Genomic DNA, 57,671 nt, shown 5'->3' on the forward strand with positions numbered 1-57,671 from the left:
AGACAGCCCGGTTCAGCACCCGATGATAGCGCTGAAATTGAGGCTCCTCACCCAGCCCCATCACCCGCAAAATCTGGCTCACCGTCCGTTTCCCCGGAGCCAGCAGCGCTCCTATCACTAGGGTTAACGCTTGAGGCCACACCCGCTGGGAAAACAGGGGCGCAAACGCTATCATCATCGATATAAATTCCATCGCAGTAAGCTCCTCAGACCCTCATCTGAATTCTGCTTGCTGCTTTCCTTTTCAGACCAAATGGATAAAGTCGAGCTTAGAGAAGGTTTTGCTGGCTGAGATTGGATATAAAGGCTTTTCAAGCGATCAATTGTTTTTTACGCAACCAGAATTAGTTAGTCAAATCAAATCTTTTTTGGCTGACACTGTAGATAAACCAAAGTATTTGGATGGAAGAGCCATCTTGAATGCTATTGCTATCCAACAGGGTATTTTAGTAGAGCGATCAGAGAACATTTTTTCTTTTTCCCACCTGACTCTTCAGGAATATTTAACTGCTCAGTATCTTAGCCAAGATCCAGAATTGATTAAGGAATTAGTTCGCAGCTATTCAGTTGATCAACGTTGGCGAGAAGTATTTTTACTAGTCTCAGGATCACTACAAAACTCAGATAAATTAATGCAGTTCATGGAAGCTGAGGGTAAAGGTTCTCTGAAAACCCCAAAAGTAAAGGCAATACTTACTTGGATCACTCAAAACACGAACAAATCAGGATGTCGATTTAAAGTCTCCGTTGAGAGGGCTATTATCTTATCCATCTTTCTAACTTTTGCCACCTTTAAATCTAAAAATTTTACAAAGGTTTTTAATATTGCTGTTTCAGCTAATGATCTTGCCACCGCTCTAGATTCCCAAAGCTTTCGTATTAGTCATCTGCTCCGAGTTCTTGCTGGTTCTCTAGTTAGTCTTAGAGATTCGATTGACGATTTAGATAGCCTTGTTGCTCGTTATAAAGAAGCTACTATTGAAGCTCGTTCCGATTCCAAACCATATTATGATTCATCATTCGACGAACAGATTCTTTACTACAACGATGACGTTCCTACTCACCTGTCACATTTTGAGGGTGTTTCTGGAATAAATATTGTCGATCACCCCGAACAAGGATTTAGTGTTGATGCTGAGGACATAGCTCGTGCTAGTGTTTTAGTCTGCCAGCATTTTGATGACCTTACTAAAATGCTTCAGGAGCTAAATTTATTCGACAATAATATCCGTCAGAAAATATTAGAAATTCAGATTCCTAATATGAGATTTCCTTTCAATCCAAAAAGTAGTGGTGAAGTGAAACTTATACTGAGGATAGCCCAGACTTTCCTTGAGCGTGGTTCAAGAATTTGGTGGCAAACCCTTGATCTTCCTGAAGAGTGGACTAGTTTATCGGAAGAAGAAATAGAATTAATAAAAAACTATTTGTATATTACTGAGTTGATGGTTAGGTGTAGGGAGGAAGCAGTGAGAGTTTCAGAAAAAGTTTGGATAGGCATTGAAGAACAAATTCTCATACCTTCAGTAGATTGAAACGAGTACAGCACCAGCAGTACAACAACCCCAATGCACACCGACCGCCGAGAGGTTATCGGTTAGAGTTCGAGGTTATCTGCGGCGGGTGATTGGCAACGTTATGCCGACTATTCTTTGGTGAAAACAATTTGAGAAAGCTTTCTCTAGGTATTAAAGAAACACCCTTACAGGAAGCTGGGTAGGCGATAAAATTGGTGGGTTGCCAAGAAACATCTCCGGTGTTTCCGCCAATGCCCATCCCCCAAATTGTGATCGACACAAATGTCGTTGTTGCTGGGTTGCGCTCTAGAAACGGGAGTGCTTTTCGTCTATTGAGGTTAGTTGGCAGCGAGCAGTTCAAGATCAATCTTTCTGTACCGCTAGTTCTGGAGTACGAAGAGGTTTTGCTGCGAGAACTGCCAAACTTGGCCATTGATGTCTCAGATGTGCAAGATTTTCTCGATTTCCACTGTTCTGTTGCGATTCATCATCAAATTTTCTTCCTTTGGCGACCTTCTTTGCCTGATCCCAAGGATGACATGGTGCTAGAACTGGCGGTTAAAGCAGGGTGTGATAGCTTAGTGACATACAATATCCGCGATTTTGTAGGCATTGAGCAGTTTGGCATTAGTGCCGCTACCCCGGCAAACTTCCTAGAGTCTATTGGAGCACTGTCATGAGCACGTTAAGCATCCAGCTTCCTGACTCCTTATATAGAAGCTTGCAGAGACTTGCCGAGCAGGATGGGATTTCGTTAGACCAGTTTATTGCGCTGGCAGTTGCTGAGAAAATTTCAGCATTAACAACTGAGGGGTACCTGCAAGAGCGCGCAAGCTGTGGCGATCGAACAAAATATGAAGCTGTATTGGCTAAAGTCGCTGATGTTGAGCCAGAATTGCACGACCAATTGCCGCCAGCATAACAACCTGATTGCACCTGATCGCCAGGAGGTTATCCCTCTGGGTCAAGAGATTATCTGTGGCAGATAAAGCGGAACGTTAAGCATTGCGACCCTGCTCTCACTTTCACAACCGCTTGATCTAGTGCCTCAGCGCTGCGGCGCTACAATCTAGGCATTGCTGGGGTAGCTGTCTAGCCGTAGGGCCAATGGTAAATAAGGCGATCGCCAAAAGTTTGTCTCAGTGGGGTGTACCCCGGTGGGGGTGGTTAAGTATTGGGCTGGGGCTTCTCACCCTGCTCTTTTTAGATGCGATTATCAACCTCCAGGCCGAGCGGCTGTGGTTTGAAGAAGTCAACTACCTGGCGGTGTTTTGGCTGCGGCTCAGGTCGCAGCTGCTGCTCGGCATTATTCCTATTCTGTGCACCCTGGGCTTTACCTGGGGCAACCTAGCCCTGGCCGATCGCGCTCAACCGCTAGAAAAACCGAGCGATCGCCACGATCGAATTCGCAGCCTGGGTCTGAGCGGGCTGCTGCTGGTCGGTACAACTCTGAGCTTTTTGGTGGGGGTGCAGCTCATCTACCAGGGCCAAATTGCCAGAGACTTTTGGCAGCAGACCACCACCCTCTACGACTCCAGCACGCCCCTGCCCCTGTGGCCCAAGCTGCAGCTGGTTGACGTCATTGGCCAAATTTTTATCACCCAACCCTGGCTGATCGTGGCCCTCGGCATTAGCACCGTAGCGTTTCTGATCTATCCCCGGCAGCTGGGGCGGCTGGCGGCGGTGTTAATGAGCCTGGGCTACGGGCTAATTTTGGCCAAGCAGTGGCCCTCGGTGCTGCTGGCTCTCAACCCGGTGCCCTACGGCCAGGTCGAGCCCATCTTTAACCGCGATATTGCCTTCTACATCTTTCGCCTGCCGGTGCTGCACCTGCTGGAATTTTGGGTGGTAGGCACCCTGTTTTTTACCCTGGTCAGCGTGTACCTGGTTTATCTACTCGCCGAAAACACCCTCAGCCAGGGACGGTTTTACGGCTTTTCGCCGCCCCAGCAGCGGCATCTCTACACCCTGGCGGGGCTGCTGTTTTTGGCCACCAGCTTTAGCCACTGGCTGGGCCGCTACGAGGTGCTCTACTCCCGCGAGGGGGTGGTCTACGGGGCGGGCTATACCCACGTTCACGTGCTGCTACCCGTCAACTGGGGGCTGGCTATTCTCACTTTGGTTTTGGGCCTGGTCTTTTTGCTGCGGGGGCGGCTGGGGGCACCGGGCTACATCAACCCCATGAAAAAAACGGCGCAACCCCACGCCCGACCCCTCGTACAGGGGGAAGCCCAGGGCTGGTGGACAGGCGTGGGGCGCACCAGCCTGCTGGTCAAGGGCATCTGCGGCTACTTAGTGCTCACGGTGCTGGGGTTAGTGCTAGCTCCTACGGTGGTGCAGCGGCTGGTGGTGCAGCCCAACGAGCTACAGCGCGAGCGGCCCTACATTACCAACTCCATTGCCCTGACCCGCTCGGCCTTTGACCTGGAAGCGATTGAGTCAGAGCCCTTCGACCCCAGCGGTGATTTGACCGCTGCTGATCTCGAAGAAAACGACCTCACCCTGGAAAATATTCGCCTGTGGGACTCGCGTCCGCTGCTCGACAGCAACCGCCAGCTTCAGCAAATTCGGCTGTACTACGAGTTTAAGGACGCCGATTTTGACCGCTACAGCATTCTCAATGAGCAGCGGCGATCGGAGCGTCGCCAGGTGATGATCTCGGCGCGGGAGCTGAACTACGAGCGGGTGCCTGAGATCGCCAAAACCTGGGTCAACGAGCACCTGGTCTATACCCACGGCTTTGGCTTTACCATGAGCCCGGTCAACACCGCTGGCCCCGATGGGCTGCCCACCTACTTTGTGCGCGGCATCGACAACCTGCCCAGCAGTGAAGAGGTGCGCGCGAGCATTCCGATTGGCGACCCGCGCCTGTACTTTGGCGAGCTGACCGACACCTACATCATGACCAACGCCCAGGTGCTGGAGCTGGACTACCCCAGCGGCAATGAGAATATCTACACCACCTACCTGGGTCGGGGCGGCATCAGTTTAGGCAGCCTGTGGCGGCGGCTGCTGTTTGCCCGCTACCTGTTCGACTGGCGCATGCTGTTTACCGAAGACTTTACCAACGATACGCGGCTGCTGTATCGCCGCAACATTGCCGATCGCGTGCGGGCGATCGCGCCCTTTCTGCGGTTTGACACCGACCCCTATCTGGTCACCACCGACATTGGCGATGCCTCTAGCCAGTGGGGGACTGGCCCGGCCCACGGCAGCCCCCCACCAGCCGACATTGACCTCGATACCTTTCGCGATCGCGACCCCAACTTTATTGCCGAAAACTTCAACGCCCAGACCGGCGAGAACTACCTCTACTGGATTATCGATGCCTACACCGTCAGCGGCCGCTACCCCTACTCCGACCCTGGCGACAACGACTTTAACTACATTCGCAACTCGGTCAAAGTCGTGGTCGATGCCTTCAACGGGTCGGTGAGCTTTTTTGTCTCTGAACCCAATGACCCGATTATTCAAACCTGGGAGCGGCTGTTGCCCAATATGTTTGAGTCGCTGGAGGCCATGCCCGACAGCCTGCGCGCCCACATTCGCTACCCGCAGGATTTGTTCTCGGTGCAGGCCGACTCGCTGATGACCTACCACATGACCGACCCCCAGGTGTTCTACAACCGGGAAGACCAGTGGCGCGCCCCCAGCGAGATCTACGCCAGCGAGTCGCAGCAGGTGGAGCCCTACTACCTGATCATGAAGCTGCCCGAGGAGGACACCGAGGAGTTTGTGCTGCTGCGGCTGTTTACCCCGGCCCAGCGCAACAACCTGATTGCTTGGCTGGCGGCGAGATCGGACGGCGATCGCTACGGGCTGCGGCTGCTCTACCGCTTCCCCAAGCAGGAGCTAGTGTTTGGCCCCGAGCAGATCGAGGCCCGCATTAACCAGGATCCCGAAATTTCCCAGCGCATCTCGCTGTGGGATACCCAGGGGTCGCGGGCGCAGCAGGGCAACCTGCTGGTGATCCCGATCGAGCAGTCGCTGCTCTACGTCGAGCCGCTGTACCTGGTGGCCGAGCAGAACCAGCTGCCCACCCTGACTCGGGTGATTATGGTGTATCAAAACCGCATTGCCATGGCACCGACCCTCTCAGCGGTGCTATCGGCCATATTTTTAGAAGATCCAGAGCCCGCTGCCCCAATTTTGCGCGAGCTGGGGGCCGAGCCTCCCGAGGCCGACCAGCCGCTTCAGCCCCTGCCGGGGGTCGATATCGATAGCCCCGGTAGCGCTCCGGCTGAGGAGGGCCTGCCGGGGGTGGAGTGATGCTAGGGGCGATCTAAGAACTGCGACAGCAGCTCTTTGGCGGGTTCTACCATGGCCCAGGTGCCATCGGCCTGTCGTCGCAGGGTGGCAAAGGCCACGGTGTTGCCGCTGCCGATGGGGTCGCCCTGGGACAGATCACCCAGCTTTACCTGGCGCAGGCCGCAGAGGCGAAACAGGTAGGCGGGTACATCGGGGCTCGACAGAATTATGCACTGGTCGGCATTGCCCTCGGCGGGCTGCACCTGACCATCAAAGGGCATAAACACCCGATTGCCCTGAATATCGACGGTGATGTCGCCCAGACCGCTCTGCACCGAGTAGCCCGCCAGGCGATCGCCTGGCTGAAGTGCCCACTTTTGGTGCAGCGTCACATTACGGGGGCCGGGGTCAGGGCCGGCTCGAGAGCAGGCTCCGGACAGTAGCACGATGGCCAGGGTTATCCCATGCCAAGGTCTCCACTGCGAGCGAGGGCCGCCGTTTATTTTCGTCTTTAGCCCTGTCTGTGCACCCATTTGCCGTCAGCTATAAATACATTTGAACTTTAGTTCATCCATACTGAATTATGCCATGATTTTTTGGGGACGGACGGGGGCATGGCTTAATCACGTCTGGAGCAAGCCAAGGCGCTAGGATATTAAGGCCGATTGGAGGCCCACCGTGTTTTTCAGCGTCGTTACCCCCGCCTATAACCGCCAGCCCATCCTCGAAAAGTGCCTGCGTGCCCTCGAAAATCAGGTTTTTGACTCCGCTCTAATTACCGACTACGAACTGGTGGTGGTAGATGACGGCTCCACCGATGGCACCATCGAGTGGCTGCAAGCCAATGCCGCCGAGTTTCCCCACGTGCGGCTGGTGGAGCGCCACCACCAGGGGGCAGCGGCGGCCCGCAACTACGGGGTGCAGGTGGCCCAGGGCGACACGATTGTGTTTGTCGATAGCGACGTAATCATGCCGCCGGGCAGTCTCCAGGCCCACGCCCAGGCTTTGGCTGACGCCTACGAGCGCTTGGGGAGCGATCGCGTCTTTACCGCCGGTCGCCTGGTGAACACCAGCAACTTTGACCAGCCCACCGCCGAACCCGCCAAGGTGACAGATTTCTCTAACGCCTTTTTTGATACGGCCAATCTGGCGATCGCCCGCCACTGGCTGCTGACCGCTGGCCTGTTCGACACCGAATTTAGCCAGTACGGCTGGGAAGATCTGGAGCTGGGGGTGCGGCTCAAAAACCTGGGTGTCACCATGGTCAAAGTGCCCGAAGCCGTGGGCTACCACTACCACCCCCCCTTCTCCCTCGATCAAATTCCCAAGATGATCGACCAGGAAATACAGCGCGGTCGTATGGGGGCGATCTTCTACAAAAAGCACCCCACCCGCGAAGTGCGGATGATGATTCAGATGACCCCCCTGCACCAGGTGCTCTGGGGCGTGCTCACCGCAGGCGGGCGGCTCAACGAAAAAACCATGGCCCCCCTGCTGCGCTGGCTGATTGATCGAGGCAATCCCTCCCTGGCGCTAGAGCTGGCGCGGATCTTTCTCAACTGGTATACAGTTCAGGGGGTTTACGCCGCCTACGGCGAGCTTCAGCAGGAGGGGTAGATGGGTAGATGGATGGTTGGGTGAGGGGGCGGGCGAGTCCTGTGCCTTAGCCATCCCCCTCAGACTGGTGTCTTCTACATCAGCCAAAGTTCGGCGGCGCTGGCGATCGCCATGGCCAGCATGCCAACCGCCAGGTATTGAAGCAGGGGCGGTTTAGCCTGCCGCTGTCGCTCGGTAGATCGCAGAGCACCGTAGATGTGGGGCGCTCCGATCAGGAAAAAGAACAGGTGGAGGATGTCGACCTTCCGCCGCTCCAGCATGAAATCGGATTGGGGGTGCATCGGAAATTCTCCTTTGAGGTTGGCACTAAGCATTGGCCGTCGTGACCAGGCACAATGTAACACAACATTAAAAAAACTTGTATTGCGTCACAACATAATGCTCTATGCCCTAGGTCTGAATTAACAGAGCAAAGAGCTGGGCCAACAAATCATCTCGCTGGTGCCAGATCGCCAGTCCCTGGTGGACGCGCCGCTGGTAGTCGCGGAGGCAGGCGACGGCCTGGCTAAAGTAGGCATCAAGGTGACCGTTGTAGCGCTTTTGGCGTTTCAGCAGCGCGCGCTGGGTGCGGGAGGTTTGCAGGCTCTGGGCGTTGTGTAGGCTCGACAGCAGCGCGTCAATGTCGGCTTCAAGGGCGGGGCGATCGCCCGTGGGCACCAGCGACAGCCGCAGCACCATACCGGCCACGGCAAAGAGTTTGCCCAGGTCGGCCACTTCGCCAATTCGCCGGGGGTACAGGTCGCGAATGGCGTCGATGTCGGGGGACGAAAACGAAGGTTTTTGGCCGTTGCGATCGCTGTCGCGGTTGAAGGATCGCGACAGGCGATAGACTCGCTGGCCGTCAACGTGGTCTTTTTCCACCACGCCGCCCTCTTCGGCTATGGCCCAGGCGGTGTTGAGCAGCCGCGTAGCGTGGATTAGTTTGCTATCCCAGTCAATTGTGGCAACCGGGGTGTCGTTGGCGTCAAACTCATGGGCCACATTGCTGCCCAGCATGAACAGGCCGCGGCTAAAGAACAGATAGCAGGCGTTGGTGCCAAACAGGTAGATGTTGCGGGTGGGGTGGTGGGGCGACACCTTGGGCAAATCTTTGGGGTTGACCGCCAGCAGCGACATATCGAGCACCAGCAGGTCGGTGTCAGACTGGCTGAGCTGGGTGTACTGGCTGCCTCGCGTTTCGTAGATGGGCGGTATCTTTTCGATCCGATAGGCACCAAATTCATCCAGGTTGTTCTTAAGCAGGCCGCTCTTTTCTTTGATTTGGTAGTAGCACTGGCGGCCGGTTTCGGCGTAGGTGATCAGGGCGTGGTTGCGCAGCTGTTTGGCCCAGGCAAAGCACTGGTTGGGGTCAAGCTGCCTGGGCAGGTTGCCGTTGCCCGGGGTGACTAGATTGAGCTTGCCGGGGTCGGCGTAGGCGGCCATCAGGTAAATCCACGACTGCATAGCGGCAAAGCAGGCATAGACCTCGCTGTTGCCGTCGGCGGCGGCGTATAGCCGGGCTTTTTCGGCCAGATACAGCCGCCCCCAGTGAATTGAGGCTTCGGTGCGCTGTCGGCCAGCGAAGCTCTCGGTGGGTAGGTAGTCGTCGTCCTTGGGCACCCGGCGCGGAAAAAACACCAGCAGCTTGGTGCGCAAAAAGGCCATGCGGCTGAGCAGCAGATAGTGGGGGTGAAAAGTGCCCTGGGACACCTCGTTGAGCACTACATACTTTCTCAGCCGCAGGCTGATGTGGCGCTGGGCCTGGTCGAGGGTTTCCCAGGACCGCTGCACCAAAATATCGCGGTTGACGTCGGCTTCACAGCCGGGCGGTAGGTAGCGGGTATCGCCGTCGTCAGTGTCGTAGAGGTAGTAGTAGTTGGCCAGGCAGAGCAGGTAGCGAATCACCAGCGCTCCCGAGAACACTTCAAAGGGCTCAGTTTCGGGGCGCGTGTTTTCTAGCCCCTGTTCTACCAGGCGATCGAGAATGGCGAGTCGCCGCAGGTAGGGGCGCACAGGGCGGTATACCCCTTCGTCGAGCAGGGCTTCGGCAATGGCCAGGCAGGCGTCGAAATAGATGTAGGGGTCGTTTTGCTGAAGCGGGGCGTCGGCTGCCGGGCCAGAGGGCAACAGGTTTTGATGGATCATGCCAATCATGGCCAGGGAGGAAAAGGGATAGCCCTGGAGGCAGGTCCAGGCGTCTTGCATGATCTGCGATCGCTCCACCCGCTGGCACAGCTGCTCAATGTACTCCCCCGGTCGCATGCCCGCCTGGCGAATAGCCTGCAAGCGCGCCTGCAGCGATGCCTGGGCTTGAGACAGCAAAAAATCAAAGCCACAGTAGTCGCCATGGCCAATGGGGTCGGCAAAGGAGAAATCTTCGTAGCGGCTAAAGCTGTCGTCTTGGCAGGCGTTGAGGGTTTGGCCCAGCAGCTGGCGGCGGCACAACTTGACCAGGCTGTGGGCCCACACGGGCGAAGCTACATTGTCGCGAATAATCACCTGGGTCGAGGTGACATCGTGGGCGATGGGAAAGTAGTCGCGCAGACAGGGAATATCTTGCAGTAGCGCCCTGTTGATCACCTTGATGACGTGGGAAAGCGCACCGCCAATGCCCGTGCTGCTGATGCTAAAGTCGATGCGCCGCCGGTCTTGGCTGCCCAGCCGGTCGAGCACATCGGCAATTAGCGGCTGGTAGCCCTCCGGCACCTTGACGTAAAACTCAACCACGACCTGGGTCGCCTCCTGGGAGGCCAGTTCGTAGTCGCCGGGGCCAGGCAGGTCGGGGTAGCGGGTGAGACTCACCCCCTGATCGAGCTGGCGCAGGGCCGGGTGCAGCAGGGCCGGGTAGGGGCCACCGCTCGGCGCACCCAAGCCCAGCTCTTTGTCGGCAAAGGGCAGCGGCCCCGAGGGGGCGAAGGTAATGCGCTTGAGATATACCGGGAACTGATCGGTGAGCCGCTCGTTGACTACGATGGTCTGGGCCAGCTTGGTGACAAAGGCCGGTTGCAGATAGTGACAAATGTAGGCATCGACAATGGCCTTGCCCGAGCCCGAGAGCTGCTGGTTGCCGCTGCGGGCCAGCAGGCGGCGCACTTCTCGCCGGGCCTTGAGGGTGAGTTCTAAAATGGTGTCTTCTCGCCGCTGCACCTCGGCGCTGGCCACTTTGCTAGGGTCTTGGGCCGGCAAAAACTTCAGAGCTATCCGCACGGTATCGGTAATTAGCTCATCCACGTCGTCCAGGTCGACCAGGGGCGGAGCGGCCTGGGAAAAGTCGAGCCCCACGGCGGCTTTGTAAATGCGCAGCAGCATTTCGTGATTGTCTAGGCTACCCACGGTTTGCAAAATCAGCAGCGATCGCTGCAAAAGCGTCAGCCCATCCCCCGAGGGTAGATCGAGGGTTTCGCGTTCGGCGGGGGTGAGTTCCACCAGGCGGTAGAGGGCGGTGAGCACATCCTCGGTGGTGAGCAGTCGGGTGTGGGGAAACTCAGCGTTTTGGTAGGCCGTGGCCAGGTTCCGGCGCAGGTTGCTCAACAGCTTCACCACCTCGCCCGTAGTGGTGCGACTCAGTCGGCTCAGCTTCTCTTGGCGTTCGGCGGGGGACAGGTCATCTTGCAGCAGCGGCGACACCAGGCGGCGGAACTCTTTTTTACCCAGCAAGGCCTCAATCCCCTGGGCGTTGATTTCGCCATTGCCCTTTTGGGTGAAGGCTAAACAGGCGCAGAGATAGGCGTAAAGGCGGTAGCTACGCTCATAGTCGGCCTGACTCTCGGAAGGCATGGGTGGGATTAGGAAACTTTTTCAACGTTTTCGGGAAAGTCTGACCCGTCATAGCGCACCTTCCCCTCATCAAGTTGCCATGATGCCCTGTAGCACTTAGTAGCTAGCACTACAAAATAGCTGCCGAATTCAGCGGCAGCCCGAATTTTGGTAAATTTGGATACAAAAAAAGTGGGGTTTAAACCCCACTTTTTGATCGGGGCGACGCAATCCGCCGCCCGCTGCCTCGGTATGCAGAATTCATCGCTTCTAGAAAAATAAGGCCAGGGAACCCTGCATTAGGCCGCCGGCTTCCCTGACCGCTGAGCATCAGAACAGTGTTCCAATGTCTTTCAGAGACTACTTCAATTTTTTGAAATTGTCTTTAGGCGCGATCGCCTCTTTACCAACTGTTTGTAAACCGGCGACGGCGAACACTGGCCTCTGGTGTGCCCAGGTAACCCTAGACACCCTCAGGAGGAAACCCATGTTGACTGACTATCCCGAACGTCCGCACCCGTACCACCCGCACCACTTAGAATGCCCCCACTGTGGCCGCCATGCCATTGTGACTAAGGCCGAGAGCCACTACGTCTGCCTCAACTGCGGTTGGGAGCGCGACTTGACCAACAACTGGCCCCACGGCTTGGCGGAGGTATTGTCGGTGGCGGGCACGGGCCTGCTGCTGCTACTGCTGCTGTAGACCCGCCAGATTACTGGCTGAGGCCGCCCGCTAGCGGGCGGCTTTTTCTTGCCCTACCACAGATCGCTCAGGGGCTCGGAGGTAGACGGCGGAGATGACTCAGAAGGACGATTCCAGATCTCAATCAGCAGCTTGGCCAGGGCTTGGCTCACCCAGTCGTTGCCCTCGGGGCTGAGGTGAATGTGGTCGAAGTAGAGCCGCTCGTGGGCCGTCTGCTGAAACAGGGGCAGGCCGTCGAGGTAGGGAATGTTCTCGCTTTGGGCAAAGGCGGTGAGGCGGTGACGGGCCACTAACTCATAGTCTCGGGGGCCGTCGGGGTCGAGTTCGCGGCGCAGGGGGGTCATGGCGATCGCCAGCCGCCCCCCTGCCGCCAGCACCACCTGATTAAGCTGGCGCAGGGCCTCGAGGTTGACCCCGACGCGATCGCCCCCTTGGTCGTGCAGCGCTTGCAGGGCTGGGCTGGGGCTGTTGCCCAGCCGCCGCTGGGCAACCTCCCACAGGGCCAGGGGCGGGCGGCGGGTAGGGTAGGCAGGATTTCGACCCAGTTCGTAGCTGTTGGGGGCGATCGCAAACAGGTCGTCAGTGTTCAGCACCACCAGCACTAGCTGGGCCTCAAAGGTGCCAAACCGCAGCAGGTAGCCCAACTCGTTGCGCGGCCCCCAGGAGTTGGCCGAGGCGTTGAGCACCTCCACCGTTTGAACCCCAGATGGATGGAGGTTGGCCAATTCCTTCTGCACCTTGACCGACAGCAGCTGGCTCTGATCAGTCCACCAACCACCGTTGACGATGGAGTCGCCCACCATCAGCACCCGCAAGGCATCCGTCGGGCGCTGGGGGTCCACCGCTGGCCCCCGCATCGAATATTGGTTGATTTCAATGCGGTGGCCCCGCCGCCGCAGGCTTTGGTTAGGGGCCAGGCGGTAGCCGGTACGGGTGTCAGCCACATAGAGGGGCGGGTTACCCAGGCCGTAGCGCACCCGCAGCAGCAGCTCGACGATCGCGATCGCCCCTATCCCAATTCCCAAAGCCCAGAGTACGATTTCTACCAAGGTCGCCCCAATCGCAGCACCACATTTTAGTCACATTCCCCCCGGTTTGGAGCAGGGTGTAAAGTCTAGGGCTGCGCCAAGCTAAAAAGGTTGAAACGTTTGAACGTTTCAACCTTTCAGCGTTTTCAAGATTTCTCGAGATCCTGACCAACGTGACTACGACTATCGATCCGAGGATTAGCGTTGCTCCTGCAATTCCCTCGGGCGTTCTGCCAGGGGGGCCACAGGTTCAGCCTGGAGTTGTTGGGTAATGCGCTCGCGGGCCAGGGCGCGGTATTCCCAGAAATGCTCTCCGGCGGCGCACAGGCCCAGATACATATTCATCAGCTGGGGCTTGCGCCTTGCCATTGTCCAGAGCTGACGCCAAAACTGGCTCCGCAGCTCGGGGCGGCGCAGGCCCTGATGCCAGATCACCTGGGCCACCAGCCGCAGCCCTTGCCCCAGCGGAAACTGCATGGTCTGCCCCCGTCCCTGCACAGTGCGAATTTTGAGGCACTGTTCCATAGAGCGTCGGAGGTAGTTGCTGGGTTCGTAGAGTGTCCAAAAGCCTTCGACATACTCGCGGGCGATGTCGCTGACGGGGCGGGTGGGCACAAAGTTCATCAGCGTGTTTTGGTCGCCGGTAGGGTGGCCGGTGCCGTCCATCAGGCGCTCTTCTTTTTTGAGGCGCTCCCAGAGGGCGGTGTTGGGCAGCGCTTGCAGCAGGCCCAGCATGGGTTGGGGAATGCTGGTCTCTTCGATGAAGGCCTGGATGCGATCGCCCGCCCCGGCCCGCTCGCCATCAAACCCGAGAATGAACCCGGCATAGATCAACATCCCCGCCGCGTTGATCTTGGCGCAGGCTTCCACCAGCGGGTTGCGGGTGTTTTGCACCTTGCGCGTGGTCGCCAGGCTGTCCTGGTCGGGGGTTTCAATGCCCAGAAAAACGGCGTAGAAACCCGCGTCGCGCATCAGCTGGAGCATCTCGTCATCCTCGGCCAAATTCACCGAGGCCTCGGTCATAAACGTAAACGGGTAGTTGTGGGCCTGCATCCAGGGGATCAGCTCCCGCAAAAACAGCTTGACATTGCGCTGGTTGCCGATGAAGTTGTCGTCCACAATAAATAGCGAGCCGCGCCAGCCCAGGTCGTAGAGGGCTTGCAGTTCAGCCAGGGCCTGGTGGGGCGCTTTGGTGCGCGGCTTGCGGCCATAGAGCGAAATAATGTCGCAAAATTCGCAGTTAAACGGGCAGCCCCGCGAAAACTGCATCGCCATCATAAAGTACTGATCCCGCTTGAGCAGGTCGTAGCGGGGCATGGGGCTGTGGGTGACATCGGGCTTGTCGATGGAGCGAAAAGTCCCCTGGGTTTCGCCGCGCTCCAGCGCCTCGAGAAACAGGGGCACGGTCATTTCCCCTTCGTCGAGCACGAGAAAATCAGCTCCCACCTCCAGGGCATCCTGGGGCACCGAGGTGGGGTAAGGGCCACCCACCGCCACGGGTTTGCCCAGGCGCTTGGCTTTTTGAATTAGCCCCTGAAAGTCGGGCTTTTGCACCAGCATGGCGGAGAGAATAACGATGTCACACCAGGCCCAGTCGGCCTCGGTTTCTGGATTGACGTTGCGATCGCAAAAGCGGATCTCCCAATCCGTAGGCAGCAGCGCCGCTACCGTGATGATCCCCAACGGGGGCAGAACGGCCTTGAGACCCGCGATCGCCATAAAGCGATCGTAGGACCAAAACGACTGGGGAAATTTGGGGTAAAGAAGTAGTGCTTTCATAAAATCCCTTCGGTAATTTGAGTTGACTCTGAATCCGTGGGGAATATTGTTTTTTTAACAAAAATAGTTAGGAAAGCCACAGAGCTAGGCCATCGCCCACTGCAATGTCTAACTCACCTATAACTGGCTTAACTAAACTGGTTCAGTTACAACGTAGGCAAAGAAGGCTCCTTTGGCTCTCTCTCTAGGGAGAGAACTAGCGCAGGGTCGGGATACAGTCCCCAAGCACCATCAGTGAGACGATTATTTAGATTAACTAAGCCGTAGTGTGGTAGTTGGGCTTGCCAAAAATGCAGCTCGAAGCGAAAAACCCATTACGACAATTTAGCTGGGCTAGTTTAAAGACTGGATCACAAACAATCGAAAATCCTTAACCGGGCCAAGCCGTTTTTTTGTATAGCTATGGGTTGATGGATCTTGGGCTTAGTATAGGTCTACCTCTCGTAGATTGAAAGTGCCAAGGGAAAGATTAGTTACATCAATTCAAATTTTGTACAGCAATTTGAATTGATTCATGCAGGTAGAGTGTGCCGCTTGGCTTGCCCAGGGAGACGCCTGCCCTACAGATTTTCACGCTTCACTCGGGCTTGTCATCCAATATTAAGAGAGGTTTGAACCGCGCCCCAGACGACGCCCCCGGTAACAACGCGGGGTTGCTGGACATAGGTATGAGTCAAAACTGCAACGTCTCTCGTAGGGGCAAACGGTCGTTTGCCCTACCCAAATTCATGCTTCAATTCAGCAACCCCTGCCTGCCTAAGAACGTCTCAGCTAAGCAACCATTATTGCCAAGAACGCGAACTCGGCCCGTCGCGGTGAGATCCCAGACACGTTTCAGGGCTACTTCTCCACTAGTTCCCTGAACCAATTGTCGCTCCAGAGTTCGTCAAAGGCGGGCTCGGTGCGGGCCTCTTCGCGGTAGTCGGGGTCGAGGCGCACGGCCTGTTGCAGCGCCTCCATGGCGTTGTCAAACTGGCGCTGAAGAGCGTAACAGAGGGCCTTGTGGTAGTGGGCTTTGGGGTAGTCAGGGTCGAGGGCGATCGCCCGATCAAAGCTCTTAATTGCATCCTCGTCGCGACCCAGCTTTACCAGGGCCAGCCCCCGGTTGTCCCAGGCTTTGGGGGCCTCGGGGTTAAAGCGGGTGGCTTTGTCGAAGCTCTCTAGGGCATCATCGTAGCGCTCTAGCTCAATCAGCGAGAGACCCCGGTTCAGCCAGGCGATCGCATCGTTGGCCTGGTACTCCACCGCCTTGTCGAAAGAGTTAAACGCCTCCTCGTGCTGCTGCAAAATACCGTAGGACACGCCACGGTTCACCCAGGCTTCGTGGTACTCGGGATGAATTTCCAGAGCTTTGTCAAAGGCGGTAATGGCGTCTTCGCGGCGCTTCAGGCGGCTCAGCACCATGCCCCGGTTGAGCCAGGCCTTGGCGTCGTCGGGGGTGATCTCGGTGAGCTGGTCAAACACCTCCAGGGCATCTTCGTGGCGGCGCAGCTCTCGCAAAATTAGTCCTTTCTGCATCAGTGCGACCGTATGCTTGGGCTCTAGCTCCAGAGCGTGGTCGAGGGAATCGATCGCCCCCTCTAGCTGCTCTATCGCCTGCTGGGCGGTAGCCCGGTTGAGCCACACCTGGGTGTTGACCGGCTGAATGTCGAGGGCTTTGTCGTACTCGGCCACCGCCAGGGCGTAGTCGCCGTCAGCTAAATAGCGATCGCCCCGGCCAATGTATTCGTCGGCGGTGAGAAACAGCTGGGGTCGGTTGGTCTCCAGCCGCCCGATCTTGTCGGTGATTATCTCAAACTGCTGCCGCGCCTCGCTCATAAACGAGTCGGCCAGGTACTGGGGCGACACCTCGCCCAGGCGGCGCATAATGTCGTCTTTTTGGTGCTGGGCCTCGGCCTGGATGGCCTCTAGCCGCACCCGGTAGCTCTGCTGCAAATCGCCCAGGCGGCCCAGGGTGACCTCGCGCCCGGCCTCAATGTCGGCTTCCAATCGGGCAAAGCGTTCCGCCATTTCGGCCATCAGCCCGTCGAGCTGGGTGCGGGCCGCCGCCTCGCGCTCGGCGGTATTGGTGCCCAGGGTGGCCAGGTCTTCGCTGAGCCGGGCATCGAAGGTGTCGATTTTATCGAGGACGCGATCGCGGCGAGTAAAAATGGTGCCCCGCACCTGATTGAGCTGTTCGGTAAAGGCTGTTTCCATCGCCCGCAGCCCGTCGAGCACCTGGAGCTGCTGCTCGCCCGCCGCCTCTTGCAGCACCCGCACCTGCTGGCGAAAGGCGTTGGCGGTGCCCTCCACATCGGCCAGTAGGGTCGATCGCTGAATCTCGGCTTCGGTGGCCATCTGGCTGAGCTGCCCCTGCAATGTCTGGGCCGTGCGCTGAAAGTCGTCAAGGGTATTTTGCTGGCGGGCATCCACCTCGGCGCGGGTATCGGCAAAGCGCGTCAGGGCCTCATCCGCTGCCCGGCGCAGGTCGCCCAGCAACATGTCCTGCTGCTTCTCAATGTCGATTTTCAAGCCGCCAAACTGGGCGAGGAATTCATCGGCCTGACGGCGCAGGTCGGCGAGAATGCGGCTGCGCTGACCATCGACCTCAGAGCGCAGGTTAGCAAACCGCGAGGTAAATTCGTCGATGGAGCGCTGAATGGTTTGCAGCGCCAGGTCGCGCTCGCCCAGGGCGCTGATTTGCAAATCGCTCAGCTGGCGGCTGATCTCCTCGGTCTGGGTTTGCAGGCGGGTGAGGCTGCCCTGGCGCAGCGACTCTAGAGCCTCGGCAATGGTGGCGGCCTGGCGCTCGACCTGGTCGCTGGCCTGGGTGGTGAGCTGCTGGCGCAGGTCGGCTAGGGCCACCATGACGCGATCGCGCTCTTCCTGCATCGCCAGAGTCATCGTGCCCATCTGGTCGGTAAAGCTGGTCTCGGCGTTGCCGATCTTTTGCAGCACCGCATCTTGGTGAACTTCCACATCGCTGCGCAGTCGGTTCACATCGCGCAAAAAGCCGGTTTGGTTTTCTTCTAAGGTGCGAAACACCACATCGCGCTGAAGCTGGGTGTCTTTGCGCAGGGTAGTGATCTCGTCATCGGCAGTCGCCCGCAGCCCAGTCAAATGACCGACAAAGTTGGCCTCGGTAGACTCTAGCTTCACCTGCAAGTCCCCCAGGGTCGACTGCCAGTCGTTGATCGTGCGCGCCTTGAACTCCGCCAGATCATCCACCAGCCGGTTGAGCACCTGCTTTTTGGTCACGGCCTCTTCCTGGAAGCGATCGGTGCGGCTGTCTAGCTCAGCGGCCCGCTCTTTCGCCTGGGCCAGAATATAGTCGAGGTCGCGGGTGGCGGTTTGAATTTTGGTCTCTAAATCGGTGATGTCGTTGATCTGGTTACGCACCACGACAGAGACTTCTTGAATCACCGATCGCCGCATCAGCCAGAGCATGACCACGCCCACGCTGAGCAGCAGCAGCAGGGTGCCCAGCATGACAAAGAATAGAGTGGTGGCGCGGCGAAAGGCCAGATCGGCCTCGGTGCTCAGCCGCTCTAGCTCGGCGGTGGTTGATGCCTGGGCTAGCAGCACCGATTCTTGAGCCTGGACGGTTTGAGGACTATCCTGCGCCATGGCAGGCCGCACCGCCCCACCGCCGCTGATTAACATCAGCGCCAGCAGCAACAGGGGGCGGGGAACATCGGCCAGGGAACGCATGGGCTGCCTCATCAGGACTGTCCTAATGGAATAGGACTAGGATACCTGATACTTCAAAGGGTTAGGGCACGGGCCAGGAACATTCGCCCTAGGGGCAACAGGCCTTTAACGCCCATAGTTGTAGCCATCAGGCAAAACCGTAGTACCGTCGCAACAGCTTCCTTTAAGATCTGCTCCCACAGCCCGAAACAAGTTGCAACGGCTGAGGTTAGCCCTGGTCAAGTCAGCCCCTTCCAGTTTGGCACCAGTCAGGTTACTGTCCGCCAAGTTGGCCTCCGTCAACAGAGCCTGGCGCAGGTCAGCCCCGCTTAGATTTGCACCCGCTAAATTAACCCGGCTCAGATTAGCTCCCCGCAAGTCAGCCCGACCTAGGTCAGCGCCGCTCAGCACAGCCCCAGTCAAGTCAGCACCGTAGAGGTTAATATCCCCTAGCTGGGCTTTAACTAGGCTCGCCCCCCGCAAATTGGCCAGACTGAGATTGCTATAGGGCATATAGCTCTCATCCAAATCGCTGTCCTGCAAATCGATCTGCCGCAAATCCACTTCAAATAGCTGAATACCGGCCAGATCCACCGCCGAGAAGCAGCGTTGACCGTTCTGATACGCCCCTAGCAGGGCCTCCTTAGTAAGCCGATCCATATGCTGTCGAAACTTGCCCTAACGCCTAAGTATTTCTGCTCAACTGACTATCAGAAAATAATGTAAGCGTTTACGTTTCGTAACACTGGAGCGTTAATTATCTCTTCAGGTTTTGTAAAAATCGCTCTAAATGCCAGAAGCTATACCCCAAAGAGACACTGCCGCTAGTCGCCCCACCAGTTAAGTGCGTTAGCTTAAAGAAGAGTCCTCTCTATCTACAAGCCAGAGTCGTGATCACGGATAAACTCCGGCAAATATGGATCTCTCCAAAACTGCTGCCTGCGCACCGCTATAAAAACAGCGCCATCCCCTAGACAGCAGAGGCTAAAACGGGTCGCTACCCAATTCGATAGGAAGAATAGCTGGGCCATACCTTGTCGATCCGCCTCTACCAACCCCTGCCGTGATAAGCCTCATTCAAAAAGGCCACAGGGAAGCAAGAGGATGAAACATGTAGCGTCAGAATGTAAAACCCAGAACTTCCCAGCTTACAAGCATTGATTTGCCCCAGAAAAAAACAAGGTTTCCAAGCAGAACACTCAAGAGCCCCAACCCTCAGAAATCAATCTCTCCAGTTGCGCTACAGCCACCAGACCGATCCCTAAAAAGTTATTAGTGGCGATAGAGCCAACATCTGCTAAAAATACAAAATCCCTAGGCCAAATAGCCTAAGAAGCATTCAAAAAGGTTTAGTTAACATAGCATCTGCATTATAAATAACTACAAGAAGCGCTGAGCTTTCACGAAAGTAATTTCGCTTCCAAAACCGATATAAGACTTGATTATACATTTCAACCATCAAATTCACAGGTGAAACAGAAATCCAAAAGAGTCCGACTAACACATCATCCACACAAAAGTTTTTCGAAAATCTAACTAACTTGTTATTCTCAATTTATAGCGGTTTCAAAAACATCAGGCATTTTACTCAGGCTTTATATTCTTAAAGATTTGCCAAGGGTAGCTTTTCTTAAGAGATGGGTTCTGCTTATGATACTGAAAGTTTCGCGAACGCCTGAACGCCTAACTTTTCTCTTGGCAAGAGATAATCAGCAGCGCAATCTATATTTTTCCTAGAGAACGCAGATCATATGGCTATGCTTACTCAGATGCAGTAAGAACCAGTGTTTCAACCCAGGAGTGCGAAGGCTTCTTTCAGCTGAGGTATCCCTCATACATTCAAGAATCGCTATAGCAGAGTCCAAAGTATCCCCAATTGTTTAAATACAAAAAACACAAAATACTTGGGGTGGCTACGCCTTTCAGAAGTTTCTAGTGACGCATCCGAAGTTTGCATTATCTAAGACACATCTGTTTCGTAATCTCAAATAAGATCTAAGAGGGCGTTTGAAAAGTGATTTGCTGTAGTTTTAGTCACCTGCCGATCCCCCCTGCCCCCCTTAAAAAGGGGGGTAAAGGTCCCCCTTTTTAAGGGGGATTTAGGGGGATCTCCACTTTTGCTACAAGAAATAGGACTTTTCAAACATCCTCTAAGCTCGACTTTATCCATTTGAAATTGGAGCCATTTTCGGCGGTGCCTGGATCGCAGTCGGAGAGCCAAACTTTTTCAGACATGCCATATTTGACTGACATGCTGAAAAGTCTAGAGAAAATCCGGCCTGCCAGAGCCAGCGCCGTGTAAGGGTTCTAGCAAATGGATAAAGTCGAGCTAAGAGAAGAAATCTCTAAAAACTTTCTAAACAGCTTTCAATCAATTCTCCAATTTTTACTGATTAAAACAACAAGGTGTTAATTCACCCAAATTTATGAATAAAGTTTTATGAATAAATTACTCAACGTTATTGGAGTAGGCCCCAGTTTAACCGAGCAAGGAGGCATGGGGTCTGTCAGTAGATTGATCCAAGAACTGACTTCACCAAGCTTTAGTCTTAGATATATTGAAACATGGGATAGCTCGCACAAAGGTGTTCAAAAATTATTTTACTTTTTAAAGGGCTATCTCACTTTCCTAAGAGTAGTTCTTCAAAAAGAGGTTGATCTTGTCCATATTCATTGTTCAGAAAGAGGAAGTTTACTAAGAAAAATTTTAATTGGTTCAGTAGCTTACCAAGCAGGTATTCCATATATATTGCACGCCCATGGCTGTGAATTTCATGTCTTCTATTCCCAGCTACCTAACATCCTGAAAAAAATTATTGATGCTTTCTTTAGACGGTCTAGCATGCTTATCGTTTTATCTGAGAGCTGGAAAGAATTCTACATAAGCAACTGCAAATTGCAGCCAGAGCAGGTGATGGTTCTTAAGAATCCGGTAGTATTTCCCAGGTATGTTCCGTTACGTTCAGCGGCATCGTTAAACAAAACCAGATGCATAAAATTTCTTTTCATGGGAAAAATAAACGAGCGAAAAGGTGTTTATGATCTAGTGCAATCTATTTCTAAAATGGATCCCAAAGACCAAGAGAAAATCACAGTTATCCTCGCTGGCAGTGGAGAAGTCGAGCAACTCAAAAGTTTTGCGGACGATTTAAATGTTTTAAATCAACTACAGTTTTTAGGTTGGGTTAACGCTGAAGTACGCGATCGCTTACTAGCGGAGGCTGATGTCTTTATTTTGCCTTCTTACAACGAAGGCTTACCCATGGCTTTGCTTGAAGCAATGAGCTGGGGTCTACCCGTAATCACTACAGCAGTTGGAGGTATTCCGGAAGTTGTCACTCCCAACGTAAATGGATTCTTATTGCAGCCAGGGGATATAGTAGGGCTTTCAAATGCAATGTCGAGCCTCATAAACAACGGTAGTTTAAGATCAAACCTTGGATCCAAAGCTCGAAACGGAATAGCCTCATTAGATATAGAAAGCTATAGTGAACGTCTATTTGGCTTATATAAAAAGGCTGTCAAAAAAGAATAGCTGCCCTAAACCTTATTGTCCAGTTTGTAGTTTGATTTAAGCTCCCTTGCAGTGCATTTATTAGAACCAATTTAATAAAAGAAACATGGTAGAAAAACCACTTGTTAGTATTTTAATCAACAATTACAACTACGGTCACTTTCTTGGGGAGGCAGTTGATAGCGCACTCAATCAAAGCTACAACCCTTTAGAGATAATCATTGTAGATGATGGTTCAACAGATAATTCGAGAGAAGTTATAGCTACCTATGAGCAAAATGTAAAACTTGTCCTAAAGGAAAATGGTGGCCAAGCATCGGCATTAAACAGAGGATTTTCCGAAAGCAATGGCGAAATTATCTGCTTCTTAGACGCAGATGATATTTTTAAGCCTAGAAAAATTGAAACCATTGTTGAAAAATTTAAAAGCTATCCAGAGGCTGACTGGCTTTTCCACTCATTACTTTTTTTTGCCGAATCAAATTCACTAAATGATAGTGAGCCATCCCCAAATTTTTCAGGATTTTATGATTTAAGATCCTCTATGAAAAAAGGCAGACTAGATGGAGCATTACCATTTGATCTGTCAATCGCAACATCTGGGATGTGCTTCAAACGAGATTTTTTGAGACGTATACTCCCAATGCCAGAGGCGATCAAAATTACAAGTGATGACTATCTTAAATATGTGACACTAGGAAAAAGCGTAGGCATAATTGAGTTAAGTAATTTAAGTCTTCAGCGTATCCATGGCAACAATGCTTATACCAATAGAACAGATCAGGGAAGTGTTAAATCCAAAACTCAAATCCTTACGGCTTACTATATTAAGAAAAATTTTCCAGAACTTTCAAGCTTCTCCAACAACTTGCTATCGCTTGGAATAGCTCTTTACTGGTGGAATAAAAAAACTGAACCTGAAATTCAAGAAATCGTTCTAAGATATTTAAATAAAATTAGCAATACCGAAAAGGTTTGGATATATATAAAAGCAATTTATTATCGATATATATATTATCTTTTTAAAGCATGAAATCGACTTTTAACCGTTTAGAAAAGTGGTTTGTAGTTTTTGCTGTAATATTCCTAACAGGAATTTTGAGATGGGCTAGCTTATTTGTCTCGCCAGACCCTATGTCAAATTCAGTAAATATGTATAATCCTTTTGACCCTATCAATTCGCTCATTCAACACGCTATTTATGCTATTACGTTATTTTTCCTGGTTGCGCGACCCAAAACTACATTCATGGCTTCCAAAAGAAGTCTCTTGATTTGGGCTTTACTAATCTTGGCTGTATGTTCATTTATCTGGTCAGATTTTCCTGATTGGTCACTCCGAAAAGGAATAACAACTATACAAACAACTTACTTCAGCGTATATTTCGCCTCAAGATTTAACATAAAACAACAGGTTCATATACTGGTTTGGGCATTGGGAATTGTCGCACTATTTGTGATAGCTTTTAGTTTAGCTTTTCCTAGCTCTGCGATAGAAACGGGATCTAATGCAGGGGCTTTGAGAGGGCCATTCACTCAGAAGAACCTTCTGGCTCGTATCGCTACCCTCGGAGTAATCGTATTCTTAGTAAGCCTTCTCGAACGCAAAATGAGCAGCTGGTTTTTATGGATAGGACTTTTTGCTCAATTACTGATTGTCTTGTTAACTACTTCTAAAACAGCACTTTTACTTCTATTTACTATTTTTATTCTAATTCCAATCTACAAGTCATTAAAGTGGAAAATGACTGTCGCAATTCCCATCTTAATTACAGCAGTTTTATTCCTAGCCGGAATTGCTATGCTAGTTTCCTTTAACTGGGAAAGCTACCTAACTGCACTAGGAAGGGATCCGGGATTAAGTGGAAGAACTGGACTTTGGGAAGCTGCAATTGATAAGATCAAAGAAAAGCCCTGGATTGGTTATGGATATCAGGGCTTTTGGCAAGAGGGAGGTGGGGCTACTGAAATATGGAAACAAGAAGGCTATAAACCGCCGCATGCCCACAATGGCTACATTAATATAGCTTTAGATTTAGGCTTAGTAGGGCTTTTCATTTTCTTGTTCTTAATTATAAAAAACTACATAAAATCAATAGTATATTTACGCTTTAGTAGAAGCAGTATAGGGCTTTGGCCTTTACTATACATTACTTTTTTCGGAGTTTATAACTATAGCGAAAATACCATAATTGAGCATAATTCAATTTTCTGGATGCTAATTGTTTCTGTTGTCATTTCAATAAATAATCCAAGTAGGTTCACTGCGAAAGGAGCAGATAGCGAGGTGCCTGAAAATTACCAACGCCCTAATTTTGACCCGATTGGTCTCGGGTGATTTAAGACAAACTTTTGCTAAGGTAATTTCGGCTATCACAAAGTAGACGGTTAATAAAATAGATATGCTAAAAGTTAAAGTAACAGAGAGGTTTCTTAGTGAAACGTAATTCAGTGGGGTTGAAAAAACTTTTTATTTTTATTTCTGAAGTACCATTCTTTTGAAGCAAATTTTATTTTTGATTATTGGAACAATAAAATGCTGGTTTTTATAATTCCTGTCAAGAGCAAAGCAGCCGCGACATCCTGGACAGAACTATCCAAACTCTTTGATCGTACTCTGAGATCAGTATGTAATCAAAAATCATCTGATTTTGAGGTCATAGTTGTTTGTAATGAGCGGCCGGAAACTAATTTCATTCATCCCAAAGTGAGATATTTAGATGTTAACTTTCCGGTGCCAAAACCTAATTACAATGACAGAGTAGATGATCGTGCAAAACGGGTTGTAGCAGGGCTTTTGGCCATAAAGAATTTAAATCCAGATTTCGTAATGCCTGTAGATGCTGACGACTGTATAAGTCAAAATATTGCAACATTTACCGCTCAAAATCCAACGAGTTATGGCTGGTATGTCAACAGTGGGTACGAATATGAAGAGGGAAGCAAAAAGATTTCTGTTCGCCGAAAAGACTTTCATAAAATTTGTGGCACGTGCAACATTATAAATTATCAGTTGCTACGTTTACCAGAAAAAATGATGCCTTATGCCAACTTGACGGGATACGACCGATTTTTAGGTGGGCACCCCTTAGCAAAGGGCGACCTTGCAGAACGGGGTACTCCTATTGAACCACTACCATTTCCTGGAGTCATCTTTGTCCGCGATCGGGCAGGAGAAAGTGTCTCCATGCAAGAAAATATCTTAGCTAAGTTTCGACGAAACCCTAAAGAAGTACTCCGAGGGCTAAAGAAAACTTGTATGGCCCCTCTAAATGAACAGATACTTACAGAGGTGATTAAAAAAGAGTTCAGTCTCTATCCTATCCATTCTTAAAAGCTATACAAGCAAAGTTTACTTTAAGGTCGTCTCACTATGCTTGCTTTTATCATTCCCCTTAAAAGTGCACGGATGTCAGGATCGTGGGAATTAGTCTGTGCCTTGTTTAAGAGAACATTACTATCAGTTTGCAATCAAAACTCGCTTGAGTACCATGTTATTGTGGTTTGTCATGAAAAGCCAGAAATAGATTTTTACTCTCCGAAAGTAACTTATATTCAAGTAGATCTGCCTCTTCCTAGCAGTGATTATGATAGCAAAGAAAAGGATAAAATGTTGAAGATGCAAGCTGGGCTGCTTCATGCCAAAAGCATTAATGCATCACATGTCATGTTCGTTGATGCCGATGATTGTGTCAGCAATAAAATAGCAGAGTTTGTCGATAAAAACTCTAAATATGATGGATGGTTTATCGGTAAGGGATTTGATTTTCAAGAAGATATCCAAAGGCTAAGGCTCAGAAATAAGAATCTTCACTTAAGAACTAATAGTAGTCATATTATTAAATTAAATTGGTTGGAGAGAGAATTTTATCTCCTATCCGACGAGATAAAAAGAGGTAATTGTAGCCTGTACCATATTGATACTGTATCTATTTTAGAAAAAAGAGGCGCAAAACTTTCTTTGCTGCCCTTTAGGGGTGTGATTTATATTACGGACAACGGAGAAAATATGTGGTGGAAACAGGACAGCATCGCTTATTCCAAAAGCAGGATTAGGGGAGGTGCTATTACATATCTTAAAAAGTTTTACCGATTTCTGATTACTCAGCCAATCACAGAAACAGTCAAAAGAGAATTTGGACTTTATACCATATCGAGGTAGTGCCCAAAAAACTAAGTTTATGCACCTTTCATCACTTTAAACTAAATGTTGAAAAGTCTTTTAGACATTTTTTATGGAAGATTAAATACTGAAAATTTAAAGATTATTACCAATATTGGTTGGTTGACAGCTGAGCGAGTATTCCGCATGGCCGTTGGATTTTTAACCTTGGCTTGGACAGCTCGCTTTTTGGGTGTAGATCAATTTGGCTCATTAAATTATGCACTTGCATTTGTGGCTATATTTTCTCCGTTAGGCCAGCTAGCTTCCGACCAAATTATATTCAGAGACTTAGTAAATAGCCCTGAAAAGAAAGATGCAATTTTAGGAACTTCTTTTTTTATAAAATTTGCTGCTGAAATTTTGGTATTTTTGCTTTCAGTCGTCTCAATTTTATTGCTTAAATCTGGCGACGTTTTAATTTGCAAATTGGTGATAATAATTGCAACTAGCTCGTTCTTTGGAGGGTTTAATGTTATAGAACTCTGGTTTCAGTCTCAAATTGATTCAAAATATATTGTTTCAGCTAGAAATACTGCGTTTATTGTCGCCACAATTATTCGTATCGTATTGCTGCAATCGAACGCTCCCATTATCTTTTTTGCTTGGTTAGTCACTGTTGAAAGTTTTTTAAATGTAGTTGCATTCATTTTTGTGTTTAATCTAGCTGGAAATAAGATTCTGGCATGGAATACAGACTTGAAAATGGCTAAAGAGTTAATGCGTATCAGTCTTCCTCTTATATTTTCTACCTTTGCCATTGTAGTTTATATGCGAATTGACCAAATTATGCTTGGACAGTTGGCCGATACGGAGGCTGTAGGAAATTACTCAGCAGCAGTTAAACTATCCGAAATTTGGCCTTTTGCTTCTACCATGATCGTCAAGTCTGTTGCACCATCAATTATTGCTGCCAAAAAAGTTAGTGAATCTCTCTATTACCAAAAGCTTCAGAAGCTCTCCAATTTTCAGGCAATCTTGGTGTACTGTATTGCTGTTCCCATGACATTTTTGTCAACACCCTTCGTCATTTTAGTATTTGGAGACGAGTTTGCCCCAGCAGGAATAGTGCTTTCAATTCATATCTGGTCATCTATGTTTCTTTTTCTCGGCTATGTTAAAGAAATATGGATTACGACAGAGGGTATTACGTGGTTCGCCTTTTGGTTCACCGCTGCAGGTGCTGCTACCAATATTTTTTTGAATTCAATCTTGATTCCGCCCTATAGGGAGGTTGGAGCAGCGATAGCAACCGTCATCTCATATGGTTTCGCTGACTATGTAATGTGTTTTCTTCATCCGTCAGCACGCCGGTTCGGGTGGATTATGACTCAATCAATGAGTCTAAATCTTATTAGGCCTAAAAATATCTTATAGGCAAAGATTGGGAAGCAAACTGATGTTCAAAAAATTTAGGGGGGATATTGACCGCTATGTGGTTTTGCGTCAAAAATTCTGGTTAATTATGATTTTAACTGAGCAAGGTCTATGGGCTTTAGCCGAACACCGATTTAGCAATTGGGTTCACTATTCTATTCAAATTCCTCTGCTTCGCCATTTTCTTAAGTTAGTCAGCATAATTTGGCATAAAGCCATTGAAATTTGTACAGGAATCAGTATTTGTTGCGAAGCAAAGATAGGTAAGGGACTTTATATTGGACACTTCGGAGGGATATTTATAAATGGCGGTGTTGTAATTGGAGAAAATTGCAATATTAGCCAGGGAGTAACGATTGGTCTCGGGGGTCGAGATTCTAGAAGAGGTTGCCCAAAAATTGGCGATCGCGTTTTTATTGGCCCAGGTGCAAAAGTATTCGGCTCTATTATTATTGAAAATGATGCTGCAATCGGAGCTAATGCTGTAGTCACTAAAAGTCTTCCAAATAAAGCTGTTGCTGTCGGTATTCCTGCCCAAGTCATCAGTTATAAAGGATCTAAAGAATATATAGTTTATAGAATTTAGGCTATACAAACAAATCCTCATAGATTTTTTATGAGCCATCTAATGGATCTACTTGATTCAGAGGATATTGAGTATCCGCAGCTACAAACGCATAAGACTTTTAGTATGTCTTCGGCCATAGAAATTAGTTTTATAGTAATTTTTGAAATTTGAATCAACTTTTTTAGGATAAGTCAAAGCATGGCACAAGTTTCTGTTATTGTTCCTGCTTATAACGCAGAAAATACTATTTTGGAGACTATTGAATCTGTCTTAAAGCAAACGTTTAGCGATTTTGAACTGATCGTAATTGATGACGGATCTCAAGATAGTACTTGTGAGATTGTAAACACAATTGATGATTCGAGAGTTTTGCTATTTTCGTATCCGAACGGCGGTGTATCGGTTGCTAGAAATCGAGGAATTGAGCACGCAAAAGGAGAATTTATATCATTTCTTGACAATGACGATCTTTGGACTAATGATAAATTAGAAGCACAACTTGCCGCGCTTTCTAAAAAACCTGAATCAGGTGCAGTTTACAGCTGGACTGTAAACATGATGGTTAATGAAGATCTTAGCAGTTCCTTTGTAAAGGGGTCTGAATCTACCCTTGAGGGCAATATTTATCCAGACCTATTGCTGGGCAATTTTATAGGAAATGGTTCTAACATTTTAGTCCGTCGTGAGGTAATTGATGAAATTGGAGGATTTGAGCCTGGTTTAGCTTTTTCAGATTGGGACTTTTGTTTAAGAGTTGCTTCAAAATTTAATATCGTAGTTGTACCTAGGCCTCAAATTCTCTATCGAAAGGTTTCCGGTTCTATGAGCTCAAAAACTTATGTCATGGAAGCGGCAGGTTTACAAGCTTTGGAAAAAGCCTATGAGACTGCTCCAGCTAATTTTCAGCGTTTGAAAAAAAAGAGCAAGGCCTTTCTATTTAGGTATTGTGCTGATTTAGCACTTTCTCAACATGTAGAAATTGTAGATTTAAAGTATGTCCAAGAAAAACTATTATTTGCTCTTCTTCTTTATCCTGGGATCATTCGAGAAAAGTATGCACAAAAACTAATTGCAAAGCTGTTTATTATATGTTTTTTCCCAAAAAAGTTGAGCCGTCTGATTATTAAAAATTCAAAAAAAATAATTTTGTGTCCTGATCCCCGGAGCAATACGAGATAGTTTCTAATTTCTAGATTTTATTACACAAAGGAAATTTAATGAGAATCCCCCATCCCAAAATGTATGAAGATCAGCTTCTAGAAGACTTTAAGAATCAGGGTTTTGTTATATTAAGAAATTTCTTTTCCCCTGAAGAAGTGGATTTTCTCTTAAAAAGAATTCAAGATTCAAAGAATTCATCTTCTGAGATTTTGACTCGGGGTGCAATGACTTTTCGCAGTCAGGTTTTTATGCATGACATATCCGTTCAAGAGTTTGTTTCACAGCAAAAAATAATCGATCTTTTGAGAATGTTTGCTGGGCCTGATATTTGGATTCGTTGGGATCAGGCCGTTGCAAAAGGGCCGGGAGCAGATGTCTTTCCTTGGCATCAAGACAATGGTTATAACGGTCTAAGAAATGAGTTCTATCAGTTTTGGATCTCTTTGACGAAAACCACTGAAGATAATGGTGCCCTGTTACTTAAACCTGGCAGCCATAGGCAAAGTCTTCCCCACAAAAAAGTTGGTAAAGAGATGGTTTACTCTGGTTCTGTTTCAGACCCTGTTTTAATTAATGCCGAACCAGGAGATATCGTTTTATTTTCTTCATTTATGTTGCACAGCACTACTCCAAATATAACTCAGAGCGATCGCTGGGCATATGTCATAGAATATATGCGTTTAGATGATTACGACCCAACTCTAAAGCCACCCTATTTTGTTGTTTCTCGAAATGGAAAATCATGCATGAATTTTGTTGATTATCAGGAAGGTGGAAAGAATATCTTAAATCGCTTAAAGGCGTTGCTGGTCAGAAATCCATATTAGAAAAGCCAACTAATTAAAACTAAATTTTTAGTAGCTGCTTTAGATCACTGATAGCATTTTGCCTCAGCTAGGATGAAGTTGAAATGGAATATAGAACACTAGGAAAGACCTCCTTGAAGGTCTCTGTATTTGGAATTGGAACCTATCAACTCAGTGGGCCTGTATCCCTTGATGGAAAGGCCGACGGATTCCCTGACGTGGGGTATGATGCAGCAATTAATTTGATCCACGCCTGTGAAGATATGGGCATTAACGTGATAGATTCTGCTGAAATTTACGGAGCTGGAGAGGGAGAGCGACGAGTAGGAAAAGCCATTCAAGGGAGACGCGATCGATGGCTTTTAAGTACAAAGTTTGGATGGCGGCGAGGACAGAGAGGAGAACGTATCACAGATGCTCATTCTAATACTATTCGAAATAGTCTGGAAGGTAGTTTAAGACGGCTAAAAACTGATTACGTTGATATTTATCAATATCATACTCCTCCTAGTTTAGATGATATTGATCAAGGTATTGACGTTTTAGAAATGCTAAAGCAAGAAGGAAAAATTCGTCACTACGGTATTTCAACTGATGACTCATTTATTTTACTAAACTTATTGAGTAGAAGTAACTTAGAGGTTGTTCAGTTCGAGCGTTCTCTATTGAAAGAGCCCAGGAAAATATTGCTACTGGCGCAAAAATTTGATCTTGGAACTATGATTCGTGGTGCATTGAAGTCAGGTATTTTGTCTGGAAAGTATTTTTACGAAGAACCAGTTTTAGATAAGGATGATATTCGTAAAGATTGGTTTAGCAATTTGGACTTTAGCCAGTTTTATGCCTATGAAAGCCTGGTTCCAGAGACATTTTCGATGGTAAATCTTAGCCTACGATATTTGCTAGATTCGGAAACAACCAATTTGATCGTGCTGGGAGGAAAAAGCACAGCTAATTATAGAGAAGCTGTGCGGACACTGCAGATGCCTATTTTAAAGACGGAGACACAAAATAAGATAGCTAACATTAGAAGAAGATTTTACCTAAAAAACGCTGCCAAAAAAATTAGTAGCAAGATCCAATTTACCTTCCGATAAAACAAAGTACAATTTTTCTAGACAACACTCTGAACAGTTTTTGACAGCTAATTGTGGAACACAGGTTTCAGACCTCTTAACCAGCAGCTTAGTTGACGAGAATCAAAGGTTTCAGCACCCACTCAGAAGAGTGTCCGGATCATTGTTTAGAGGTAAGCGAAGTAAATATTCTGCGTAAGTGTACATATTTGCATAGTCAATGCGGGCAGAGGAGATCTTATTGGGCTAACCCTTTTACAAAGGGGGAAATAAGATCGACTGGGTGCATCTCTAGCTTGTAAGTCCAGTGTTGAGACAGCTTTTCAGACCCCTTGATTTAAGTGGGTTCGATGACTGCGCATTCGTGCTTATTGCAAAGGCGAGATGCACCAGGCTGCCCTCTACATGCCTAACGCTAGGGCAACTACTTTTCGAATCAATTTTTAGCGCTTTGTACCACATCACTAACTCTTATTGCCAAGGCTTGATCCATTTACGCTAACAGAAGGATAAGAAATATCAGTGATTTAGTTTACTTGTGTGTATAGCTGGGTAAAAAGTCTTCTATGGGATTCAGCTTCGAAAGCCTTTAAACATCCTATAACCTTAAGACAAACTTTATTTAATCTTTATATTTTTGGCATTTTAGTTTGCTTTAAAGTAAGCAAAGTTCAGTTAAACTTAGATCGCTCTAAAAGGACTTTAGGGACTTTGCTACGCAATCTTTTTTCTTTGGTGAAGTGATGGCGAGACATCAGGGTCTTCAACTATGCCTTAATCAATTGCTTAACTAGTGAATTGCTTAATTAGTGAGAGTAGGCATGATCTGTTTTTTGACTAGGGCTAGTGCTAAAATGTTCTCAAAATTCTTAAGTTCAGGATTTGAGTTTTGCCGGGAGATCAAAGCTAAGCGGAGTGATATAGCTAAGATCTATTTGGCTACGATTTTTGTATTTATACTAACTTGGTCGTTGGGGCAACTGTTAGGGCTTAGCTCCTACGAGTTAGTTTCTGACCCTGCTGAAATTGCGAATATTTCACCCTTTGTGGGTTTGATCTCGATCTTGGGAGATTTGTGCTGGGCGGCAAGCGCAGCAATCTGTATATTTTTTTCTTTTGTGACTTGCGCTGATGAAACTTTGCACAGAAAATGGTTTTTATTTTTTTTACTTTCTGGCTTCCTTAGTATTTGGCTGGCTCTAGACGATTTACTGCAAATCCATGAATATATTGGAGCATCCATAGCCAATATTAATTTTTTTCACTTGGCTTTGGAATCAAATTTAATGGAGGGTTTTGTTTTCTTAATCTATTTTGGGTGTTTTACTATTTATATTACTTATTTTAGGCGGCATTTTAAGAAGACGGAATGCCTGTTTTTGATTTTAGCCTTTTTCCTGTTTGCCTTTTCGATATTGATTGATACTTTAATTTCTGACGCTGCCTTTCATGGAAAATATGTTCTTGAAAAACTACCTAAGCTTTTAGGCATTGTGAGTTGGCTAGTCTATTTTTCTAGGGCTGGGATTATGCTAATTAAAAGGCAGTTGTTAATGCCTAGGAAGTTAGGATGAGCTGTTGAACTATTAAGGGGCGAGGGTTCATATGCCTGTTAGGTCTTGGTTGTCTACGTCGCAGATTTTTGGCTTGACGGTTGCCTTGGCGGCAGGCATTCCAGGTTGCACCTATTCCTATTCTCAGCTTTTTCCTAGTTGCGCATCAACAACTTCTAGCTCTCAGACTCAAGCCACCTTTATTTCGAATTCTATGCAGTCTGAGTCCTACAGATGGCGCAATGTGGCGATCGCGGGCATGGGCTTTGTCACAGGCATAGCGATTCATCCCCTTGCCCCAGACCTCGTATATGCTCGCACGGATGTGGGGGGCATCTATCGGTGGCAGGCCGAAGCCTCGGCCTGGGTGCAGCTGCTAGATGGAGAACGGGATCTCTACAGCATTGAAAGCATAGCCCTTGACCCGAACGAACCCAATCGTCTCTATGCTGCTGCCAGCGGCAATATTTTGAGATCTACCGATCGCGGCGAATCTTGGCAGGTAGTTTCTCTGCGACCCGACAATCCGGTGGCCATGGATGGAAACGGCGATTGGCGCTGGGCTGGAGAACGATTGGCCGTAGACCCCAACAACGGCGAGGTGATTTATTTTGGCTCCCGATTTGACGGTTTATTTAAGAGCCAAAACGGGGGAGGGACTTGGGACCAGGTAACCCATTTCCCCTCTACCGGAGTACCTTCTGGAGGGCTGTCTTTTGTCGAGATTAGTTCAGCTGTTGAGGGGCAGGAACCAGCTTCTGACCTCAGTGGTTCATCTATCTATGTTGGGGCTATGGGTGAGGGGGTCTACTACAGTGGCGATGGTGGCCAACAGTGGACGCTGTTGGCTGGCGGCCCCGATGCGCTTCAGAGCCCCCAACAGGCTGCCATCGCTGGGGACGGCAGTCTCTATATCACCACCTTCACCAGCGCAGATGCACCCAATGGCGGGGTATGGCGGTATCGGCAGGGAGCATGGCACAATATCACCCCCCAACCTGGCCAAAACTATTCTGCGATCGCCCTCGCTCCCCAGGTCGCAGACGGACTAATGGTGGCGACCTACCCGTTTTCACCCGAGGGGCTATATCGGACTACCGATGGTGGCCAAACCTGGCGGCAGCTGACGCTCCAGGTAGATGCCATCGACTGGTGGCCCGACTGGCATTTGTATACCCTGATGGGCGGGCTGGCGGTAAACCCTCGCCAGCCCAATCAGGTCTGGCTGACGACGGGGTTTGGGGTGATGCGCACGGAGGATATAGCGGCACAGCCTTCCCGTTGGTGTACCCCCATGGCAAACCTGGAAGAACTGGTAGTGTTCACCCTGAGAAGCCCCCCCGGCAGCACTGGCGCTAACTTGTTTAGCGGGGTGGCCGATATGGATGGGTTTCACCACCAATCGCTGACTGAACCGCCCAAAACCACCTACGATCGCGGGCGCTTTGGCGATACCACCGGCCTTGATTTTGCCGAGGCTGACCCCAACATTTTGGTGCGAGTCGGCAGTTCTCCTGGGTCGGGAGGGCGGCTCGACGGCGAGAATCGCTCGGCTTATTCGGCTGACAATGGCGAGACCTGGAGCGCGTTTGCCAACGTTCCGGCCGGGGCTTTTAACGGCAAGGTAGCGGTTTCAGCCACGCTGCAACCCAATGGTAAGCCGGTGATTGTGTGGGCACCCCAAGGGGATGTCTATCCCCATCGCTCCCTAGACGGTGGCCAAACTTGGCAATCAGTAGAGGGCGCTCCCAATCGCACGACTTTGCAGGTCTGGTTTCCCAACCAGTCTTTGGCCTCAGATCGAGTGAACGGCAATCTTTTCTATCTCTTTAAATATGGCGAGGCAGCGGGGGGAAGTTTTTACCGTAGTGTAAATGGTGGTGCCAGTTGGGAGCGCACCGTCACTGATCTGCCTGATTATTGGATACACAAGGTTGAGGCTGCTCCTGCATTGGAGGGTGAGGTTTGGCTGAGTGTGCAAGACCATTCCCTGTATCGATCTAGCGATGCGGGGGTCACCTTTGTGCCTGTGGCCCAGGTTGAAACAGCGCTGACCTTTGGGTTTGGGCAGGCCGCTCCCGGTCGCTCTAACCCGACCATCTTTGTCTATGGGGTGATCGATGCCGTGGAAGGGTTATTTCGCTCCGACGATGCGACGAGTCTGCCTGGAGATGCCACTGAGGCTACCTGGGTAAAGGTTTCTACGGATGGGCAGGTTTTGAGTAACGTCACTTACCTAGAGGGCGATCGCGGGCAGTTTGGCCGTATTTATGTGGGTACCAGCGGCCGAGGAATTTTTTACGGTCAGCCCAATTGATGGGTGAACTAGGCCCATGGTCGAGGGCAATATTAAGCTAACCCAGGCCCTCAACTCGCCTGACGGATATTCACCATTGAGACGATAGCGTCTGCAGGAGCAACGTAATGAAGGCCCATTCCATCGCCCAATCATCTCAGATCATGGCTCTAGCGCTGGCCCTGATGGCGACGGACAGTAGTTGGGTGGGGGCGATCGCCCCAGTTTACGCGTTAGAGGGCAGAGAAACCGTCACTCACCTGATCGCCCAAGAGCCCCAGCCTGAAGAGGGGTTACCGCTATCTCCTCCCAGCGGGTCTGACCAGCCGAGGCGATCTGAGGCACAGCCCGTCAGTACGACGGTTGCCCCTGGGGGTGACTTGTTCAGCGATTACCTGCTCGGCCCAGGTGATCAAATCAGCATGGATATTATTGGCTATGAGGCGTTTGATTGGGCCTCTAGTCAACGCTTTGTACTTTCGGATGGCAGTATTCGCCTACCCTTAGTGGGCACCGTGGTGGCCGCTGGCAAAACCTTAGAAGCCCTAGAAATCGAGGTTAGGAGTCTGCTGAGCCGGGAGTTGGTCAGCCCCAGAGTAGATATGAGTCTAACGGTGCTCCGCCCTGTGGTTGTCAATGTAGTGGGCGATGTCTATCGGCCCGGGCCAGTGCAGTTGGGCAGTTTGACCCAGGCCCAAACCAACATTGCCAGCGGCAACAGTCTCACCACCACCACCACCACGCCCACCCTAACTGCAGCTTTGGCCGCCGCAGGCGGTATTCGTCGCACCGCCGATATTCGTCAGGTGGTCGTAAAGCGTCGCATCGCCAGTGGCGAAACCAGAGACTATGCCATCAACCTTTGGAGTGCCTTAATTGGTCAAGACAATTTGGGTGTTTTAGTCATGTTTGATGGCGATGTAGTCTACGTGCCCAAGGCCGATACCGCCACTGAAATTGACCAGGCGCTACTCGCTAGTTCTAGCATTGCCCCGACTAATGTGCGGGTGCGGGTAATTGGCGAAGGCGTGGTCAATCCGGGGGAAGTGCAGGTACAGCCCAACAGCTCTATCTCAGGGGCGATCGCCGCCGCCGGCGGGCCAAACGCAGATGCAGCTCTGGGGGATGTTCGTCTGGTGCGGTTGTCGAGCAGCGGACAGGTTGAAGATCAGCAGGTTGATTTATCCAGCTTAGTAGACAGCTATCAGATTCAAGATGGAGATGTTATTTTGGTTCCCAAGCGGGGATACTTGGTAGGTATTGACAATATTAATCGAGCGTTAGGGCCAATTTTATCGCCTCTATCGGGTTTTCTCGGAATTCTCAACATCTTTGGCCTATTTAATAACGACTAGTCATTGGTCTATGTATTCATGCAGGTTCGCGTTTTTTTAAGATAACTATTTGACGGTCACTATGGATAACGAGTTTGTAGTTGAGGACATTAACTTTCGCAGCTATTGGCTAATCCTAAAAAGACGCTGGAAACCAGCGATCGGAGTTTTTGGTGTCGTGACCTTAGCGGCTCTGCTGCTCGCTCTAACTGAAGAGTCTGCCTACCAAGCTGAGGCTAAACTGCTATTCAGAAGCGATCGATCGACCTCGTTAACGGGTTTGGGCGAAGCCCTGGGGCGGGTCGAATCTCTAACCTTTGAGGCAAATCCGCTCGATACCCAGGCAGAGGTCATTCAATCTAGACCCATTATCGATACCGCTATTCAAGAACTAGACCTAAGAGATAGCGATGGCAACCTAGTGCAGGCCGATGACATTACCAAAGATCTGTCCATTAAAGCTCTGCCCGGCACCGACGTTCTCAGCATCGCCTACTCCTCTAAGGAACCTGAACAAGCTGCCCTAGTCGTCAACAAAATTGCCGACATATTTATTCGAGACAACCTGCGCGAAAACCGTTCTGAGGCAGTATCAGCCAGAGATTTTATTTCTCAGCAGTTACCTAAGACTGAGGCAGACCTTAATCAGGCAGAAAATAACCTCAAACAGTTTAAAGAGCGCAACCAGATTGTTGCCTTGAGCCAAGAGGCCAGTTCCCTAGTCGATATATCGTTTGGTCTACAGCAGCAGATTGACGGGGCAGAGTCACAGATTTCGAATATAGACTCAGTATCCGCCAGCTATCGCGCCCAGCTCAATATTGATGATTCTCAGTATGCGATCGTTTTGGCCGCCCTGAGTCAGTCGGTGGGAGTACAGGCTGCCCTTGAAGAGTTACAGCGGGTAGAACAAGAGATTGCCGGCAGCAGCACGCTTTTTACCCCCGACAGCCAGGCTATCTCTAGGCTCAACAGTCAGCGAGAGAATCTGCAATCAATTTTGAGCCAGCGGATTGATCAGGTTGTTAATGATCGATCGTTCTCCCAGCAGGCCAATTTACAGATTGGCGATCTCCAGGCCGAGTTAATTGGTGAATTAATTAATTTAGATGCCCAACGGCAGGGGCTAGCTAGCCAGATTGAGATTCTATCTGAGCAGGAACAGCGCTACGGCGATCGCATGCTTTTGCTGCCCGAGCTAGAAAAGCAGCAGGGCCAGCTAGAACGCGATCTAGAAGTGGCTAAGGCCACCTACCAAACGCTGCTGACGCGCTTTCAAGAACTTCAGGTGGCCGAAAGCCAAAGTATTGGCAATGTTCGCCTGATTTCACCGGCCGTGACGCCAGAATATCCCCTAGGGTCTAATCGCAAGCTCGTGCTAGCCGCTGGTATGGTGGCGGGTATGCTGCTAGGGGTGGTGGTGGCCTTTGTTCTAGACCTACTCGACAGTTCTGTCAAAACCGTTAAAGAAGCCAAGGATATTTTTGGTCTGACAATTTTGGGGGTTATTCCTACCACTAGCCCGGCAGAAGAAAGCCTCCTCTATGCCCACCAGGAACGATGGATTCCTAGCGTGGTAACCCGAGACTTAGGACGTTCTCCCCTGAGCGAAGCCTTTCGGATGCTGCAGACAAATCTCAAGTTTTTAGGGTCCGATCGCTCCCTCAGGTCTATAGTCGTTAGCAGTTCAGTGCCCCAGGAAGGCAAGTCGGAAGTGGCGGCCAACCTGGCGGTGGCCATGGCGCAGGTGGGGCGCAGAGTGCTGCTAGTCGATGCCGATCTCCGCAGCCCCGTGCAGCATCGGGTCTGGGGAACGCCTAACCTGAAAGGCCTGAGCAACATTCTTGTGGAGCAGATAGATTTTAAGGACGCCGTTCAGGTGGTTATGCCCAATTTGACCCTGCTAACGGCGGGCGTAACGCCCCCTAACCCCGTGGCGCTTTTAGATTCAAAACGGATGGCAGCTCTGCTGGCAGACTTTTCAGACAGCTATGAAATCATTATTTTTGATGCGCCGCCGCTGCTGGGTCGAGCGGATGCCAATGTCTTGGGCAAGCTGGCAGACGGTCTTTTAATGGTAGTGCGTCCTGGGGTTGCCGATGCCGCTAAAGCTAGGTCTGCCAAGGAGTTTTTAGAGCAATCGGGTCAGCGGGTATTAGGCATGGTCATCAATGGTATAGATACAAAAGCTGAGCCCGATAGCTACTTTTATTACACTGAAAATGTAGAGTCGGCCGATCTTTCCCACGCCCGAGCGGCTACACCCAAACAAAAGGCAGGTTGATACGTTAATAAAGCCACCCCTAAAGATTTTGACGGTAGGTAAGCAAAAAACGGCGGCTCACAGGGAATATTGATTGATCCTTGGCTGCTCTGCGCTCTTTTCTGCTCTAACGCCCTGGGCTTGGCTAAAATCTAGGCAGCCGTCTGTGGCGGCTTGCGATCGCTTCCCTAACGCCCTTGGCCATGCCCGACGCTCTGGTTTCCATAGCCCAGCACTACCATAGCCGTACCAAGTACGACCCCGACACCCTCAAATCGAAGGCGCGGCCCCTTGACTACAGCCAGCAGCCCATCCCCTTTAAGACCTACCGGGTAGGGGCTGAGATTGACCTCAAGCCCTATTTAGAAGAGGGTGCCCCCCCAAGCCCAGACGACGATCGGGTGGATTGGATGCGGCTCTCGCGGCTGCTGATCAACGCCTACGGCCTGACGGCCAAATTTCCGACCGAGACAGGGCAGACTTTTTATCTGCGATCGGCCCCCTCGGCGGGGGGCCTGTATCCAGCGGAGATCTATCTTATTTCGCGGGGTACGCGGTTGCTGCCAGCGGGGCTTTATAACTACCAGGCCCGCAGCCACAGCCTCTGGCGCTACTGGGAAGACCACGGCTGGCAAAACCTTCAGCGAGCCTGCTTTTGGCATCCAGCGCTGGATGCCACCCATTTGGCGATAGTGGTGACGGGGGTGTTTTATCGCTCGACCTGGCGCTACCAAGACCGGGCCTATCGCCGCATTTGCCTTGATGTGGGCCATCTGCTGGGCAACGTGGAACTAGCCAGCGCTCTAGTTGACTATCGCCCCCACCTGATCGCCAGCTTTGCTGACCAGGCGATCGCCGAGCTGCTTTACCTCGACCCCACCCAGGAGGGGGCGCTGGCGGTGCTTCCCCTGGCCGACCTGCTGATGGTGGAGCAAAATCTACCCTATGCCCAGGTGGCCTTTGCCACATCGCCCCAGACCCAGTTTCCCACGGTGCCCGATGGGGAATTGCTGAGTTACTTTCACCAGGCGACGGCCATTGCCCCCACGGCAGATGTGCCCCCGTGGGCGATGCGCCCCACTGGCGATACCCCGCAGCCCATGGATACCCTAGAGGACAAATACAACCTGCCCTTTGGGCTGCGAGTCCCGACCAGCAGCGCCCCGATCGCCTGGGGAGCCCACCTAGAGGAGCTCGAAACTACCCTGTTTAAGCGGCGATCGACCCGGCGCTACAGCGGCGGCTCGATTTCCCTGGAGGCGCTTAGACTGTTGCTCGACTTTACCTATCAGCCCCACCACTATCGCAGTCAGGGATTTGACCCCGACCCCGACTATGGCGATCGCACCCTGGTGCACACCTTTGTGGTGGCCTGCGGGGTCGAGGGGCTCGACGACGGCTGCTACTACTACGCCCCCCGCAGCGAGGAACTGCGCCAGGTGCGCTTTAAGACCTTTCGCCGCGAGCTGCACTACCTCTGTTTAGGGCAAGAGCTGGGCCGCGATGCTGCGGCTGTGGTGTTTCACACCGCCGATTTAGAGGGGGCGGTGGCGGTCTACGGCGATCGCGTCTACCGCTACCTGCATCTAGATGCCGGGCACCTGGGCCAGCGGCTGAATCTGGCTGCCATTCGGCTGGGGCTGGGGGTGAGTGGTATTGGCGGCTTTTTCGACGACCAGGTCAACGAAGTGCTGGGCATTCCGCCCGACGAAGCGGTGATTTATATTACGACTCTAGGGCAGCCTGGATAGTCGGGGTAGTCTAAACAGTAAGCGGTCACCCCCGAGGATTGATCGATCCTCTGTCCAGTTGTGGCAAGGTGTCTATGGCCCAACTTCAGTTTCAAACCCAGATTGCAGATAGCTCTTGGCCCTCAAAAGAGCATTGCCAGGGCGAACGCTCTGCACTGCTGCTAATGGCCGATGCCGCTGAGCGCATCACTTTTGAGCAACAGGTTACGGTCGCCCTGACTACCTACACCCTGGTCGAGGCCGCTACAACGGCCCAAGCTTTGGCGTTATGGCTTACCGGTCAGGTCGACTGGGCGATACTTGATCCAGCCTGGGCAGCGGGCAGCGGGGCGGCGTTTCTAACTGCTCTGGGTGAAATTTACCCGCAGCGCCCTCTTCCGGTGGTGGTGCTGGTAGAGACCGGTCAAGAGCGCGCCGCCCTAGAGGCGATGAAACTGGGTGCCGCTGACTATCTATTTAAAGCCGACTTCACCCCTGAAGCCCTCAGCAGGGCCAGCTTAGCCCTGAGGCAACAGGCTAGCGAGGTGCAGCGACCGCGCTCCACGGCCTCAGACCAGGCTCGCCAGCACTACCAAGACCTGGTTGAACATTCCCCCGATATCATTGAGCGGTTTGATCGCAATTTGCGCCATCTCTACGTCAGCCCGGCGCTGACTGCCATTACTGGGGTGAGTACCGCCGACTTTTTAGGCAAAACCTGCCGCGAGATCGGCCTTGACGACACTATGGTCAATACCTGGGAAGCCGCAGCGGCCCTGGTGCTGGCTACTGGCGAGAAACAGGCGATTGAGTTTACCACCCCCACCCTGAGCGGCGTGCGGCACTTTGAAATGGCGATCGCCCCCGAGTGGTCTGAACGGGGCGAGATCGAATCGCTGCTGTGCATCTCGCGCGATATTAGCGATCGCGTGGCGGCCCAGCAGGCCCAACAGCGACGGCTAGTCGAGGCCAAACGCCGCATTCATGAAGATCAGATGCAAAGTCTGTCGCTGCGGCTGGCCCTGGCCCTAGAGTCGGCCCACATCGGCACCTGGGAGCGAGATATGGCCACCGATGCAGTGATCTGGGATCAGTGCTTGATCGACCTGTACGGGTTTGCCAAGCTGGGGCGACAGGCTAACTATGCCGACTGGCGGGCCCAGGTCTACACCGAAGATATTCAGCGGGTTGAAACCGCCCACCAGGCTCTAGTTGACTACGACACCCCCTACGACCTCGAGTTTCGCATCTGGCGAGGCGACGGCACCCTGGGCTGGATCAGATCTAGCGCCCTGGTGCGGCGCAACGCCCAGGGGCACCCCCTGAGCGTTGTCGGCGTCAACTACGACATTACCGACCAAAAGCAGGCCGAGGCCCATCTGCGCGATCTGTCCCTGCGCTTAGACTTGGCCCTGGAGTCGGGGAACATTGGCACCTGGCAACTCGAACTGTCCACCCTTCAGGCCAGCTGGGATCATCGCATGTATGCCATCTACGGATTCCCTGATGACGGCCAAGTCATAACCTTTGAAGCCTGTCGCAACAGTGTCCACAGCGAGGATGTGGAGCGGCTAGATGCCGCCTTTAGGCAAGCGTTCGAGGGCATCTCTCCCCAAATCCTTGAGTTTCGCATTCGTCGAGGCGATGGCGAGCTGCGCTGGGTTCGGGGTACGGCGCTAGTGCAGTGTGACGACCAGGGGCAGCCGCTGGGGATGATCGGCACCACCTCCGACATTACCGAGGCCAAGCGAGCTGAGGAGCTGCTGCTGCGCACCACCGCTCAGCTCGAAGCCTCTAACCGAGAGCTAGAGGCCTTTGCCTACTCGGTTTCCCACGACTTGCGCGCGCCTCTGCGGGCGATCGACGGCTTTAGCCGAGCGCTAATCGAAGACTATGGCGACCAGTTTGGTGATGAAGGGCGCGATTATTTCGATCGCATTCGTCACAACGTCGGCCGTATGGGGCAGCTGATTGACGATCTGCTGCGGCTGTCGCGGGTGTCGCGCTCGGCTATCACCTACACCTCGCTCAACCTCAGCGCCCTGGTGCAAGAGCAGATTGATGAGCTGCGCCACAACGAGCCCGACCGATCGGTGGCGGTGGCGATCGCCACCGATCTCACCGTCACCGCCGACCCCACGCTGATGCGGGTGGCGATCGCCAACCTGGTGCAAAACGCCTGGAAGTTTACCGCCCACCACCCCAGCGCCCGCATTGAGTTTGGCATGGTCATCCAAGCAGGGGAGAAAATCTACTCCCTACGCGACAACGGCGCCGGGTTCGATATGGCTTACGCCGACAAACTGTTTGGGGTGTTTCAACGGCTGCACAACACCGACGAGTTTCCGGGCACGGGGATTGGCCTGGCTACGGTGCAGCGGGCCATTCACCGCCAGGGCGGGCGGGTGTGGGCCGAGGCCGCCCTAGAGCAGGGAGCCACCTTTTACTTCACCCTGCCCCAGGTTTCCCCAGGGCCAGAGGGATGGCCAGAGGGATGGCCAGAGGGGTCGCCATGACGGCACTGCGCTCCATCTTGCTGGTCGAAGATAACCCCGACGATGAGCGACTCACCCTGCGCGCCCTGCGCCGGGGCAACTTGGCTAACCCGGTGGTGGTGACCCGCAACGGCGAAGAGGCCCTGCGGCAGGTGTTTGGCCCCGACCCCCTGCCCTGCGTGGTGCTGCTCGATCTCAAACTGCCCAAGGTCGATGGCCTAGAGGTACTGCGGCAGATTCGGGCCAGCGATCGCACTCGCCTGCTGCCGGTGGTCATGCTCACCTCGTCCAGTGAAGACCGCGATATTATTGAAAGCTACAGCCTGGGGGCCAATAGCTACGTGCGCAAGCCCGTAAACATCGACGAATTTACCGAGGCTGTGCGCCAGCTCGGTCTCTATTGGGCATTGATAAGTGAGCTGCCTCCCACCCTGCCATGACTGTTGCTGAACCCCTTAGGGCGCTGATTGTAGAAGACTCTGAGGATGACCTGCTGCTGCTGCTGCGAGAGCTGCGCCGAGCCGGGTTTGACCCTACCTGGGTGCGGGTACAAACGGCGGAGGACTTTCGCGCGGCCCTCGACGGGGAGGACTGGGATGTGGTGCTGTCAGACTACCAACTGCCCCAGTTTAGTGCTCCCGCCGCCCTCGATCTTCTCCAGCAGCATTCCTGCGACCTGCCGTTTATCGTCGTTTCCGGCACCGTCGGGGAGGCCACCGCCGTCGATATGATGCGGGCCGGTGCCCACGACTACGTGATGAAAGACAACCTCTCGCGCCTGGCCGAGGCGGTGCGCCGCGAGGTGCGAGAGGCCCACAGTCGCCGCGATCGCCGGGCGGCCATGACCGAGCTCGATCGCACCCGAGAGCTGCTGCATCTGGCCATTGAAGGCTCTGGCATTGGCATTTGGGATTGGCAAGTGCAAAGCGGCGAGGTCTGGGCCAGCGATCGCTGCGCTGCTCTGATTGGCTATGCCCCCAGCGACCTGGCCCCGGCCCGCATCGATACCTGGCAGCGGTTTGTGCACCCCGACGATTGGAGCCGCAAAAAAGTGGCGCTCCAGCGCCATTTTGAGGGCGAAACCCCCAGCTACGACTGCGAATTTCGCCTGCGCCACCGCCAGGGCCACTGGGTCTGGGTGCTCGACCGAGGCAAAGTAGTGGAGTGGGACAATACCGATCGCCCCCTGCGCATGAGCGGCACCTACATCGACATTACCGAGCGTCGCCTGTCCGAGGCCGAGCACCGCCGGGTCGCTGACCAGATGCTGTTCAACAGCCTCCACGATGCCCTCACCCAGCTGCCCAACCGCAACTTTCTGATGCAGCGGCTCGACCTGGCCATACAGCGCTGCCATCGCGGTAGCCTGCGCCAGTTTGTGGTTCTGTTTCTCGATTTAGACCACTTCAAAGTCATTAACGACAGCCTGGGTCACCTGGCCGGGGATGAGGTGCTGGTGGTGGTGGCCCAAAAGCTGCGATTGCTGATTCGCACCACTGACCTGGCCGCCCGCCTGGGGGGGGACGAGTTTGTGCTGCTGCTGGAAGACATCGACACTCTGCAAGAGCCCGTACGCATTGCCGAACGGCTGCTGCAAGAGCTGCAAGAACCCCTGGCGGTAGGTGGGCGCAATGTGTTTCTCAACGCCAGCATTGGCATTGTTATGGGCGATGGCGACTACCATGCCCCCTCCGAACCCCTGCGCGATGCCGACATTGCCATGTATCGGGCCAAGGCCCAGGGGCGGGGGCGCTACGTGGTGTTCAACGAGGCAATGCACCTGCAAGCCCTCCAGCGCCTCCAGCTCGAACAGGAGCTCCGCAACGCCATCGATCGGGGGGAGCTGGTGCTCTACTACCAGCCCATTTTTCATCTGGAAACCAAGGCAATCTCGGGGTTTGAGGCCCTGGTGCGGTGGCAGCATCCCGATCGCGGCTTCATTGCCCCAGACAGGTTTATTCCCATCGCCGAAGAGACCGGGCTAATCGTCCCCCTCGATCGCTGGGTCTTGGCCCAGGCCACCCAGCAGCTGGCTCTGTGGCATCAGCGCTATCCCCACTGCGCCAACCTCACCGTCAGCATCAATTTCTCAGTCAAGGATCTGCTGCGCGGTGAACTGCTCGACGATCTCACCGACATTTTGGCCCAGACCGGCCTCCAGGGCCACCACCTCAACCTCGAAATCACCGAGAGCACCCTGATCGAAGATATTCAGGCAATGGTCACCATTTTGCAGCAGCTCAAGCGCCACGGGTTTACCGTCACCATCGACGACTTTGGCACCGGCTATTCGTCCCTCAGCTATCTGCACCAGCTGCCCGTCGATGCCCTCAAAATCGATCGCTCTTTCGTCATGGCCATGGAGGCCAGCCGCCGCAACTCCGACATTGTGGAGACCATCATTACCTTGAGCAATCGTCTGGGGTTGGCCGCGATCGCCGAAGGGGTCGAGACCCAGGCCCAGCTCTGTCACCTGCACCGCCTGGGCTGCGAGCTGGGCCAGGGCTACTGGTTTGCCAGACCTCTACCCGCCGCCGAGGCCGAAACCCTGTTAATGCTAGCCAGTACCCCTAGCCCCCGCTAGCCCTACTCCGGAAAGAAAAAATCCGTAGGCTCTTCATCTTCTTCGGCGGCTATATAGCTGCGATAGTACTCCTCTAGCTCCGCCGCCCCAATGGAGCGCTCCGACGGATTCTCAAAAAACGTCTTCACCTTGAGGTAGCGCCGCAGCCCCTCGGCCCCGGCGTCGTGCTGGGTAGCGGCCTTAAAGTCATCGGGGAAGGTGTCGCTAATTTGCAGCCACGCCTCCTCTAAAACATCCTCCACGTCTTCGTTGGGGGCGCTCTCAATTAATGCCTCTAGCCCATCGAGAATGTCAATCAGCTTGAGAATCTCTGGAATTTTCTCCGAATCAGACATTGAGCCGTGCATGGATAGCGCTAAACAACCGCGAATGCTTAGGAAAATCTTAGTGGAGTATGGGCCAGATTGATCGCCCCCAGGCGGGAGAATCTACGGCTAGCAGCCAGATCCCACCTGAAGCACAGCCACCGTCGAGGGGCTCTCCCTAGGGCATGGTCATGCCGCCCTGGGGCTCTAGGGCGGCGCGCCACTCGCGCAGGCGCAGCTGGGCTTGGGCATAGGCTTCGGTTTGGGCAGGCACGGCCTCGGCGGTGGCGATCGCCCGGCTGGGGTTGGTCACGGCTTCGGTTTCGGCCAGGCGCAGAATGTCCCAGCTCCAGCGGGTGAGGGCCTGGGTGGCCTCGGCCCGCTGCGGGCTGCTCTCGGGCACCTGCTGAGCCAGTCGTACGGCGTCTACCAGGGCGCCTACGGTACCTAGCTGAGCCGCCTGGTAGGCCTGCTGCAACAGCTGCTGCCCCTGAAGCTGCCCCCGCCAGGTTTGAATGTTGGTCTGGGCCTCGCTGTGCAGGGCGCGGCCTGAGCCAATACGCGACGCGACGGCCACCGCCTCGGCCAGCCGCCCCTGGGCGGCGAGCTGGCGAGCCTGGGCCAGCAGCGGGCCATCTTCGGCTCGCTGGAGCCGGGTGCGCCACTGGCCAATGTCCCGCTGGGCCTCGTCGTAGAGGGCACGACCGGAGCCAATTTGGCGGGCGGTGGCGATCGCACCGGCCAGATCCCCCACCTGGGCTTGCTGCTGCGCCTGGCTGAGAATGGGGCGATCCACGGTGGTTTCGATCTGGCCCCGCCAGCGGCCAATCTGAGCCTCGGTGTCATCCCAGGCGGGGTTGGCGCGGGACACTTTTTGGGCCTCAATGATGGCAGCCTGGAGGTCGGCGATGGTGCCGGGCAGCGCCACCTGCCGAGCCCATTCCAGCTGCGATCGCCCCTGCACTTCCTCCTGCCAGCGGCGCATTTGGCCCTGGGCCTTGCCGTAGAGGGGGCGATCGGCCCCAATGCTCTGGAGCCGCACAATCGCTCCCTCCAGACCACTAATGCCGCCCTGCCACGACAGCTGGGTGGCGTCGATGAGAGTGCGCATGTCGGCAATTTCGGCCCCCATACTCAGCGCCGCTGGAATGGCCTCCAACATTTGACCTGCCGCCGCCGCATCGCGGCGATCTAAGGCCGATTCAGCCATATCTAGCAGATCGCGGCCAAACTGCCGAATCACCGTCTGGGCTTCGGCGTAGACTGGGCTCTGGCTGTCGATGCCCTGGGCGATCGCCAAGGCCTCCTGCATGGCTTTTAGCGTGCGCTGTCGGGCCAATTCTTTGGCTTTGCCGAGCTTGTTGAGGTCTTCGCGGGCGGCGGTAATTTTGGTGGTCAGCTCGTCGTACTTAGTGGTTTCCCAGTGGGTGTTGCCTACGTCCAGCAGCTGAATGGCCTTGGCAAAGGCGTCCTGAAAGGCCAGCGCCTTGAGGTCGGCCTCGGCGGCTTGGTAGATAGCTTCGGCGTCTTTCCAGATCTGGTTCCAGTCGCTGACCTGCTGGCTGACGAGCTGGGCGGCGGCGGTGTGGTTGGGAATGCGCTGGGCGATCGCGATCGCCTCCGCCAAATCCCCCGCCTGAAACGTGGTCTCGGCCAGCGCCAGAATCTTTTCAGACCAGTCTTCAATGCGCAGATCGATCTCGCCCCGCAGGGGGTGATCCGAGGGTAGGGACTCCAGTAGGGCGATCGCCTCTAAATAGCCCTCCACCGTGCCCTGCTCGGCATAGGCCTCGGCGCACTGCAACCGGGTGGTCGCCGCTGCCGTAGGCCAAAATATGGCCCGACAGTTGGGCAGGTTAGGAATCCGAAACAGGCTGATGGCCGACATCACCCCCACCCCAGACACCAGCACCAAAATACCCACCGACCAGACGGGCCAGGTTTTGGCCAGCCGCTGCATCAGAGGGCGGCGGGGTGGACGAGGGGCCGGAGCCGGAGCATCCCCATCCGCTCGCTGCCGCAGCTCAGCCAGGGGATCGTAGCGAGGGGGGGCCGAGTCACGAATTGGTAGACCAGGGGGCGACGACGCAGGGCGAGAAGGCCCGGCGGCCAGCCCTGGATAAATCGGTCGCTCAGAGGTGTCTTGGTCTGAAGCCATGCCCGCTTCCTGAGATTGGCGTCGCTGCGGCTATTATATCGGGTGGTTCAACCCGCCCAGCCGAAGGCACCGTGAAAGTCAGCCTTAGTATAGCCATGTCCTGAATAAACGCAATGCCCTGGGGCGGGTCATCAATTCTGGCCATAATCTTTAATCCCACCAGCGTTGCCCCGCCCGCCCCAAAAAACAGGCTAGGGGCTGTAACCGTTGATTCTTGGGCCATCAGCAGTTAGTTGATGACAGCCCCTAGCCGCCCACCTGGTCTTTGTACTCATCGGCAGTGAGGGCGTCGTCGAGATCGTCGAGGTCACTGGCCCTAATTTTCACCAGCCAGCCGTCGCCGTAGGGGTCATCGCCAATCTGCTCCGGTGCTTCAATCAGCGCTTCGTTGCGCTCTAGCACCTCGCCGGAAACCGGCGATTTCAGCTCTTCCACCGCCTTGACCGACTCTACCGTGCCGAATTTTTCGCCCTTTTCCAGACTGTCGCCGATCTCGGGCAGTTCTAAGAAGACAATGTCCCCCAGCTGGTCAATGGCAAAGGCGGTAATGCCCACGGTGACAATGCCCTCGTCGTCATCGGTGCGGGCATATTCGTGGCTGTCGAGATATTTCAGGGTTTCGGGATATTCAAATGCCATGGCGTAAACCTCACATCGCCCCAGGGAAAGTAGTTGGTCGCGCAGCTATCGTACAGAGTGGATGGAATCCAGTGCCAGTGTGCCATGAGACGGCGGTTTTGGCGCAGGGAATGGGGAGATGAGGAACGGAAAGGTGAGGCAGATAGGGAGATGGGGAGATGTTTAACTTCCTCACCTTCCCTACCCTCCTCACCTTCCCTATTCCCTCACTTCGCCCGATAAAAGGGCCGCTTCACCACCGTTGTGGCTCGGGGTTCACCGCGCACCTCGACCTCAAGGGCCTGTCCCACCTTGGCCAAAGGAGCGGCGACGTAGGCCAGGGCAATGGGGATATTGAGCGTAGGGGCTAGGGTGCCGCTGGTGACGGTGCCGATGCGATCGCCCTGGTGCAGCACCGGGTAACCGTGGCGGGCGATGTGGCGACCTGCCATGGCCAGGCCCACCAGGCGGCGGCTGATGCCTTTGGCCTTCTGCCCTTCGAGCACCGATCGCCCCACAAAATCCCCCTTTTCGTCTAAGTGCACCAGCCAGCCCAGGCCCGCCTCTAGGGGGCTGGTGGTGTCGTCGATGTCTTGGCCGTAGAGGGCCAGGGCGGCCTCCAGGCGCAGGGTGTCGCGGGCACCCAGGCCGCAGGGGGCGGCACCGGCTTCGGTGAGGGTCTGCCAGAGGGCCAGGGCGGTGTCGGGGTCGGTCATAATTTCAAAGCCATCTTCGCCGGTATAGCCGGTGCGGGCCACCCAGGCCAGCTGCCCCAGCAGGGCGGTGTCGCGGTGAGCAAAGCGGCCCAGAGCGCTCAGATCGAGGACGGTGTGGGGCTGGAGCAGGGCGGCGGCGGCGGGGCCTTGGAGGGAGATGAGGGCGCGATCGTGCGATTCATCCACCAGCTCTATCCCGGTACCCGCTAGGTGCCCTAGCAGCCAGGCTTTGTCTTTGTCGGTGGTGGCAGCATTGACGATCAGCGCTACGGTTTCGGCATCTGACCCTGAGCTACTAGAGCGCGGCGACTTCAGGTAGACGATCAAATCGTCAATGATGCCGCCCTCGGGGTTGAGCAGCACGGTGTACTGGGCCTGACCCTGGGTAAGCCGATCTAAGTTAGAAGGCACCAGGGTTTGCAGAGCAGCAATCACCCCCGCCCCCCGCAGCTCAAACTTGCCCATGTGGGAGATGTCAAACAGCCCGGCGCGCTGCCGCACTGCCTGGTGCTCTTGCTTGATGCCGCCAAACTGCACGGGCATTGACCACCCGGCAAACTCGGTCATGCGCGCCCTCTGATCGACGCAGGCAGAATAGAGAGGGGTTTGTAATAATGTCATAGCGGGAATTCTAGAGCCATTCAGAGTGTACTGAGAAAACGTCGGTCTGATTTAGGGCTTCATACCTTTGCCGCCCTGGCTGCTTTTGGTGAAGGTCTGTGGTTACACAATGTTGCCCTGCCGTTGTCCGCAGTGGTGGCATGACATTAGCGGTAGACCCGACTACCTATCGCCGGTGTAACGCCTGTTCCCTTAACTGTGTTTTCCATGATTGCTCTTATGCCCCACGGGTCTTGTTTTCTGTGGGATCTTCAGCTGACGTCTCTGCACGTAGCCAGTGACTTAGCGGTGGCGGTGGCCTATTTTTCGATTCCGCTGCTGCTGCTGCTCAACCGACAGCATATCGACACCCAGATTCGACCGGTGCTGCTGCTGTTTGCCGCCTTTATTTTTAGCTGTGGCATTGGCCATGGCCTGCGGGTGTGGAATATCTGGCACACCAACTACTGGCTCGAAGGCGCTTGGACCTGGGTCACTGCCATGGTCAGCCTCTATACCGCCTGGGAACTCAAAGGGCTGGTGCCGCAGCTGCTCAACACCCACAAAGATTTAGTCACCATTCGGGCCCTGGTTGAGCAAGATCCTCTCACTGGCATTGCCAACCGTCGGGGGCTAGAGGCCGCCCTGACAGCCCTGGTCTATCAACCCGGAGCAACGGGGCACACCCTCATGCTGCTCGACCTAGACGGGTTTAAAGATATCAACGATACCTACGGCCACAGCGCGGGCGACCAGCTGCTTCAGGCCGTTGGGCAGGTGCTGAGTCGCCAGATTCGCACCACCGACCTGGCCGCCCGCATTGGCGGTGACGAGTTTGCCCTGCTGATGGTCGGCTGCCTGCCCGAAGAAGCTCTGGACAAAGCCGAGGCCATTCGCCAAGAGATTTTGCAGATCACCATGCCCCATCTCCACCCGCCCACCCGTTGCCCACTGGTTTCGGTCAGCATTGGCCTCAGTGGTTTTACCTCCGATCAGGGCATTACCCACAGCTACCAACAGGCCGACGCGGCCCTCTATGCGGCTAAGTACAACGGCAAAAACCAGATTAAGGTGGCCACCCCCGTGGCTGCCTAGAGCCGCTCTAATTTTTGATAAACCCACCTAGGTCGGGCCGGTAGCGAGCCACAAATCCACCCTGGGCGTCGTAGACCGCCACCTGACGGTCAACCTGGTGACTGGTGGTAATAATCTGCTCAATTAGCTGCTGGGAGCTGGGGTTGAGCTGGTTCGTAAAGGCAAAGGTGCCGTCGGCGGCGGGGGGGGTAATGGCCTGGCGCAGGGGCTCGGCGTACTGGCTAGAGAGCACCACTCGAATTTGGCTGGCATCTTCGCGCACGGTGCAGGGGGTGGCCGACAATTCGCAGAGCTGGGCTAGGTTGGTGGTCAGAGTTTGCAGGGTTACGGCGGTGCGCAGTCGGTTTTGGGCATTGGCCAAAGCGGGCTGGTAGGTCTCTAGCAGTACCCCACCCTCCTCCGCCAAAATAGTATCGGAGGGAATTTGCTGGGCGCTGGCCACCGCCTGTTGCCACTGGCCGACCGCTAAAGTCCACTGGCCCTTGGCTTCGGCGGCGGCGGCATTGCGCGCGGCCTGCACCGCCTGGTGGTAGTTGCGGGCTCCGGCCTCCTCTAGGGTTGAGCGGTTGCTAGCGCGGTTGAGCTGCTGCCGGTAGTCATTGAGCTGGGCCTGGGCTTCGCCATAGACCATAGTGCCCTGGGGAATCAGCGACAGCCCTTTGATGGCCGCCTGCCACTCCTTGGCGGCCAGCTGCCAGCCCGCCAGGGAATTGGCGGTTTCCATCCGCTGGCGGGCCAGGTCGCCGGTTTGAATGGCGGTGCTGAAATTGGCTTCGGCCTCCTCTTCGGCCACGATGCGGCGGCCAATAGCGCTGTAGTTCGCGCGGTATTCGCGCAGCTTTTGCTGGCTGTAGTCAAAGGCTGGGCTATCGGCAGAAATGGTGCTGAGCTGGTCGATCGCCTGCTGCCAGAGCATATGCACCTTCACCCAGCGCTCCACCGGGTGGGGTGGGGCTTGACTCAGGTTGGCGGCCTCGCCAGCCAGCGCCTGGGCATGGGTAATAGCTTTAAGGGAGGCAATGCTGCCCTGGTAGCGTCCCAGGTCGCCTTGGGCCACGTCGTAGTAAGCCGACCAGGTGGGAATGGGAGCCAGCATATCGATCGCCGTCTGGAGATCGGCCTGGGCAGTAGCCAGATCTTCGCCGGTGGGGCTACTCGCTAGGGTGGCCTGGGCCAGGTCGTAGTGCTCGGTGGCCTGATCGAGGCGATCGCAGCTGCCCACCACGCAGGGCCGCGACAGAGCATAGGCAAAGGCGCCGCTGCCCACCAAAATTAGCCCCGCCAGGCCATAGCTCCAGTAGTACCGCAGCGATCGCAGGCTTTGACGGGCCCAGATCTGGCTGCGCTCACCCCACCCAGGCCCAGCCGGGGGCTGCACCGCTGTATCGGGCAGCGCTAGGGCCGCGTCGCTAAACCCAAGCCCAGGGGAATCCGTTCTGGTGCTGGCCTCAGCAGCACTGACGTCAGGCTCAAACGCCCCAACGTCAGCCAGGCCATCGGGGCGATCGCTGGCGGTAGTTGCGACCTCAGTATGGACCTCAGAGGGCGCAGCGGTTGCCGGAAAGATCACCTGCGCCGCGTCCTCAGGATGCCAGGTAAAGGTGTGCATCGCGTAGGGCTGAGCGACGGCCTTGAGCTTAAGATAAATTCGCACCGGCAGGGCCGTAACCGTCGCCCAGTCGGCCTCGGGCAGTCCCACCCTGGGCACCACATCCCGGAACGCCAGCTCCAGTTCCTTGAGCAGGTCACTGGGCGCACTCACCTCGGGGGCCTTGTGCTCAGCCAGCAGCAACAAGCGCCCCGCCCGCTCCGAGCAGTCGAGTCTCAGCCCAGGGTAGAGATTCGTCGCTTTGAGGTAGGTGGCAAAGGCCCGCTGAAGCGGTTCAAAGCCGGTGGAGGTGGACGGTGATAGTGAGGTCATAGAGTACCGATGGATATTGCCCCAAACAGCAGTGCTCCCAAGCGCGAACGACCCTGGATGACGACCTAGGCAATCGACCCCAGGCCATCGACAAATACCCCTGGGCTAGGGCAGGGGCTGCCTTAGTGAGTATGCTAGTGCAAGGTTGATATTCTGGGACAAGATATCTGGGGTGATAGATCGCGGTGCTGATTCTAATTGTGGAAGACGAGGCCGAAATTGCCCGCCTGATTCGGCTTTACCTCGAAAAAGAGGGCTTTACCTGTGAAGTCTGCGAAGACGGCGAGACCGCCCTGCGCTACCAGCAGACTCTCCAGCCCGATCTGATGATTCTCGACGTTATGCTGCCCAAGCTCGACGGTCTAGAGGTGTGCGCCCGCGTGCGCCAGGGTCCGGGGGCTAAGGATCCCTACATTCTCATGCTCACCGCCCGGGGCGAAGAAATCGATCGCATCATCGGTCTGTCTACCGGGGCCGACGACTATCTGGTCAAGCCCTTTAGCCCCAGGGAACTGGTGGCCCGGGTTCGCGCCCTGCTGCGCCGCAGCCTGCGCCACAGCCAGGAAGCGCCCACCCAGACCTACCGCACGGCCCACTTTAGCCTCGACCTCGACCAGCGCACCGCCCACCGCCAGGTAGACTCCGGTGACCTAGATCTGCTCGATCTCACCCCGCTGGAGTTTGACCTGCTAGCCACCTTTATGAGCTATCCTGGCCGCGTCTGGAGCCGCCACCACCTGATCGAAAAACTCTGGGGCGAAGATTTCTTTGGCGACGAGCGCGTCGTCGATACCCACATCGCCCGCCTGCGCAAAAAAGTTGAACCCGACTCGTCGCAGCCCACCTTTGTCAAAACCGTGACCGGCGTGGGCTATCGCTTTGAGGATGAGGCGGGGTAGGGGAGTGGGTGAGTGGATGGGTATCTGAAGAAGATGGAAAAGATAAAGACTCTCAGGTAGGGGCGCAGGGCTGCGCCCTCTGGAGAGGCAGCAAAGTTTTTGGAATATTTTCGTCGCCAGAATTACCCTAAGGGCTTTTGTGCAGGCTCATGCCCATGAGGTGGGCGTCAATGTTGGGATCGCTGGTGGTCAGGCTGAAGCGTAAGCGACCGTCAGTGATGGTGACGGGGTAAGGCCCGTAGCGCGCCCAGCCTCGAAACGGCAGATAGCCAAGGCCCTGGGCGACAGACTGACCGGCCACCCGCAGCTCTAGGGTGTGCCAGTGGGTTTGGTAGTTTTCCATGATCCACAGGTAGAGGTGGTAGCGATTGTTGGGCAGGGGCTGCTCAATCTCCAGGGTCTGGGTTTTGAAGATGACGGAGTTCAGCATGGTGCGCGTTCCCCGGCGGGCGTAGGGCTTGGGCACGAGGTAGGTGTCGGCGGCGGTGGCCCCCGGTGTAGCTAGCCCCGCCGCCAGAGCCTCGGTATAGGACTGCCAGCGATCGCCCCCCACGTCCACCGCTTCACCCCCCAGGTTGATGCCCGTCACGAATGCCCCCGATAGCAGGGCAGGCTCTTGGGCTGGCGTGACCCAGTCGCGCAGGGTCAAATAGGGCTCAAACAGCAGCACTTTCAAAGGGTTAACCATGGGGTGGCCTAGCTCACGCAGATCCCCCCAATCCTACAGATGGGCGGGGTAGGGCAGCCCTGAATGTTGCCGTCAGTGGACAAAATTTCACCGTTCCTTCAGTTTCCCTAATCTCCGCCGGCCGGCCTGCCGCCAATCTACCGCCAGCCGCTACTATGGTGAACTGCCAACACTACAGACATTTCAGCCATGGGCCTCTGGCAGCTCGATCACATTCGCATCGTTCTGGTCGAGCCAGCCGGGCCGCTGAACGTGGGTGCTGCGGCGCGGGTGATGAAGAACATGGGGCTGCGCCAGCTAGTGCTGGTCAACCCCCAGTGCGACCCAGCTGCGGAAGAGGCCCAGCGGATGGCGGTGCACGGCGGTGATGTGCTGGCGGCGGCCAGAGTAGTGCCGAGCCTGCCCGAGGCGATCGCCGGGTGTGAACGGGCGATCGCCACCACCGGCCGTCTGCACCGCCAAGACCAGCCTCTGGAACCGCCTGAAGCAGCTTTGCCCTGGCTGCTGCCCTCTACCCCGGCAGAAAGCTTTGCCGCCGCTCTGATCTTTGGCCCCGAAGACCGGGGGCTGAGCAACGACGAACTGATCTATGCCCAGCGCTGGGTGCGCATTCCGGCCAGCGACAGCTATCCATCGCTGAACTTGGCCCAGGCGGTGGCGGTCTGTGCCTATTTGCTGCACCGGGAAGCCATGGCTGAGGCGCTAGATAAAGCATTTCCGACGGTGGGGGTGGCCGCAACGGCGGGGCATCTAGCACCTCTAGAGCAGATGGAGGGCTTTTATCGAGATTTGGAAATCGTTTTGCTAAAAATCGGTTATCTTTACCCCCATACCGCCGCAAGCCGCATGGCTAAACTGCGGCGATTGCTGCATCGAGCCGGTCCCGATCGCCAAGAGTTAGCTATGCTTAGGGGCGTTTTGCGGCAGATTAACTGGGCGGCCAGCCAGGCTCCCAACGACGACTGACCCTCGATCGCAGCGCAAACGGGTGAACGGCACACAGGGCGAAAGGCACAGGGCGAACGACTATGGCACAGTACGACGATCCTCGCAATCCATTTTCGGCAGGCCGTCCTGAGGCGGGCTCGCCCTGGAGCGAGTCGAACCCAGGGCCTAGCCCCGGTCGCGATGGACTTCAGCTGCCGGGCGAAGCCGACCCCGGTGGCTGGAGCCGTGACGGGCAGCAGCGCCCGTCGCCCGTGGCTCGCCGTCGCAACCAGTGGCGACAGCACCAGCAGCTCGCCCCCGACTTTGGCCCGGCCCCAGTCGAGCCCGAGATCGAGCCGGTTCTTCGCCCCGCCGCCCGCAACGCCTCGCTACCCACTTTCAAGCGTGGCCCAGCCCCAGCCCCTCAGCCGCCCAGCAGCCCGCCCCGGCCTGAGCGACCGACCAGCCTGGTGCCGCCCAGCGCTCCTCGGCCCGGATCTGCGCCATTGCAAATGCACCCCCACAGCATTCACCCCAGCACCCTGAACCCCCGTGGTGCTGTTGCTCCAGCGGCGGGAGCCGCCGCCCAATCGCTGCCCCCCAATGTCACCCCCCTGCGGCCCCAGCCCCGGCGATCGGCGGGTGTGCCAGCGGCGGCGCGATGGTCAAAGCCCGCTCCCTCAGGGACATTGCCTCTCTCGGCCCCTGGCACGCTGGGAGCGTCCTCTACCCCAGGCACAGCGGATGACAGTTCGCAGCCGCCCCGGCGATCGCGGGCGGCGACGGCCCGGCGACGGTTGGCTAACCCGCCCCTGCCGCTGCTCTATCTAATTCGCCTGATTATTTTGGGGGTGGGGGTAGCGGCGATCGCCGGTACCCTGCTGTCGGTGCTCAGCCCCAGCAACGTGGCGGCCCCTGGTGAAACCCCGGCCCCATCTGCCCAGGCTAACCCCCGGGCTCCAGGCTCTCTGGTGCAGGGCACCACCGCCGCCACCGTGGCCGACCTGCGCCTGACCGGCGAAATTTCTTACCTCAAGGGCGAGCTAGAGCAGCTGGCTACCCTCACCCCAGGGTTGACTCCCCTCGGCTTTGCCGTTGACCTCGATTCTGGCCAGTACGTTGACCTGGGCGGGGCCGAACCCGTGGCCTCGGCCAGCACCATCAAGGTGCCCATTTTAGTGGCCTTTTTGCAGCAGGTCGATGCGGGCACCCTGGCCCTCAACCAGTCCATGGCCCTACAAGAGGAGTACATGGCCAGCGGTTCAGGCACCCTGCGCGGCGAAGCCGTGGGCACTGAATACACCGCCCTAGATATTGCCACCCGCATGATTGTGACCAGCGACAACACCGCCACGAACATGATGATTGCCGCCTTGGGAGGCCTTGAGACGCTCAACCAAACCTTTGCCGCCTGGGGCCTAGAGCACACCCTGCTGCGCAACCCCCTGCCCGATCTAGATGGCACCAATACCACCAGTGCCAAAGACCTGACCCTGCTGATGGCCCTAATTGACCAGGGGGGGCTGCTGACGCCCAGGTCGCGCGATCGCCTGTTCAGCATCATGCAGCGCACCGAGAATGAGAGCCTGATTCCCTCCGGCATTCGCGATGGCTCGCTGCTGGCCAACAAAACCGGCGACATCGAAGCCATGCTGGGGGATGTCGCCCTGGTCGATGTGCCCAACGGCAAACGCTACGCCCTGGCGGTACTGGTGCAGCGCCCCGCCAACGACGGTCGCGCCAGCGAGCTGATTCGCCGTATGACCGAGGCTATTCACACCGAAATGGCCCAGCCCATGGCCCCCGTGGGCGGTAGCAGCGCCAGCCCCGTCCCGCTCAGCCCCCCAGGGGAGTTTGAGACTGAGCCTCCGCCCGATGAGTTTGAAACTCAAACCCCCCTGGAATATGAAGACCCCTACGCCCCAGCCCCAGTAGATAGGGCACCGACACGGGATGAGATTCCGCCAGGCTAAGGGAGTCACACAGAAATAGAACCGGTCATCATCCTAGGAAGAGAAGGTTGTAGACATTGGTTGCTACTGGTTCACGAGATGGTCTGATGATAGACGAGAACGTCAAAGCAATGTTGTAAAGGCGCGGCCCAAAGGCAGGCATCGCTGCTGGCTAGTGCCATAACGCTGGGCAGCCCTGTTAACCCCCAAGCTGCGACAGCAGCGCCACCGCCTCGTCATAGGCGACCCGATAGACAAACTCCCCGCCATCGCAGGTGGCCAACTGCAACGCCGCCTGGGCCAACGCCCGCGCCTCGGGCAGATTGCCCGCCGCCTGGGCTAACTCTGCCAACACCAGGTGACAATCGGCCCCTTGCAGGACGTAGCCACTGCGAGCCGCAATGGCACGGGCCTCTTCCGCGAGGCGGCGGGCTTCGGAGAGATCGCCCTGGTCGCGGCGGAGGCGGGCGAGGTCGATCAGGATATCGGCTTCTTGATCAACCAGGTTGATGGCGCGGCAGCGGCGGAGGGCTTCGCTGAGGTGGTGATCGCTGGCCGAGAGATTGGGGGTGAGGCGG

The 57,671-nt window shown here is 54.2% G+C and carries 42 protein-coding genes and 1 pseudogene (1 of these 43 running past the window's edge); 28 read left to right on the forward strand and 15 right to left on the reverse strand.

The annotated features are described in order from the left end of the window. Positions 1-193, reverse strand: a pseudogene (locus tag VB780_RS12175) (hypothetical protein); the annotation flags it as partial. Between the two features lie 88 nt (positions 194-281). On the opposite strand from VB780_RS12175, the gene VB780_RS12180 reads away from it, so the two are divergent. The 4 genes from VB780_RS12180 to VB780_RS12195 all read left to right on the forward strand — a co-directional run bounded on the left by VB780_RS12180 (position 282) and on the right by VB780_RS12195 (position 5,786). Then, a complete protein-coding gene (locus VB780_RS12180; protein WP_323351424.1) occupies positions 282-1,535 on the forward strand; it encodes an NACHT domain-containing protein in 1,254 nt (417 codons plus the stop codon). A gap of 233 nt (positions 1,536-1,768) precedes the next feature. After that, positions 1,769-2,197 (forward strand): putative toxin-antitoxin system toxin component, PIN family, encoded by a 429-nt coding sequence (locus tag VB780_RS12185; RefSeq protein WP_323351425.1) that lies wholly within the window; start codon positions 1,769-1,771, stop codon positions 2,195-2,197. Continuing rightward, positions 2,194-2,439, forward strand: coding sequence for a hypothetical protein (locus VB780_RS12190; protein ID WP_323351426.1), 246 nt, complete (start codon positions 2,194-2,196; stop codon positions 2,437-2,439). The genes VB780_RS12185 and VB780_RS12190 overlap by 4 nt, the downstream gene beginning before the upstream one ends. Positions 2,440-2,624: 185 nt before the next feature. Further along, the gene (locus tag VB780_RS12195; RefSeq protein WP_323351427.1) at positions 2,625-5,786 is read left to right on the forward strand and encodes a UPF0182 family protein; all 3,162 of its coding nucleotides are present in this window, start codon (positions 2,625-2,627) and stop codon (positions 5,784-5,786) included. A 2-nt stretch (positions 5,787-5,788) separates the two neighbouring features. On the opposite strand, the gene VB780_RS12200 is transcribed toward VB780_RS12195, so the two are convergent. Continuing rightward, a complete protein-coding gene (locus VB780_RS12200; RefSeq protein ID WP_323351428.1) occupies positions 5,789-6,211 on the reverse strand; it encodes a hypothetical protein in 423 nt (140 codons plus the stop codon). A 232-nt stretch (positions 6,212-6,443) separates the two neighbouring features. Here VB780_RS12200 and VB780_RS12205 point away from each other — a divergent pair, with 232 nt between their 5' ends. After that, the gene (locus tag VB780_RS12205; protein WP_323351429.1) at positions 6,444-7,382 is read left to right on the forward strand and encodes a glycosyltransferase family 2 protein; all 939 of its coding nucleotides are present in this window, start codon (positions 6,444-6,446) and stop codon (positions 7,380-7,382) included. A 74-nt stretch (positions 7,383-7,456) separates the two neighbouring features. On the opposite strand, the gene VB780_RS12210 is transcribed toward VB780_RS12205, so the two are convergent. Both VB780_RS12210 and VB780_RS12215 read right to left on the reverse strand, forming a co-directional pair. Further along, complete coding sequence (locus VB780_RS12210; RefSeq protein WP_323351430.1) at positions 7,457-7,663, reverse strand: hypothetical protein; 207 nt, start codon at positions 7,661-7,663, stop codon at positions 7,457-7,459. A 109-nt stretch (positions 7,664-7,772) separates the two neighbouring features. Then, positions 7,773-11,138 (reverse strand): hypothetical protein, encoded by a 3,366-nt coding sequence (locus VB780_RS12215; RefSeq protein WP_323351431.1) that lies wholly within the window; start codon positions 11,136-11,138, stop codon positions 7,773-7,775. A gap of 466 nt (positions 11,139-11,604) precedes the next feature. On the opposite strand from VB780_RS12215, the gene VB780_RS12220 reads away from it, so the two are divergent. Next, positions 11,605-11,820, forward strand: coding sequence for a hypothetical protein (locus tag VB780_RS12220; RefSeq protein ID WP_323351432.1), 216 nt, complete (start codon positions 11,605-11,607; stop codon positions 11,818-11,820). A 53-nt stretch (positions 11,821-11,873) separates the two neighbouring features. On the opposite strand, the gene VB780_RS12225 is transcribed toward VB780_RS12220, so the two are convergent. From VB780_RS12225 to VB780_RS12240, 4 genes are all read right to left on the reverse strand, one after another. Continuing rightward, positions 11,874-12,869, reverse strand: a complete 996-nt coding sequence (locus VB780_RS12225) for a GDSL-type esterase/lipase family protein (RefSeq protein WP_323351433.1) — start codon at positions 12,867-12,869, stop codon at positions 11,874-11,876. 177 nt (positions 12,870-13,046) lie between these two features. Continuing rightward, entirely contained in the window at positions 13,047-14,627 is a 1,581-nt protein-coding gene (locus VB780_RS12230; RefSeq protein ID WP_323351434.1) for a B12-binding domain-containing radical SAM protein, read from the reverse strand. An 840-nt stretch (positions 14,628-15,467) separates the two neighbouring features. Continuing rightward, positions 15,468-18,329: a tetratricopeptide repeat protein gene (locus VB780_RS12235; protein WP_323351435.1), complete on the reverse strand. Its 2,862-nt coding sequence runs from the start codon at positions 18,327-18,329 to the stop codon at positions 15,468-15,470. 93 nt (positions 18,330-18,422) lie between these two features. Then, a complete protein-coding gene (locus VB780_RS12240; RefSeq protein ID WP_323351436.1) occupies positions 18,423-18,956 on the reverse strand; it encodes a pentapeptide repeat-containing protein in 534 nt (177 codons plus the stop codon). Positions 18,957-20,736: 1,780 nt separating this feature from the next. Between VB780_RS12240 and VB780_RS12245 the strand changes: the two genes are divergently transcribed. The 18 genes from VB780_RS12245 to VB780_RS12330 all read left to right on the forward strand — a co-directional run bounded on the left by VB780_RS12245 (position 20,737) and on the right by VB780_RS12330 (position 45,214). Next, positions 20,737-21,831, forward strand: coding sequence for a glycosyltransferase family 4 protein (locus VB780_RS12245; protein ID WP_323351437.1), 1,095 nt, complete (start codon positions 20,737-20,739; stop codon positions 21,829-21,831). A gap of 85 nt (positions 21,832-21,916) precedes the next feature. Next, positions 21,917-22,843 carry a glycosyltransferase family 2 protein gene (locus VB780_RS12250; RefSeq protein WP_323351438.1) on the forward strand — a complete coding sequence of 309 codons (927 nt, stop codon included), beginning with the start codon at positions 21,917-21,919 and terminating at the stop codon, positions 22,841-22,843. Next, positions 22,840-24,147, forward strand: a complete 1,308-nt coding sequence (locus VB780_RS12255; protein ID WP_323351439.1) for an O-antigen ligase — start codon at positions 22,840-22,842, stop codon at positions 24,145-24,147. Before VB780_RS12250 ends, VB780_RS12255 begins: the two co-directional genes overlap by 4 nt. Before the next feature lie 198 nt (positions 24,148-24,345). Then, positions 24,346-25,143, forward strand: coding sequence for a glycosyltransferase family A protein (locus tag VB780_RS12260; protein WP_323351440.1), 798 nt, complete (start codon positions 24,346-24,348; stop codon positions 25,141-25,143). 39 nt (positions 25,144-25,182) lie between these two features. Then, on the forward strand, positions 25,183-25,971 hold the full coding sequence (locus tag VB780_RS12265; protein WP_323351441.1) for a hypothetical protein: 789 nt from the start codon (positions 25,183-25,185) through the stop codon (positions 25,969-25,971). Positions 25,972-26,016: 45 nt separating this feature from the next. Continuing rightward, positions 26,017-27,348, forward strand: a complete 1,332-nt coding sequence (locus VB780_RS12270; protein ID WP_323351442.1) for a flippase — start codon at positions 26,017-26,019, stop codon at positions 27,346-27,348. Between the two features lie 22 nt (positions 27,349-27,370). Then, positions 27,371-27,934, forward strand: a complete 564-nt coding sequence (locus tag VB780_RS12275) for a serine O-acetyltransferase (protein WP_323351443.1) — start codon at positions 27,371-27,373, stop codon at positions 27,932-27,934. Between the two features lie 180 nt (positions 27,935-28,114). After that, positions 28,115-29,095 (forward strand): glycosyltransferase family A protein, encoded by a 981-nt coding sequence (locus VB780_RS12280; protein WP_323351444.1) that lies wholly within the window; start codon positions 28,115-28,117, stop codon positions 29,093-29,095. Positions 29,096-29,154: 59 nt separating this feature from the next. Then, positions 29,155-29,904, forward strand: a complete 750-nt coding sequence (locus VB780_RS12285; protein WP_323351445.1) for a phytanoyl-CoA dioxygenase family protein — start codon at positions 29,155-29,157, stop codon at positions 29,902-29,904. Positions 29,905-30,017: 113 nt separating this feature from the next. After that, complete coding sequence (locus VB780_RS12290; protein WP_323351446.1) at positions 30,018-30,980, forward strand: aldo/keto reductase; 963 nt, start codon at positions 30,018-30,020, stop codon at positions 30,978-30,980. 800 nt (positions 30,981-31,780) lie between these two features. Continuing rightward, positions 31,781-32,533 (forward strand): hypothetical protein, encoded by a 753-nt coding sequence (locus tag VB780_RS12295; RefSeq protein ID WP_323351447.1) that lies wholly within the window; start codon positions 31,781-31,783, stop codon positions 32,531-32,533. Between the two features lie 193 nt (positions 32,534-32,726). Continuing rightward, complete coding sequence (locus VB780_RS12300; protein ID WP_323351448.1) at positions 32,727-34,829, forward strand: hypothetical protein; 2,103 nt, start codon at positions 32,727-32,729, stop codon at positions 34,827-34,829. A 107-nt stretch (positions 34,830-34,936) separates the two neighbouring features. Next, on the forward strand, positions 34,937-36,163 hold the full coding sequence (locus tag VB780_RS12305) for a polysaccharide biosynthesis/export family protein (protein WP_323351449.1): 1,227 nt from the start codon (positions 34,937-34,939) through the stop codon (positions 36,161-36,163). Positions 36,164-36,224: 61 nt separating this feature from the next. Continuing rightward, positions 36,225-38,426: a GumC family protein gene (locus VB780_RS12310; protein ID WP_323351450.1), complete on the forward strand. Its 2,202-nt coding sequence runs from the start codon at positions 36,225-36,227 to the stop codon at positions 38,424-38,426. Positions 38,427-38,608: 182 nt separating this feature from the next. Beyond that, positions 38,609-40,156 carry a SagB/ThcOx family dehydrogenase gene (locus tag VB780_RS12315; RefSeq protein ID WP_323351451.1) on the forward strand — a complete coding sequence of 516 codons (1,548 nt, stop codon included), beginning with the start codon at positions 38,609-38,611 and terminating at the stop codon, positions 40,154-40,156. Between the two features lie 74 nt (positions 40,157-40,230). Then, positions 40,231-42,651 (forward strand): PAS domain-containing protein, encoded by a 2,421-nt coding sequence (locus VB780_RS12320; RefSeq protein WP_323351452.1) that lies wholly within the window; start codon positions 40,231-40,233, stop codon positions 42,649-42,651. Next, complete coding sequence (locus VB780_RS12325) at positions 42,648-43,070, forward strand: response regulator (RefSeq protein WP_323351453.1); 423 nt, start codon at positions 42,648-42,650, stop codon at positions 43,068-43,070. Before VB780_RS12320 ends, VB780_RS12325 begins: the two co-directional genes overlap by 4 nt. Beyond that, positions 43,067-45,214: a putative bifunctional diguanylate cyclase/phosphodiesterase gene (locus VB780_RS12330; protein ID WP_323351454.1), complete on the forward strand. Its 2,148-nt coding sequence runs from the start codon at positions 43,067-43,069 to the stop codon at positions 45,212-45,214. Before VB780_RS12325 ends, VB780_RS12330 begins: the two co-directional genes overlap by 4 nt. 2 nt (positions 45,215-45,216) lie before the next feature. On the opposite strand, the gene VB780_RS12335 is transcribed toward VB780_RS12330, so the two are convergent. The 4 genes from VB780_RS12335 to gcvT all read right to left on the reverse strand — a co-directional run bounded on the left by VB780_RS12335 (position 45,217) and on the right by gcvT (position 49,632). Continuing rightward, complete coding sequence (locus VB780_RS12335) at positions 45,217-45,549, reverse strand: hypothetical protein (protein WP_073609342.1); 333 nt, start codon at positions 45,547-45,549, stop codon at positions 45,217-45,219. Between the two features lie 148 nt (positions 45,550-45,697). Further along, positions 45,698-47,677, reverse strand: coding sequence for a hypothetical protein (locus VB780_RS12340; protein ID WP_323351455.1), 1,980 nt, complete (start codon positions 47,675-47,677; stop codon positions 45,698-45,700). Positions 47,678-47,923: 246 nt separating this feature from the next. Continuing rightward, positions 47,924-48,316, reverse strand: a complete 393-nt coding sequence (gcvH, locus tag VB780_RS12345; RefSeq protein WP_323351456.1) for a glycine cleavage system protein GcvH — start codon at positions 48,314-48,316, stop codon at positions 47,924-47,926. Between the two features lie 206 nt (positions 48,317-48,522). Next, positions 48,523-49,632: a glycine cleavage system aminomethyltransferase GcvT gene (gene gcvT / locus VB780_RS12350; protein ID WP_323351457.1), complete on the reverse strand. Its 1,110-nt coding sequence runs from the start codon at positions 49,630-49,632 to the stop codon at positions 48,523-48,525. Positions 49,633-49,839: 207 nt separating this feature from the next. On the opposite strand from gcvT, the gene VB780_RS12355 reads away from it, so the two are divergent. Beyond that, positions 49,840-50,706 carry a GGDEF domain-containing protein gene (locus tag VB780_RS12355; protein WP_323351458.1) on the forward strand — a complete coding sequence of 289 codons (867 nt, stop codon included), beginning with the start codon at positions 49,840-49,842 and terminating at the stop codon, positions 50,704-50,706. Positions 50,707-50,713: 7 nt separating this feature from the next. On the opposite strand, the gene VB780_RS12360 is transcribed toward VB780_RS12355, so the two are convergent. After that, positions 50,714-52,627, reverse strand: a complete 1,914-nt coding sequence (locus tag VB780_RS12360; RefSeq protein ID WP_323351459.1) for a hypothetical protein — start codon at positions 52,625-52,627, stop codon at positions 50,714-50,716. A 185-nt stretch (positions 52,628-52,812) separates the two neighbouring features. Here VB780_RS12360 and VB780_RS12365 point away from each other — a divergent pair, with 185 nt between their 5' ends. Further along, on the forward strand, positions 52,813-53,526 hold the full coding sequence (locus VB780_RS12365) for a response regulator transcription factor (protein ID WP_323351460.1): 714 nt from the start codon (positions 52,813-52,815) through the stop codon (positions 53,524-53,526). A gap of 127 nt (positions 53,527-53,653) precedes the next feature. Here VB780_RS12365 and VB780_RS12370 read toward each other — a convergent pair whose 3' ends face one another. Further along, the gene (locus tag VB780_RS12370) at positions 53,654-54,214 is read right to left on the reverse strand and encodes a hypothetical protein (protein WP_323351461.1); all 561 of its coding nucleotides are present in this window, start codon (positions 54,212-54,214) and stop codon (positions 53,654-53,656) included. A 189-nt stretch (positions 54,215-54,403) separates the two neighbouring features. Between VB780_RS12370 and VB780_RS12375 the strand changes: the two genes are divergently transcribed. Both VB780_RS12375 and VB780_RS12380 read left to right on the forward strand, forming a co-directional pair. Next, the gene (locus tag VB780_RS12375; protein ID WP_323351462.1) at positions 54,404-55,180 is read left to right on the forward strand and encodes an RNA methyltransferase; all 777 of its coding nucleotides are present in this window, start codon (positions 54,404-54,406) and stop codon (positions 55,178-55,180) included. 62 nt (positions 55,181-55,242) lie between these two features. After that, complete coding sequence (locus tag VB780_RS12380; RefSeq protein ID WP_323351463.1) at positions 55,243-57,114, forward strand: serine hydrolase; 1,872 nt, start codon at positions 55,243-55,245, stop codon at positions 57,112-57,114. 178 nt (positions 57,115-57,292) lie between these two features. On the opposite strand, the gene VB780_RS12385 is transcribed toward VB780_RS12380, so the two are convergent. After that, a protein-coding gene (locus VB780_RS12385; RefSeq protein ID WP_323351464.1) for a TIR domain-containing protein crosses the window boundary here: on the reverse strand, positions 57,293-57,671 show its end. 2,372 nt of this gene lie beyond the right edge of the window; 379 of the gene's 2,751 nt are visible here — the last part of the coding sequence; its start codon lies beyond the right edge, outside the window — the gene reads right to left on this strand; the stop codon is at positions 57,293-57,295.

Source organism: Leptolyngbya sp. CCNP1308, assembly GCF_034932455.1.
GTDB lineage: Bacteria > Cyanobacteriota > Cyanobacteriia > Phormidesmidales > Phormidesmidaceae > Nodosilinea.

Bases quoted from the DNA above. Each gene is read 5' to 3' on its own strand.
- VB780_RS12270 (WP_323351442.1), top strand. From the start codon at position 26,017: ATGTTGAAAAGTCTTTTAGACATTTTTTATGGAAGATTAAATACTGAA.
- VB780_RS12210 (WP_323351430.1), bottom strand. From the start codon at position 7,663: ATGCACCCCCAATCCGATTTCATGCTGGAGCGGCGGAAGGTCGACATC.
- VB780_RS12310 (WP_323351450.1), top strand. From the start codon at position 36,225: ATGGATAACGAGTTTGTAGTTGAGGACATTAACTTTCGCAGCTATTGG.
- VB780_RS12260 (WP_323351440.1), top strand. From the start codon at position 24,346: ATGCTGGTTTTTATAATTCCTGTCAAGAGCAAAGCAGCCGCGACATCC.
- VB780_RS12305 (WP_323351449.1), top strand. From the start codon at position 34,937: ATGAAGGCCCATTCCATCGCCCAATCATCTCAGATCATGGCTCTAGCG.
- VB780_RS12315 (WP_323351451.1), top strand. From the start codon at position 38,609: ATGCCCGACGCTCTGGTTTCCATAGCCCAGCACTACCATAGCCGTACC.
- VB780_RS12235 (WP_323351435.1), bottom strand. From the start codon at position 18,329: ATGAGGCAGCCCATGCGTTCCCTGGCCGATGTTCCCCGCCCCCTGTTG.
- VB780_RS12360 (WP_323351459.1), bottom strand. From the start codon at position 52,627: ATGACCTCACTATCACCGTCCACCTCCACCGGCTTTGAACCGCTTCAG.
- VB780_RS12275 (WP_323351443.1), top strand. From the start codon at position 27,371: ATGTTCAAAAAATTTAGGGGGGATATTGACCGCTATGTGGTTTTGCGT.
- VB780_RS12240 (WP_323351436.1), bottom strand. From the start codon at position 18,956: ATGGATCGGCTTACTAAGGAGGCCCTGCTAGGGGCGTATCAGAACGGT.
- VB780_RS12195 (WP_323351427.1), top strand. From the start codon at position 2,625: ATGGTAAATAAGGCGATCGCCAAAAGTTTGTCTCAGTGGGGTGTACCC.
- VB780_RS12190 (WP_323351426.1), top strand. From the start codon at position 2,194: ATGAGCACGTTAAGCATCCAGCTTCCTGACTCCTTATATAGAAGCTTG.
- VB780_RS12220 (WP_323351432.1), top strand. From the start codon at position 11,605: ATGTTGACTGACTATCCCGAACGTCCGCACCCGTACCACCCGCACCAC.
- VB780_RS12355 (WP_323351458.1), top strand. From the start codon at position 49,840: ATGATTGCTCTTATGCCCCACGGGTCTTGTTTTCTGTGGGATCTTCAG.
- gcvT (WP_323351457.1), bottom strand. From the start codon at position 49,632: ATGACATTATTACAAACCCCTCTCTATTCTGCCTGCGTCGATCAGAGG.
- VB780_RS12215 (WP_323351431.1), bottom strand. From the start codon at position 11,138: ATGCCTTCCGAGAGTCAGGCCGACTATGAGCGTAGCTACCGCCTTTAC.
- VB780_RS12250 (WP_323351438.1), top strand. From the start codon at position 21,917: ATGGTAGAAAAACCACTTGTTAGTATTTTAATCAACAATTACAACTAC.
- VB780_RS12325 (WP_323351453.1), top strand. From the start codon at position 42,648: ATGACGGCACTGCGCTCCATCTTGCTGGTCGAAGATAACCCCGACGAT.
- VB780_RS12335 (WP_073609342.1), bottom strand. From the start codon at position 45,549: ATGTCTGATTCGGAGAAAATTCCAGAGATTCTCAAGCTGATTGACATT.
- VB780_RS12380 (WP_323351463.1), top strand. From the start codon at position 55,243: ATGGCACAGTACGACGATCCTCGCAATCCATTTTCGGCAGGCCGTCCT.
- VB780_RS12280 (WP_323351444.1), top strand. From the start codon at position 28,115: ATGGCACAAGTTTCTGTTATTGTTCCTGCTTATAACGCAGAAAATACT.
- VB780_RS12340 (WP_323351455.1), bottom strand. From the start codon at position 47,677: ATGGCTTCAGACCAAGACACCTCTGAGCGACCGATTTATCCAGGGCTG.
- VB780_RS12255 (WP_323351439.1), top strand. From the start codon at position 22,840: ATGAAATCGACTTTTAACCGTTTAGAAAAGTGGTTTGTAGTTTTTGCT.
- VB780_RS12375 (WP_323351462.1), top strand. From the start codon at position 54,404: ATGGGCCTCTGGCAGCTCGATCACATTCGCATCGTTCTGGTCGAGCCA.
- VB780_RS12245 (WP_323351437.1), top strand. From the start codon at position 20,737: ATGAATAAATTACTCAACGTTATTGGAGTAGGCCCCAGTTTAACCGAG.
- VB780_RS12330 (WP_323351454.1), top strand. From the start codon at position 43,067: ATGACTGTTGCTGAACCCCTTAGGGCGCTGATTGTAGAAGACTCTGAG.
- VB780_RS12185 (WP_323351425.1), top strand. From the start codon at position 1,769: ATGCCCATCCCCCAAATTGTGATCGACACAAATGTCGTTGTTGCTGGG.
- VB780_RS12300 (WP_323351448.1), top strand. From the start codon at position 32,727: ATGCAGTCTGAGTCCTACAGATGGCGCAATGTGGCGATCGCGGGCATG.
- VB780_RS12370 (WP_323351461.1), bottom strand. From the start codon at position 54,214: ATGGTTAACCCTTTGAAAGTGCTGCTGTTTGAGCCCTATTTGACCCTG.
- VB780_RS12230 (WP_323351434.1), bottom strand. From the start codon at position 14,627: ATGAAAGCACTACTTCTTTACCCCAAATTTCCCCAGTCGTTTTGGTCC.
- VB780_RS12295 (WP_323351447.1), top strand. From the start codon at position 31,781: ATGATCTGTTTTTTGACTAGGGCTAGTGCTAAAATGTTCTCAAAATTC.
- VB780_RS12285 (WP_323351445.1), top strand. From the start codon at position 29,155: ATGTATGAAGATCAGCTTCTAGAAGACTTTAAGAATCAGGGTTTTGTT.
- gcvH (WP_323351456.1), bottom strand. From the start codon at position 48,316: ATGGCATTTGAATATCCCGAAACCCTGAAATATCTCGACAGCCACGAA.
- VB780_RS12320 (WP_323351452.1), top strand. From the start codon at position 40,231: ATGGCCCAACTTCAGTTTCAAACCCAGATTGCAGATAGCTCTTGGCCC.
- VB780_RS12265 (WP_323351441.1), top strand. From the start codon at position 25,183: ATGCTTGCTTTTATCATTCCCCTTAAAAGTGCACGGATGTCAGGATCG.